Source organism: Paraburkholderia sp. BL18I3N2 (genome assembly GCF_003001875.1).
GTDB lineage: Bacteria > Pseudomonadota > Gammaproteobacteria > Burkholderiales > Burkholderiaceae > Paraburkholderia > Paraburkholderia phytofirmans.
The window spans coordinates 57672-115342 of the sequence record NZ_PVNC01000001.1 but is presented as its reverse complement, the minus strand read 5'-3'; the positions used below and the strand labels follow the sequence as shown (position 1 = coordinate 115342).

The window sequence follows — 57671 nt, the reverse complement described above, 5'->3', positions numbered from 1 at the left end:
CGGCGCCTCCAACCGCGAGCGACGCGGTTACTTCGGTCCAGACATAAGGCACGGTGATGCCGGATGCGAAATCCCAGCCACCGGCGCCACCCCATACACGCAGCAATGACGCCAGCGTGAAGGCCACGGGGGCGTCGATACCCAACGATGTCTTTCCAGCGATCGGTACCTCGCGGCTGCCGCCAATCGAACCGTTGATATAAATCTGTTCGATGCTCACCGCAGTGATGGGCTCAGGTGCGACGATGCCGGCTCCGGAAAAGACACTCATGCCGGCAACAGGACGGCCCAGGCCACCTTCGGTCGCGAAGGCATCGCCAGTCGTCCACGATGCCATGATAAATATGCTCGTGACCATAGCGACGCGACGTGTGCCGGTGGCCGAAGACTTCCGCGGCTGGCATCGGGTGCCCATCCAATTGAGTGCACGCGCGTCAGCGCTCATTGTGTTGTTCCTTTTATCCATGCACTGTTGTCCATCACATCGGAAGACCGCATATCTGACGTCGATTCGTAATTAGTAATCGCCTGAGGCAAAGGCTTGTTCGCAACCGGGCCGTCATTGAAGCGGTTGCAGCGCCGCCCATCGGGTCCAACCTGTGTCGCTGTCCGGCGCGCCGACTCGCAACGCCCGCGAACCGTCGCCGAAAAAAAGCGATTCGGTACAGCACACGCCCGTGTCGCGAATGCCGTGTGCGCCCATGCAGCCGACTTTGCGGGTGAAGTGCAGGTTGCCTTCGCGCAGCAAGCCCAGATACGCGTGGCATTCTTCCTTGGGCGCCTGACTTGCCCAGCGGTTTAGCAGCGCAGCGGCGATTTCCGCGTCGAACATGGTCCCTCTCCTGATTCGCATCATGTGGGCAACGCAAAGACGTCTCCAAAGACGTTGCGACGCGCCGACAATTTCAATTGTTGTGTTGCCGAATGCTTTTACGGCGTGGCACGCCGTGTATTCGCGCGACTGGCGCCCAGCAGCGAGCTGGCAAATTTATCCGCGCTGGCCGGGCGGCCGAACAGATAGCCCTGCAGCATGTCGCAACCCATCTCACGCAGAACCGTTGCCTGTTCATAGGTTTCCACGCCTTCGGCCGTGACTGTCATGCCGCGCGCGTGAGCCATCGCCACGAGCGCACGCGTGATCGCGATCGAATCGCTATCGCGTGGCAAGCCCGCGACGAACGAGCGATCGATCTTCAGGTTGTGCAAAGCAAAGCGCTTGAGGTATGACAGCGACGCGTAGCCCATGCCGAAGTCGTCGAGAGCGAGCGTGACGCCGAGACCCGCCAACGCTGCCGTCGTCGCCGCAACCGTCGGGTCATCCGGCATTAACACGCGCTCCGTAATTTCCAGTTGCAGCGCCAATGCGTCGAGCCCGTTGCGTTCGAGGCACGCGGCAACGTGCTGCACGAGGCGCTCGTTGAACTGGAGCGGCGAAATGTTGACTGAGACAGGCAGGCGCGGCGCAATGCTTCTGCGCCATTGAGCGGCTTGGGCGCAGGCCTGTTCCAGCACCCAGTCGCCGATGCTCGCCATCAGGCCGGCCTCTTCCGCAACCGGTATGAACTCGGCCGGCGCGACTTCGCCCAACTCGCTACTGGTCCAGCGCAGCAGCGCTTCGGCGCCTACCGTCTGGTGCGAGGCGCTGTTGATGATGGGCTGATAAGCCAGCCTCAGTTCACCGGCGGCAAGTGCGTGGCGCAACAACTCCTCTAGCCTGAAACGACGTTGCGACTCGTCTTGCAAACCCTCCGTGAAAAATTGCACCCGGCCGCGGCCGCTCTCCTTCGCGCGACGCATCGCCGAGCCGGCGTTGCGTATCAGCGTGTCCGCATCGCGAGCGTCATTGGAGGAGCAGGCAATGCCGATCGACGCGCCCAGGTGATACTCACGGCCCGCGATTTCCAGCGGCGTGCTGAACAGGTCGAGGATTTGCAGCGCGAACTCGCCGATGGCCGACGCGTCGCCGCGCTTATCGACGACGACAACGAACTCGTCGCCACAGATCCGCCCGAGCAGATCATCATGATTGATCAGTCCCGCAAGCCGGCGCGCGATGCCGCGCAAAACGCGATCACCAAGCTCGTAACCGGCGACATCGTTAATTTTGCCGAAGCAATCGAGATTGATGAAAAGCACGGCGACGCGCGCCGCAGGCATCAATTTGAGCAAATGCTGAACGCGTTCGGCCACATAAGCGCGGTTATACAAACCGGTGAGCGAATCGAGAAACGACGTATAACCCAAATGTCGAATGGGGCTCGACTGTTCACTGCTCAATCCGCAGCGCATATTAAAAGCCGCGTCACCGAGTGGAATGCGAGCGGCCAGATCGGGCAGACTTGCCTTGACGCGCGCAATGGTCGCTCGACGAGTCATCTTTGCACTCCTTCCTAGAATTTCGTCCGGCGCATGACAGGTTGTCATGCAGGTCAGAACCATGCACACCGGCATGAGCAGCATGATGTGCATGCCTCAGCGCGGGCAGTCATGAACGTGCTGCCACGATATCCGAGAATCAGCGGTGCGAGAACGGATCGTTTGGGTGAACGCGTAAAGCAAAGGTGAACGGATTGCCGCATGAGGCAATCGATCCATTGAAAATATAAGGTGTCTATTTAGTGCGAATAGGCGAACGCTGCGGATAATAGTAGTTATCCTTATTTGATAACTTTGTCTGCTGGATAACGATTGTCTAAATGCGCCATCTGTCGGTGCGGTGATATGCCGCGTTCAGGTGGCCCATGCCTTGACGAGGCGAGCGTTAGCCTCGCGGTTCTTGTAAAAGAAGCGCGGCAAGTCAGGCGGCGACGGAGGCTCCAGACTTTGCCCGCTCGCTAAATTCCCGACCTATGTGTAATTCAGCAGAACCTTACTTTCAGCACCCAGGGTCCGTGCGGATCGCATTGACGTGCGTCAGAAGGACGTCAACGAAATGACGCGTCAATAGCGACGGCGCCGTGTGTCTCGGCATAGCCATCTGAACGGCGACGTCGATAGTGGGGACCAGCGGTTTGATCTGCAACTGCCCTGCAAACGTACTGGCCACGTAGGGGTTGACGATTCCAATACCGTTGCCGGCTGCAACGAGCGCGCAGATTGCGATTGATGACGTGGTTTCGATCAGAAAATTGTCGGACAAACCGTGAGCTTGCAGCAGCTTCTTGATTTCGATCGTGAGGTCGTCGGCTTCGCCCAGCGAGAGCATCGTTTCGTCGAGCAGCATGGACACATGAATCTCCGGCTCGACATGCAGCCGGTGACCAGGCGGCAACACGCAAACCGCCGGCACGGTCTTGATGATCACCGGCTCGAAGTCTCGCGGATCGAGCTTGCCCGTGGTCAGCACGACGTCGAACAGATCTTGCCGCAGCAGATCAGCTAGCTGTGGCGTGTTCATGGTCTGCATGTTGAGATAGGTGCCCGGAAATTCCGATAGAAACGCGCGCACCACCTGCGGCAGCAGCCCGGCTCCCAGCGTTGGCGTGCAGCCTATGCGAAGCGCGCCCGTGCCCGACTTGCGCATGATCGCGACCACGGATTCGATCTTTTCCAGTCCGTCGAAGTGCTTCTGGACGGTTTTGTAGAGCAGCTTGCCCTCGCTGGTCGGCCGAAGCCGCCCTTGGTGCATCTCGAAGAGCTCGAGCCCGGTGGAACTCTGCAGCTCGGCAAGGCGCCGGCTGATTGACGGCTGCGTCGTGTTTAGCATCGAGGCGGCGCCAGTCGTGGTGCCCATCTGCATCACGGCGCGAAAGGCCTGGATCTGCTGAAAATTCAAAGGCCTAGCCATAGTTTCACCGAAGAGGGATGGATGACGGCGTCAGGCCTCGACTATACCAAAAGTGAATAGCCTATCGAAAAAAAAGAATTACTGTGCATAGGTTACCCAAATATATGATCCCAGCTATCTCATTTCTGACCGCAATGCTTCCTATCGCGGTCTCACCGATTCTTGAACGCACCAGCTCATGACTTCGTCTCGCGTCATCAAACATCCATGCCCCGTACACCGCCTGGAGTCGGGGGGTAAGCATCACTTCTTCGGCTACTACAATAAATCTGGCTGGGACAAGACGGGCAGCTATCTGCTGGCCAATCAGGTGCCGATGATGGACGCGCGTCTGACACCGGAGCTGGAGGCCGAAGTTGGCTATTTCACTCTGGGCGAGCGCGAGGCATTTCGCGCGGTCGGCACCACGCGCGCATGGAACTGGCAAATGGGCTGCCAGTTGCAATGGCTCGATGGCGAACCCGGACGCAAAATCGTTTACAACGTCCGCACCGGTGACATGACGGCGCGCTATCCGGGTTTTGGCGCAGCGATCCATGATATCGACACCAACGCATCGACGGCGCTGCCGCTGCCTGTCTATGTGGTCGCACCCAACAGCCGCTACGCGCTGTGCGTCGATTACCGTCGCCTGTATGTCACGCACGAGACGATTGGATATGGCGAGCACGGTGGCCCCTTCGAACTGCCGCTCGCGCCATCGGACGACGGTATCTATCGGATGGACCTTGCTACTGGTGCCGCGCAGTTGCTGGTGAGTTACGCTGATTTGCGCGGTTTTCACCCGAAAGCGTCGATGGAGAAGGCAATCCACTGGGTGAGTCATATCGAAATCAATCCGGCGTCGTCGCGGATGCTATTCCTGCATCGTTGGACCGAACGGGTAGCCGACGAGACCTGTTTCCTGCATCGGCTAATCACGATGAATCCGGACGGAACGGCCATGCGCCTGCTCGAATGTTCCGACCATCCATTGCCGCAGCTCGCGGAAGATTTCGATCCTGCCGCGGTCGGCACCTTCGACTACGAGAAGTCCGAGTACCAGATTTCTCACCCGCTGTGGCGGGACGAGCGGCACATCATCGTCTGGGGGCCGCATGCGGGCAGCATTCACTACCATCTTTACGAGGACAGTGATTCAGGTCAGGTCGATGTCGTCGGCGAGGGCGTGCTGACAGAGAACGGTCACATGACGTATTCGCCCGTCGATCCGCGCTGGCTGTTGTCCGACACGTATCCGGATACGCAGACCAACGAGCGGGTGTTGTTCCTGTTCGACACCAAGGAAGGTTTGCGCTACGACATCGGCTCTTTCTACACACCACCCGATCTGAGGAAGGAGAACCGCTGCGATCTGCATCCGCGTTGGCGCCGGGACGGCCGCGCGGTGTGCATCGACTCCGTACATGAAGGCGAGCGCCAGATGTATGTAATCGATGTATCGGCCATCACTGGCGCATAAAGCGCGGGCCACGCTGATTTCTTCGCCTCGCTTTGCTGGAATCGGACAGCCCGCGCCAACTGCCAAAATCGAAATCAACCTCACATAGGGGAGACACCATGAAACAAACCCGTTCCACATTGAGTCCGCGTCACGCATTCGGCGCATGCCTTTCAGCGCTTGCAGCCGCGCTGGCCGTCATGTCGCTGCCCGCAGTAGCGGCCGATGCGGCGCCGACCGATACGCTCAAGAAGATCCAGGACCAGCACGTCGTCACCATCGGCTATCGCGACGCGTCGATTCCGTTCTCTTACTATGACGCACAACAAAAGCCGATTGGCTATTCAATCGACATCGCGAATCTGATTATCGACCGCATCAAGGCACAGCTTAAGCAGGGCGACCTGCAAGTGCGCCTGATTCCGATTACGTCGCAGAACCGAATTTCGCTGCTGCAGAACGGCACGATCGACTTCGAGTGCACGAGCACGACAAACAACGCGGCGCGAGCGCAGCAGGTCGATTTTTCCAACAGCTTCTTTGACATCGGCACGCGCCTGCTCGTCAGGCAGAATTCCGGCATCCATGACTTCGCCGACCTCAAGGGCAAGACGGTTGTTGTCGGTGCGGGCACCACGTCGGAGAAGTCCATTCGCAACATGAATGTCGAGAAATCGATGGGCATGAACATTATCAGCGCAAAGGATCACAGCGAATCGTTCCTGATGCTCTCCACCGGCCGCGCCAAGGCGATGATGATGGATGACGCGCTGCTGGCTGGTGAGCGTGCCAAAACCAGCCGTCCGGACGATTACGCAATCGTCGGCACGCCGCAATCATTCGAAGCCTATGGCTGCATGCTGCGCAAGAACGATGCGCAGTTGAAAGCGCTAATGGACGCAGCGATTGCGGATGCCGAACGCTCCGGCGTGGCCACGGCACTCTACAAAAAGTGGTTTATGGCGCCGATTCCACCGAAGGGCATCAATCTCAACTTTCCGATGTCCACTCGCATGCAGACGCTGTTCGCGCATCCGAACGATAAACCGGCGTCCTGACGGGCGGTTGTCATTTGCGGCGGGCCACGATCCGCCGGCCTGGAGGGGTTTATGGATTACTCATGGGATTGGGGTGTGCTGCTGCAGGCCGTGTCTACCGGCGAGCACACGACGTACCTCGGATGGCTGTTTTCCGGCCTGCTCAACACCGTGCTGCTCACCGTGTCGGCCTACGCGTTGGCGCTCGTGATCGGCACCGGATTCGGAATTCTTCGCACGCTGCCGAGCCGTCCTGCGGCGATGCTCGCCACAGCGTACGTGTCGGTGTTCGGCGGCGTGCCGCTGATCGTGCAGTTCTTTATCTGGTTCTTTGTCGTGCCGGAACTGCTGCCTACGGAGTTAGGCGACTGGTTCAAAAACCTGCCGCCGTATGCGCAGTTTTTGTCGGTATCGATCTTCTCGCTCGGGATATATACAGGATCACGAATCTGCGAACAGGTACGCGCCGGCATTCAGGCGCTGCCGCGCGGCCAGTTCGACGCGGGGTTCGCACTCGGTCTGACGCGCGCGCAGACTTATCGTTACGTGTTGCTGCCGGTGACGTTTCGCACCATTCTGGGTCCGCTCACATCCGAGTTTCTGATCATTTCAAAAAATTCCGCTGTCGCTTCGACCATCGGCCTATTGGAATTATCGGGGCAGGCGCGTCAGTTGGTCGATTACACGGCACAGCCCTATGAATCGTTTATCTGCGTGACGCTGGCCTATATGGCGCTGAACTTTGCGATTCTGCACGGCATGAACTGGATTCGTCGCCAAACCCGTCTGCCGGGCTTGCTGGGAGATTGAGATGTTCAATATAGATTGGCAAGCGCTCGCGGATTCGAAGGATATCGTGCTCGCGGGCATGGGCGTCACATTGCAAATTACGCTCGTGGCGATCTTGTGCGGGGTGCTATGGGGCACCGTGCTAGCGGTATTGCACAGATCGCCGCAGCGCGCGGTGCGCGCTTTCGCACAAGGCTACGTTGCCTTGTTCCGATCGATTCCGCTGGTGATGCTGTTGCTGTGGTTCTTCCTGATCGTGCCGCAGTTCCTGAAGGCGCTGTTCAACTTACCCGCCAGTGTCGACGTGCGGCTCATCTCCGCGATGGTGGCCTACTCGCTGCTGGAGGCGGCATTCTTTTGCGAAATCATCCGGGCCGGGATCGAAAGCCTGCCGCGCGGCCAGGCGCAGGCGGCGCTTGCGCTCGGCATGACAGCGGGACAGACAATGCGTTATGTGATTCTGCCGCAGGCGTTTCGCGCGATGGTTCCGGTGGCGCTGACACAGTGCATCGTGATTTTCCAGGACACGTCGTTGGTCTACGTGATAGCGCTGGGCGATTTTTTCCGCCGGGTATCGGCAATCGGCGAGCGCGACGGTACGGTCGTACCAATGCTGCTGTTCGCCGGCGTCGCTTACTGGTCGATTAGTACAGGGTTGACGGTGACCGTCAAAGTGGTCCGAACGAGGTTGGCAAAATGATCGAGTTGAATGGCGTTTCTAAATACTATGGGCAGTTCCAGGTGCTGTCGGATTGCACGACCAAAATCCAGAAGGGCGAAGTGGTCGTGGTGTGTGGTCCGTCTGGTTCGGGGAAATCGACGCTCATCAAAACCGTCAACGGTCTCGAGCCGTTTCAGAAAGGCGAGATCGTCATCAATGGTCAATCCCTGACCGACAGGAAGGTCAATCTCTCGAAGTTGCGCGCGAAAGTTGGCATGGTCTTCCAGCACTTCGAACTGTTCCCACATCTGTCGATTGTGCAGAATCTGACGCTCGCGCAGGTCAAGGTGCTGGGCCGTTCGAAAGACGAAGCGGCGGCGAAGGGACTTAGGTTGCTGGATCGCGTCGGTCTGCGCGCGCAGGCGGACAAGTTTCCGGCGCAACTGTCGGGTGGTCAGCAGCAGCGCGTGGCGATCGCGCGTGCGCTTTCTATGGATCCGATTGCGATGCTGTTCGACGAACCCACATCCGCGCTCGATCCGGAAATGATCAACGAAGTACTCGACGTGATGGTTGAGCTTGCTCAGGAGGGTATGACGATGATGTGCGTCACGCACGAAATGGGCTTTGCAAAGAAGGTCGCCCATCGCGTGATCTTCATGGATCGCGGCCTGATCGTGGAAGATGACCGCAAGGAAGATTTCTTCGCGAATCCGAAGTCGGATCGCGCGAAAGATTTTCTCGCGAAGATTCTGCACTGAAGGGTTGCTGTCGCGTTGTCGAACGTGGTGTCGCGGTCGCCTGCGATTTGCTATGACCGGACCGTCGCCGTCGCCGCGGCCACCGTCGTTTTCAACGCGTTTGCCGGTGGCACCGTTAATCTGAAAGTGCAATGAAAATTCATCAGCTACGTGCGCTTGTCGCCATTGCCGACGCGGGCAGCGTCCGCGGCGCGGCGCGACTGCTCAATTCCTCGCCTGCGGCGGTCACTCAAAACCTTCAGTATCTGGAGGAGACCGTTCAAATGCAGCTCGTGGCGCGCACGTCGTCAGGCGTGACACTCACGGAATGCGGGCAAACGCTGCTGGTCCATGCGCGCCTCGTCGTCGCGCAAATAACCCATGCGCATCAGGCCGTCGATGCGATGCGCGGCGATCCGCACGGGCGCCTCTCCGTTGCGGTGTCGGCGTGGGTCACCAAGACGTTTCTTCCGGAGGCTGTTACACGCTTTCGTGCGAGGATGCCGGACATTCAACTGGAGATCTTCGAAGGTCTGCCTGCGATTGCCAATCCGCGTTTGCGCGACGGCAGCCTGGACATCTATGTGGGCAGGCAAACGCCGGGCGAGACAGGTTCCGAGTTCGCTTACCGGCCGCTGTTTTCTTCGGGCCGGGCGATCGTCGCGCGGCAAGGTCATCCGCGTGCGGACACCCGGTCGTTGGCCGACCTGCTCGATCTCGACTGGCTCGTCGCGCTGGACCCTGAAACGGAAGGACGGACGCCGTACAAGATGTTCGCGCAGTACGGCCTGACCGTGCCGCGCAGCATTCACTTTCTTCACTCATTGACCGTCGCCGTTTCGCTGCTCAAGCGTACGGACATGGTCAGCATCTTTCCATGGCCGCTCGTCGAGCTATGCGCGGCGCACGAAGGACTCTGCGCGATCCCCGTGCGAGAACAACTGGAAGAGTCGACCGTCGGCATCATCACGCGTGCCGGGCAGCCGCCCGACGCAGTATCGAGCTGTTTTATGGACTGCCTGATCGATACGATCCGCGACGAATCATGGGTGCGAGCGCCGGAGATTCTCCGGGCGTTGCACTCCGTGGAGATACTTGTTTGAGGTTAGGCATTTGCCCGGCTGAATCTGCGCGGCACCGAGGCGATAGACCAGCTTGCTGTGGCGCGGCTCATGCTCATGCGTGACCCACCAGCCGATACACCCTTTGCATCAACCACTTGCCCAAGATGTAAGAACGTTGTCCACAGGCTTGCCAACATTTTAGGTGGACAAGTTTGCCATCGGCGCAGACGTGCAAATTCGCACCAACGCCAAACGCAACCGGCGTTCAGATGCATTGACTCAACTCACCTCAAGCCTTCAACGGCGACGCAGCCACCTCTTCCCGCGACTGCACCTGTAAAACCGCATCGCGCTTATCAAGCAGATGCTGCCGAAGAATCGCACTCAGCTTCTTACCGTCTCGCGCCTCGAGCGCCTTCAGCATTTCATCGTGATCATGAATCGCGCTATCCCACTTGGGGATCTGGAAGTTCGACCGAAACCTGAGCGCTTGCAAGCGACGGTTCACCGCGACATAAGTCTGCCGCAGTGCTGAATTCCTGGCCGCCTCGTTGATCTTGTCGTGAATCGCCTGATTGCGGCTGTAGTACCCAGCCAGATCGTTCTGCGTGCGGCACGCGAGCATTGCGTAATGCAGCGCCTTGATCTCGGCGAGTTCAGCCGCCGTCATCCGCTCAGCCGCCAGTTCGCCCGAGAAGGCTTCAAGGCCGCTCATCAATTCGAAGGTCTCGCGCAACTCAGCCTCCGACATCTTCGACACCGACGCGCCACGATTCGGCGAAATCTCGATCAGCCCTTCAGCGGCCAGCACCTTCAGCGCCTCGCGCAGCGGCGTGCGCGATATGCCGAGCGTTTCGCACAGCTCGCGCTCGTTCAGTTTCTTGCCCGGCTCGAGCACGCCCTCAACGATAAAGCGCCGAATATGCTCCACCACCGTGTCATGCAAGCGCTGCCGCTCGACCTTCGGCATGAGCGGGGAAGCGGGGATGCTCGCCTCTAAATCCGAATTTTGCATACAAAAACCCTCAACATCTATTAGCCCGGATTTTATAGGAAGGTGAAAGATTAGTTAATAGCGCGGGTAAACACCCGTGCCGACATGCAATTTTCGCCTTGGGATCGCCGCAGTTCGTCTGATATAGTTTTTTGAATGCAAAATTCAATCGGAGGAGTTCAATGCTCAAGTTAGACTTTCACCCCGCTGGCCGTCACTTTTTGCAGATCCCGGGTCCGAGCCCGGTGCCCGACCGTATCCTCCGGGCGATGAGCTACCCGACCATCGACCACCGCGGACCGGAGTTCGGCGAACTCGGTCTGAAGGTGCTCGACGGCATCAAGAAAATTTTCAAGACGCAGCAGCCCGTGGTGATTTACCCGGCCTCCGGCACGGGCGCCTGGGAAGCGGCGCTGTCGAACACGCTCAGCCCCGGCGACCACGTGCTGATGTTCGAAACCGGCCACTTCGCCACGCTGTGGAAAAAGATGGCGGAAAGCCTCGGGCTGAAGCCGGAGTTTCTCGGCCTGCCGGGCATTGAAGGCTGGCGTCGCGGCGTGCAGCCGCAAATGATCGAGGAGCGTCTGCGTGCCGACACGCAACACGCGATCAAGGCGGTGTGCGTGGTGCACAACGAAACCTCAACGGGGGTCACTTCCGACATCGCCGCCGTGCGCCGCGCAATCGACGCCGCGGGTCATCCGGCCTTGCTGCTGGTCGACACGATCTCAGGCCTCGCGTGTGCGGACTACCGTCACGACGAATGGGGCGTCGACGTCACCGTCTCGGGCTCGCAAAAAGGTTTGATGCTGCCGCCGGGCATCAGCTTCAATGCGATCTCGCAGAAAGCCGTGGCCGCCAGCAAGCAGGCCAAACTGCCGCGCAGTTTCTGGGACTGGACTGACATCGTCGAGATGAACAAGACCGGTTACTGGCCGTACACGCCGAACACGAACCTGCTCTACGGCCTGAACGAAGCGCTCGAAATGATTCTCGGCGAAGGGCTCGACAACGTGTTCGCCCGTCACGAACGTCTCGCCGAAGCCACCCGTCGCGCGGTGCGTGCGTGGGGTCTGGAAATTCAGTGTGCGGATCCGTCGGTGTACAGCCCGGTGCTCACGGGCGTGATGATGCCCGACGGCATCGACGCCGATGCGGTGCGCAGGCTCATCTACGAGCGCTTCGACATGTCGCTTGGCACGGGGCTCGGCAAGATGAAAGGGCGCATGTTCCGCATCGGCCATCTCGGCGACTGCAACGACCTGATGCTGCTGGCCACGCTGGCCGGCTGCGAAATGGGTCTGCGGCTCGCGGGCGTGCCGCTCAAGGAAAGTGGCTTACCTGCCGCTATGGAGTGGTTGAGCCAGCCGACGAAGGCATCCGGCCTGAAAGCCGCAGCCTGAGTACGCCCTGAAAGCAGTGCCTTTTTGGGGCATCGAGCGGAGCGCAATCGGCGACTCGTGGAAAAGGGAAGGCGGGGAACACTTCCTCACGAAGCCGCGCACAGAACGCGGCCCGAACGAATGCGATGGTCCTGCGGCGCAAACCGCAGCCGGGCAACGACGCAGCGCGCCATCTCAGGCCCGCCGTCGACACATGCAATGGAGAGAGACGATGAAGCGGTTTCGTGTAACCAGTGCGACCAGTATCGTTCTAGTGATGCTCTGCATCATGTACTTCATCACCTACCTCGACCGCGTCAACGTCAGCACCGCGGCCGCGGGTTTCGGCAAGGAATTCCATCTCTCGCATACGGAAGTCGGCCTGGTGTTCTCGGCCTTCGCGTATCCGTATCTGATCTTTCAGATCATCGGCGGATGGGTCAGTGATCGCTTCGGCGCGAAACGCACGCTGATTTTTTGCGGTGCGATCTGGGGCGTTGCGACTCTGCTCACGGGCTTTGCCGGCGGCCTGATTTCGCTGCTGGCCGCGCGCGTGCTGCTCGGCTTCGGCGAAGGCGCGACCTTTCCCGCCGCCACCTCGGCGATGGCGCGCTGGGTCGCCAAGGAAAAACGCGGCTTCGCGCAGGGCATCACACATGCGGCGTCGCGGATCGGCAATGCGGTCGCGCCCGGTCTGATCGTTCTCGTGATGGCGACGTGGGGCTGGCGCGAATCGTTCTATATTTGCGGCGTGTTCAGCTTGCTGTGGGTCGGCGTGTGGGCCATCACGTTTACCGAGCATCCGAAAGACCACCCGCGTATCACGAACGACGAACTGTCCGTGCTGCCCGCGCCGAAGCCGAAAGTCGCCGGTGTGCCGTGGAGCAAACTGTTTCGTCGCATGTGGCCGGTCACGATCGTGTACTTCTGCTACGGCTGGACGCTGTGGCTGTTCCTGAGCTGGATTCCGCAATACTTTCTGCACAGCTATCACCTGCAATTGCAGAAGTCGGCGATCTTCGCCTCCGTGGTGTTTTTCGCCGGCGTGATCGGCGACACGCTCGGCGGCATTGTGACCGACTGGATCTTCACCCGCACCGGCAGTCTGAAGCGCGCACGTAGCTGGATGGTGTCGGTCTGCATGTTCTTCTGCCTGCTTTCGCTGATTCCGCTGATGTTCACGCACAGCCTTTATCTGTCGATGGCATGTCTCGCGTCCGGCTTCTTCTTTGCAGAAATGACGATCGGTCCGATGTGGGCGATTCCGATGGACATCGCGCCGGAATACTCGGGCACGGCTAGCGGCATGATGAACACCGGTTCGGCACTTGCCGCGATCATCTCGCCGGTGGTCGGCGGTTTTCTGATCGACTACTTCGGAAGCTGGGAATTGCCGTTCGTTGGCAGCATGCTGTTGATGGCGATCGGCGTGGTGCTCGCGTTTCGCATGCAGCCGGAAAGCAAATTCGCGCTTAACGCGGCCGACAAGGCGCACGTTCCCACCGGCATGGGCGTTTGAGCGCACTGCACGGCTCCATCTCCGCGCCTCACGACACGACACTATGACGACAGCACTCAGCCGGCGTCTCGCCGACGCACGCCGCAATCACGCCACGCTCGACACGTTGCCGCCCGAGCAAACCCCTGCGGACGCCGCCGCGGCCTACGCGATCCAGCACGAGATCCTGGATGCATGCGGCGCGCGGATCGCCGGTTGGAAAATCGGCGCAAAGTCCGGGAGCGGTCCGATCCAGGGCGCGCCGTTACCCGACCTCGACCTGCATGCCGACGGCGCACGTTTGCCGCGCTATGACTCCGCGCCCTTGGGACTCGAACTGGAAATCGCGTTTCGCTTCGGGCGGCGGTTCGATGTTTCCGCCACGCCGTATAGCGAGGCCGAAGTGCTGGCGAGTATCGGCTCGATCGGCGCGACTATCGAGATCGTGGCGAGCCGCTACGCCGAATGGCCCGCCATCGACAAGCTCGCTCAACTCGCGGACATGCAGAATCACCGCGCGTTGATCGTCGGCGATTTCACGCCGTATCGCGCGGACTTTCCGTTTGCGGCGCCGTCGCTGCAATTCAGTTTCGACGGACAGGATGTGGTTAAAACCACGCCCGCCAATCCTGCCGGCGATCCGCGGCGCCTGCTGACGTGGCTCGTCAATCACGCCACGTCGCGCGGCATTGCCGTGACGCCGGAGATGGTCATCACGGCCGGTTCATACACCGGCATGTTCTTTCCGAAGACGGCGGGCACGGCGAACGGGCGCATTGAGGGACTCGCGCCGGTCAGCCTCACGCTGTACTAGCCGCTTCCTGTCTTTGCCATAGGCCGACGATATGACGAACCCCACTTCCGCTTTACTCGTCAAGCCGATCCACCTGGTCCCGTCCGCCGCGCGTCTGACGAGTCCGCTCGCGCAGCATCTGCGCAGATCATTGCGCGGCGACGTGTTGTTCGACACGGCGAGCCGTGGCCGTTACGCGACCGATGCGTCGATCTATCAGATCACGCCGGTCGGTGTAGTGGTGCCGCGCGACCAGGACGATCTGCGCATCGCACTGGAAATCGCGCGCAGCGAAAAAGTGCCGCTGCTCGCGCGCGGCGCGGGCACGAGCCAATGCGGCCAGACGGTTGGCGAAGCGCTGGTGATCGACACGAGCAAATGGTTGAACAACATCGTCGCCTTCGATGCCGAAGCGCGCACGGTGACGGTCGAACCGGGTGTCGTGCTCGATCATCTGAACGCGTGGCTCAAGCCTCACGGTCTGTGGTTTCCGGTGGATGTTTCGACAGCCGCGCAATGCACGATCGGCGGCATGGCCGGCAACAATTCGTGCGGCTCGCGCTCGATCGAATACGGCAACATGGTGCACAACGTCGACGCAATCGACGCGATTCTCGCCGACGGCAGCGAAGCGCATTTCGCCTCGTTGCGCGAGGCGCCGCAAGGCGCGCGCTTGCAGCAGATACTCGCTGGCGTGAAGCAGATCGCCGAACGCGAGCGCGATGAAATCGTGGCGCGCGTGCCGAAAGTCTTGCGCCGCGTGGCGGGCTACAACATCGACGTGTTCGATTGCCAGAACCCGCGCGCCTATACCGACGACGGCGTCGCGAATCTCGCGCATCTGCTGGTCGGCTCAGAAGGCACGCTCGCGTTCAGCCGGCAGTTGACGCTCAGGCTTGCACCGCTGCCCGCGCATAAAACGCTCGGCGTGGTCAACTTCCCGACCTTCTGGCAGTCGATGGATCTCACGCAGCACATCGTCAAGCTGAAACCGGTGGCGGTGGAGTTGGTCGATCGCACGATGATCGATCTCGCGATGGGCAATCCAGCGTTTCGTCCGGTGATCGGCAAGGCGCTGGTCGGCGAACCGCAAGCCATTCTGCTGGTGGAGTTCGCGGGCGAGGACCGCGACGCCCAACTCGCGTCGCTCAAGCAGCTCACCGAACTGATGGCCGATCTCGGCTTGCCCGATTCGGTCGTCGAGATGCCCGACGCGAACGAACAGAAAGCGCTGTGGGAAGTGCGCAAGGCCGGGCTCAATATCATGATGAGCATGAAGGGCGATGGCAAACCTGTGTCCTTCATCGAAGATTGCGCGGTGCCGCTCGAACATCTTGCTGAGTACACGAGCCGCCTTACCGAAGTGTTCCATCGACATGGCACGGAAGGCACGTGGTATGCGCATGCGAGCGTCGGCACGCTGCACGTGCGGCCGATTCTCGACATGCGCCGCGACGGCGCGCAGAAGATGCGCGCGATCGCCGATGAAGCCGCAGCCCTCGTACTCGAGTACAAGGGCGCCTATTCGGGCGAGCACGGCGACGGACTATGCCGCGGCGAATGGGTCGCGTGGCAGTACGGGCCGCGCCTGAATCAGGCGTTCAGCGAGATCAAGGCGCTGTTCGATCCGGACAACCGCTTCAACCCCGACAAGATCGTGCGTCCGCCGAAAATGGACGACGCGCGCAATTTCCGCTTCGCGCCGGGCTACAAGGAACATCGCATAGAAACGGCGCTCGACTGGTCGGCATGGAATGTCGAACGCGATCCGCTGACCGGACAGGAGACCTTGCCGGGTAGCGGCAACGATCTTTCCGGCGGTCTCGCGAAAGCCGTCGAGATGTGCAATAACAACGGCCACTGCCGCAAGTTCGACGCCGGCACCATGTGTCCGAGCTACCGCGTGACGAAGGACGAACAGCACGTCACGCGCGGACGCGCGAACACGTTGCGCCTCGCGATTTCCGGTCAACTCGGCGAAGCGGGTCTCGCGAGCGACGAGGTCAAGGAAACGCTCGATCTGTGCGTGTCCTGCAAGGGCTGCAAGCGTGATTGCCCGACGGGCGTCGATATGGCGAAGTTCAAGATCGAGGCACGGGCGGCGCGCGTCAAGCGCCACGGGCTGCGTCTGCGTGACAGGCTGGTGGCTTTCATGCCGCGTTACGCGTCGACGGCCAGCCGCATGCCGGGTCTGATGGCGCTCGCCGACAACGTGCCGGTGCTGTCGGCATGGTTCAAGCGGTCCGTGGGTTTCGCGCCCGAGCGGAGTTTGCCGCGCTTCAAGAAGTCTTTCTTGGCTGATGCGGTGTCAGCGCGCAACGCAGCCCAAGGTGTCGCCCTCAAAGAAGTCCTGCTATTCGTCGACACGTTCAACAACAACATGGAGCCGGAGAACGCGCGCGCTGCGCAGCAAGTGTTGGAGGCTGCGGGCTATACGGTGCACTTCAACACGCGCCAGGGCGAGCGGCCCGTGTGTTGCGGCCGCACGTTCCTCGCGGCGGGTCTCGTCGATGAAGCGAAGCAGGAAGCGCGGCGCCTGCTCGATCTGTTCAAGCCGTTCGTGGAGCGCGGTGTGCCGATCGTCGGGTTGGAGCCGTCGTGTTTGCTGTCGTTACGCGACGAGTTCCTGCACTACGGTTTCGGCGACGAAGCGCAGCGGTTGTCGAAACAGGCATTTCTATTCGAAGAGTTTCTGGTGCGCGAGGAAAAGGCCGGGCGTCTGCAGCTTGCGTTGAAGCCTTTGGCGAAGCAGCAGGCGCTGGTGCATGGCCATTGCCATCAGAAAGCCTTCGACGCCTTCACGCCCGTGCAAACCGTGTTGAAGTGGATTCCTGAACTGAAGGTATCGACGGTGGAATCGTCGTGCTGCGGAATGGCGGGCAGTTTTGGCTACGAGGCCGAGCATTACGCGACGTCACAAGCGATGGCGGAGCTTTCGCTGCTGCCGGCGGTGCGCAAGATGGACGGCGACACGCTCATGGTCGCGGACGGCACGAGTTGCCGGCATCAGATCCACGACGGCGCGGGAGTCGACGCGATTCACGTGGCGCGAGTGCTGGCGATGGCGTTGCGGTAAGTGCAGTAACCACGGCAACGCGTGAAGCGCGCCAGCCGCGCTAGGCGGCGACAGCCTGCCGATACGCGGTCGGCGCCACGCCGACGCTCTCACGGAAACGATGGCTGAAATGGCTGGCGTTCGCGTAGCCGCATTGTTCGGCGACCTGCGCGAGCGGCAGCGCCGTGGTGCGCAACAGCGTGCGAGCGCGTTCGAGCCGCTGCTGCGCGATCCACGCGGCGGGTGGCAGTCCGAACGAGGTGCGGAACATGCGCGCAAGATGAAATTCCGACAGCGCCGCTACGCCGGCAAGCTCGCCGAGCGTGAGCGCCTGCGAGAGATGGCTTTCGATGTAGTCATGCAGGCGTCGGCGAGTTGCGACCGACAAACCGCCTTTGAGCGATGCATTCGTGCGGCGCACGCCTTGCGCGCGCAACAGCAGACTCAGCACCTGATGCGCGGTCTCGTTGGTGCGCAGCAAGCCGTCCGGATCCTGCCAGTCTTCGTTCGCCAGCGACTGACATAACTTGGCGATGCGTGCGTCTTCGAAATACGTGCGATCGGCGAGCGTCAGTTCGCGCGGCTCGAGGTCCAGCTCCTGAACCGCGCGCTGCGTGAAGTGCTCCGGCAGGAAGTACAGGTGCATGAAATGCATGTGCCCGCGCACCCACCAACGCGATTCGTGCTCTCCCGGCAGCGCGCAGAGCCGCGACGGCGCGCCATAATGCCCCGGCATTTTCTGGCGTTCGGTGCGATAGCCGCCGTCCAGATAGCACGACAGCGTGTGATGGCCGGGACGCTCGTAGACGGTCTCGGCTTCTTCCGTGTCGCGTGTCCAGACGGCTATGGCCAGCCGGTCGCCGAGCCACGCGAAACGGTCCAGATTCGCGTTGGCGCTGGTCAGCGTGTGACACACCGACTGAAGGCCGAACGGCGTTTCAGCGGAGTGGGTAACGGGGGCGGGCGGTCTGGTGTTCACGAAGCGGGCGAAATACTTGTCGTGACTGAATGAGCGCCAGTATACGGCCGCCCGCGAGCGGCGGCTTGCCACTCCGAAAAAGTGCGCAATCCTGGACAAGTGCGGCCGGCCGGGCGGCGGCATAGTGAAATCCCGTATTTGCTGCTGCAGGCTGGACTATGAATTTGTTCCTCTATGCCGTCACCGTTCTGATTTGGGGCACCACGTGGATCGCGATCAAATGGCAACTGGGAGCGGTGCCGCCGCCGGTATCGATTGCCTGGCGTTTCTGGATCGCGGCGCTGGTGCTGTTCGCGTTGCTGCGCATCATGCGCCGGCCGATCTGGCCGCCGCGCGCCGCATGGCGTTTCCTGATCGCACAAGGATTGGCGCTCTTCTGTCTGAACTTTTTGTGCTTCTACTACGCTGAACAGGTGGTGCCGAGCGGCCTGGTGGCGGTGGTGTTTTCCACCGCGCCGCTGCTGAATTCGATCAACGGCCGCCTGTTCATGGGCCGGCCGTTGCAACCCACGGCGATTGCGGGGGCGGCGTTGGGACTCGTCGGCATCGTATGTCTGTTCGTTCAGCAGATGACGGGGCATCTCGGCGATCATGCCGCGTGGTTCGGTCTTGGCATCGCGTTCCTCGGAACCCTGTGCTTTTCGGCCGGCAATCTGTTGTCGAGCCGCATGCAAGCGATGGGCTTGCACCCGTTCGCCACGAACAGCTGGGCGATGCTGATCGGCGCCAGCGTCCTGACTGTGGGCAGCGTATTGGCCGGCTTTTCGTTTGCCGTCGAGCCGTCCGCGCGCTATCTCGGCGCGCTCGCCTATCTCGCGATTTTTGGCTCGGTGATTGGCTTCACGGCGTACCTGATGCTGGTCGGGCGCATCGGACCGGAACGCGCCGCTTACAGCACGGTCTTGTTTCCTATCGTGGCGCTGGCGGTGTCGACTGTATTCGAAGGCTATCAGTGGTCCGCGCTGGCCGTGGTCGGTCTGTTGCTGGTGGTGGCCGGCAATCTGGTCGCGTTCGATCTCACTCGGCGTATTTTTGTGCGCCGGGTGCGGACTTCGTGACGGACCGTGGTGCCGGCGCGGCGCGCTAATTTGCGGCCGCGCCGAACGCGCCGAAGAGACATCGTCTATCAATGCGCCGGTCGATCAAAGGTGACGATTCCGATGGGTCCGGCCGCACCCGGAGGCTTTGAGGTGAGTCTTTTCGGGAGCCGAAAAGCCGTTGAAAAAACCATCGGTGAGCTTTTGCGGGAGAGCGCATATCGAGCAAAAACCAAAGGCGGCATCCCCGCCAGCTCCTTTGCATTAACCACATGGGTAGACGAAGCCGCCCGTCGCCCGTATAATCGCAGCACCCTAACCGCGAAATCGCAGCTAGATGGGCAACGTTAGAAGGGGTTAAATGCAAACTGGCAGTAGTTTGCATTCGCCTCTGCCGCCGGTAAAAAACCGGCATTCAAAAGGGGCACTCAAACCCCATCGGACAGCAGCTCAGCGCTGCTGACCAACATCATCGATGGATCTGGCGCCAGTTTTGCTGACTGGTCCGCCACCGAAGGCGAAATCACACCGCCTTCGCGCCGGAGAAAACAAACCTCCGGCACCACTCGGTTCACCTCGCGGCATGTGCCGCGTCCCGAACTTCCCATTCGCAGCGTCGTCACGGCGCCTGTGCGGCGCGGCTATGTTCGCGCGCCGCCCGAACAAGGAGGCGCATCTTCATGATTCAACGTCCTGCCAGACTGATCGGCAGTCTCGTAGCCATCGGTGTTGTCGTCGCGTTGCTGTGCCGCGCGATCGACCCCGGCGCACTGCATCAGTACGCGCCCGATCTCGTCTACTACACGAAGCGGCACCTGTTGCTCGTCGGCTATTCCATGGCGCTCGCGCTGCTGGTCGGCGTCTCCGCCGGCGTGTTGCTGAGCCGCCCATCGTTGGCGCGTCACGCCGAACGTTTCATGCAGATCTTCAACATCGGCAACACGATCCCCTCGCTGGCCGTGCTGGCGATTGCGCTCGGCATTTTCGGCATCGGCGATATTCCGGCGCTCGTGGCGCTGTTTCTCGCGTCGTTGCTGCCCATCACACGCAATGCCTATGAAGGCATGAAGAACGTCTCGCCCGCTTTGCGCGAGGCTGCGCGCGGCCTCGGCATGACGGGCTGGCAATCGTTGTTGCGCGTGGAGTTGCCTAACGCCATGCCGATCATCATCGGCGGCGTGCGCACGGCGCTGGCGATCAATGTGGGCAGCGCGCCGCTCGCCTATCTGATCGGCGCGGACAGTCTCGGCACGCTGATCTTTCCCGGCATCTATCTGAACAACCAGCAGCAGCTTTTGCTTGGCGCAGCGGCTACCGCGATTCTCGCGCTGGTTCTGGACGGCATCGTCTCGACCGGCAGCCGCTACCTGCTCGCGCGACGCGGGGTGACGGCATGACGAATCTGTTCAAACGCAGCCGCTGGATCGCCGCGGGCGCATTGCTCTTCGCGAGTATTCAGGCGAGCGCGGCGACGCTCGTACTCGGTGGAAAAAATTTCACCGAGCAGTACGTGCTTACCGAGATCACGTCGCAATACCTGCGCGCGAAGGGCTATACGATCGATGCCCGCACCGGCCTCGGCAGTACGCTGTTGCGTAGCGCGCAGGAGAACGGCCAGGTCGACATCACGTGGGAATACACCGGCACCGCCGCGATCGTCTACAACAAGATCACCGAAAAGCTCGATCCGAAGACGATGTACGAGCGCGTAAAAGCGCTCGATGCGAAACGCGGCCTGGTGTGGCTCGACTGCTCGCCGCTGAACAACACGTACGCGCTCGGTCTGCCGGAGCAAGTCGCGCAGCAAACGGGCATTCGCACGATTTCGCAACTCGCGGCGAAGATGGCAGCGGAGCCGAACAAGAAGCACGTGTTCGCGATGGATGCGGAGTTCGCCAATCGCCCGGACGGCCTGAAACCGCTCGAAGCCGCCTACGGCATGCAGTTCAGCCGCGCGGAAACGCGTCAGATGGATCCGGGCCTCGTCTATACCGCGTTGCATAACAATCAGGTGCCGATCGGACTGATCTACACGACGGACGGCCGCGTGAAAGGCTTCAACATCATGCCGCTCGAAGACGACCGCCACTATTTCCCCGCGTACAACGCCACACCGGTGGTGCGCAAGACGACGCTCGACCAGAACCCGCAACTCGTGCCGCAATTGAACGCGCTCTCCGACGCGCTCAACAACGACACGATGCTGGAGATGAACAAGCAGGTGGACATCGACGGCAAGCCGGTGCGCGAAGTCGCGACGGAATTTCTGCGCACGCACAAGCTGCCCTGAGCGGAGATCTTTTTTATGACTGTATTCGACTATCTATCGGCCAACTGGCCTGAGTTGCTGCAACTCACCGCGCAACACGTGTGGCTGGTGGGGATTGCGGTGGGCTGCGCGATTGTCGTCGGCGTACCTTTGGGCATCCTGATCAATCGGCACGAGTGGCTCGCGGCGCCGCTGCTGAGCGTTGCCACGGTGGTGCTGACCTTGCCTTCCATCGCGCTGTTCGGCTTGATGATTCCGGTGTTCTCGCGCTTCGGCCAGGGCATCGGCGCGGTGCCTGCGATCACCGCGGTGTTCCTCTACTCGCTGCTGCCGATCATGCGCAACACCTACCTCGCGCTGCGCAACGTCGACGCCGGCATCAAGGAAGCGGGCATCGGCATCGGTATGACGGTGTGGCAACGGCTGCGCCTCGTCGATCTGCCGCTCGCCGTGCCGGTGATTCTCGGCGGCGTGCGCACGGCGGTGGTGATGAACATCGGCGTGATGACGATTGCCGCGGTGATCGGCGCGGGCGGTCTCGGCACGCTGATCATCCGTGCGATCGGCCAGAGCAACATGATGAAACTGTTGGTGGGCGCCGTGCTCGTGAGCGCGCTCGCGATCGTCGCCGACCTGCTGCTGCAAGCGCTGCAACGCTTGCTGACCCCGAAGGGAGTACAAAAGACATGATCGAACTCGACAAACTGACCAAGACGTTTACGCAGAAGGACGGCCAGCAGGTGAAGGCGGTCGACTCGGTGAGCCTGACTGTCGGCGAAGGCGAAATCTGCGTGTTTCTCGGCCCGTCGGGCTGCGGCAAGACCACCACGCTGAAAATGATCAACCGTCTGATCGCGCCGACTTCAGGCCGAGTGCTGATCAACGGCGAGGACACCTCGGGTCTGAACGAAGTCGAATTGCGCCGCCACATCGGCTACGTGATCCAGCAGATCGGGTTGTTCCCCAACATGACGATCGAGGAGAACATCACGGTCGTGCCGCGCCTGCTCGGCTGGGACAAGAAACGTTGCCGCGAACGCGCCACGGAGTTGATGGCGATGGTCGCGCTCGACCCGAAGCAGTATCTGAAGCGCTATCCGCGTGAACTGTCGGGTGGCCAGCAGCAGCGCATCGGCGTGATTCGCGCGTTGGCCGCCGATCCGCCGGTGCTGCTGATGGACGAGCCATTCGGCGCGGTCGACCCGATCAATCGCGAGTCGATTCAGGACGAGTTCTTCCAGATGCAGCGCCAGTTGAACAAGACCGTGATCATGGTGAGCCACGACATCGACGAGGCGATCAAACTCGGCGATCGTGTGGCCGTGTTCCGTCGTGGTCAACTGGTGCAATACGATCATCCGGATACGTTGCTGGCGCATCCGCGCGATGAGTTCGTCGGCGCGTTCGTCGGTCAGGACAGCACGTTGAAGCGCCTCTTGCTGGTGAAGGCCGGCGACGCCGCCACCCAGCCGGAAACCGCGCATGCCGACATGCCGGTCGCGCGCGCCTTCCAGATGATGGACGACAGCGACAGCCGCTATCTGACCATCGTCGACGACAAGCAGCAGGCGCTCGGTTATGTGACGCGCCGCGCAGCGCGTGCGGCCCAGGGCGTGTGTGGCGACCATCTGTCCGCGTTCAAGGCGACGGTTAGCGCGGACGAGCATCTGCGCATCGTGCTGTCGAAGATGTACCAGTTCAATTCGTCCTGGATGCCGGTGCTGGATGGCGACGGCCGTTACGTCGGCGAGGTCACGCAGGATTCGATTGCGGACTATCTGAGCTCGGGCCGCTCGCGTCGGCAGACGGGGCAGCCGGCCATCGTATCGCCTGCTGTTGCCGCGGCGGAAGCGGCGGCCGTGCAGGCTGCGACTGCTGATCACGCGTGAAATTCGCCGTATTCGTGCGCAAGCTTATGCGCTTCGAATGGTTTGGGTAATTCAACATTTAAAGAGATTTTTTTATCAATACATTTCCGATTTTTCTATGCGAGGATAAAGCGTCAAATTTTACGCATGCGCGATTGCTTATCGATCCGCATGCGCGCGAACACGCGCCGGACATGTCAACTGGACGCGCTTCGTGCCTCGCAAGGAAATACCGTCGTGACATTGTTCTCTCGCCTGGGTGTGGCCGCTGTTATCTTTAACAGCCTTATTCCATTGAATGCGTCAGCGCAATCGCAACTCAATTACACCACTTCATGGATCGGCAATAGCTTTGGCTTCGGCGACGGCAAATGGATGCAGCAGGATATTCAGGCCATCAGCGTCGGCGCCGATGGCACCGTGTACACCAACGCGCCTTGGGACGAAAGCGGCAGTGAAATCGCCGCTTATCGCGCGGGCGACAAGATTGCCGTAGCCGGCTCGACACATGGCTGGGGCGCGGCCGGTGGCGACGCGGTCGCGGTGAATCACACGTATCTGTATGCGGCGATGTCGATCGGTAACGAAAGCAACGCCCTGGTGGGCGCGGACTTTCCCGCAGCCAACCTGACCTGGTACGGCGTCACGCGCCGCACGCTCGCCAATCTGGCGACCGGCGCGCCGTTCAGCGGTGGCATCGGCAATAGCGCCAATGCAACGAAGAACAGCTTTCTGCCGCTCGAGACGGTAACGACCGGCAACGACGCGAGCATTCGCGGCATGGCCGCCACCGACAGCGAACTCTACGTGGCGGATACCTACGCGAACCGGATCGTCGTGTTCGACGCGAATTCGATGCAGCGTTTGCGCTCGTGGAACGTGACGTCGCCGGGACGCATTGCGGTAGATACCGATTCGACGCTGTGGGTGATCAGCGGTATCTCGTCCGGAAGCCTAACTATTCAGCACTACGACGCGAATGGCACCGCGCTCGCCGGCACATTGACACTGCCCGTGGGCGCCGTGCCGGCCGACATCGCGGTCACGCCGGCGGGGCAAATCCTCGTTGCGGACAATGGCCCGTCGCAGCAGATTCTCGTCTTCAACAAAGACGGCAGCGGTCAACCGCAGGCGGCCGCGCCGATCGGCACGCGCAACGGCATCTTTCACGCGGTCAAAGGCGTGCCGGGCAATTGGCGCTTCAACGGCATGACGGGCATTGGCGTCGATCCCGCGGGCAATCTGTACGTCGCGCAGAACGGCGAAGGGCCGCGGCCGATCGGATCGGCATCGGTCGGACAAGGCGCGGTGCTCGAAAGCTACGTGTACAGTTCGCACGCCTTCAATTGGCGCCTGTATGGACTGACGTTCCTCGATAGCGCCGCGTTCGATCCCGCCACGGCCAATTCCGTCTACACCGGCTCGAAGCGCTTCGCGCTCGACTATAACCAGCCGGTTGGCCACGAATGGTCGTATGCGGGCTTCACGCTCGACCGTTTCGACTATCCGGACGACCCCGCGTTTCATCAGCCGCGCGGCGTGCGCGGCGAGCCGATGGTGCGTCGAATCAACGGCCGGCGATTTCTCTATACGCTGGATCCGGGCGCGCATTATCTGAACGTCTATCGCTTCGACGCCGCCCACGGTGAAATGGCGATTCCATCCGGCCTGCTCGCGCAGAATCCGCTGCCGGGCACATGGCCCGCCGCGCAGCCCACGTACGGCGAATGGCTGTGGCGCGACAGCAATGGCAACGGCAGTGTCGACGCCAGCGAGATCAGCAGCAATCCGTCGACCGGAAGCACGGTCGGCAACGGCTTCTGGTGGGTCGACACGCCAGGCAATATCTGGCTCGCCACGCCGTTGAGCGGCATCCGAGAAATGCCGTTGCAGGGTCTCGATTCCGCCGGCAATCCGATCTACACGTACGCTAGTTCAAAGATGTTCCCGATGCCGCAACCGTTCACGCGGATTGCGCGGATCGTCTACATCGCGGCGACCGACACGATGTATATCTCCGGCTTCACCAGCGCGATTCCATGGGATGCGACGCATTGGAAAGAGGCGGGCCCGGTGCTCGCGCGTTATGACAACTGGAGCTCCGGCACGCCGACGCAGCAGTACACCATCTCACTGCCTTGGAACACGCAAAGCAATCCGCAAACGACGACTGTCGGCGTCGCGGTGGCCGGCAATTACATCTTCGTAGCGGAGTTGTACACGCAGAGGGTGGATGTGTACGACGCGCGCACCGGCCAGGTGGTCGGCTACATGACGCCGGGCGCGAGCGTCGGCAATACGAGTGGCTGGGTGGACGTGTATCTCGGCATCAGCGCGGTGCAACGCGACAACGGCGAGTATGTCGTGCTGCTCGAGGACGACGCCCGCGCAAAAATTCTGATGTATCGATGGACGCCTTGACGCCGGTCGCATGCGTGCAGATCACGAATAGACGGCAACGCACGATCGGTATATAACAACGTGAAAGGATGACTTGTTCACCGCTGCATCAACCGGAGCGAAGTTTCATCATGACGCAAGACGTAACGCCTAAGCCACCCACGGGCGACCGGCCCGATCTGGAAAACCTCGACGCAGCGCTCAGTCACGTGGATCAGCAGGTTTCGTCGGGCAGCATTGCATCCGGCGCCGCGAAGGGCATTCTGTATAGCCTGATCGAAACGCTCGGCACGTTCGTCGGCGATCCCGATTTGCCGGAGCATGCACGTTCAGGTTACGAAGGTCTGCTGGAAGCCGCTCGCGAGCTGCGCGCGAAGCTGGATCACTAAAGGCGACAGCGCGTTGCCGGTGGGCGGCGCGGTTCACATCGGCATGCATGCCGATGTCGACTGGCCGTTGCGCCGGTTGGTGACGGCGTTACGCGGTTGCGATTCGTCATCGTAATTGGCCGCTGCATTTCGGCGCCGCCGCTGTCTATGATAAAAAGGCGCACTTTCTCTCGAACACTGCGCCTTTTTTATGTTCTCTGCGTCTGCCATCGCGCTGCTGGCCGTCGGCATTATCGTCGTGCTGATTACGCCCGGCCCCACCAATACGCTGCTTGCTGCGGCCGGCTTGCGCCAGGGCGTGCGGCGTTCGCTGCCGTTGATCGCCGCCGAACTGGGCGGCTATCTGGTCTCGATCTCGGTGTGGGGGCATTTTCTCGTCCAGGCGGCGCATGCGCTGCCGTGGTTGCCCTCGCTGTTACGCGTGGCGGCCGGCCTGTACATCGCCTATCTCGCTGTCGATATGTGGCGCGCGGCAGTCGCCTTGCCCGACTCGGCGCAGCGGGCGAGTGGCATGCGCACGTTGTTCGTGGCGACGCTGCTCAATCCGAAGGGCTTGCTGTTCGCCGGCACGATTTTTCCGGCTATCGCTTTTGCGCACCTGCCGGCCTACGCCTTCTCGATGCTGATATTCGCATGCCTGCTGGTGCCGATTGCGCTCGCATGGATCGCGTTCGGCGCGGCGCTCGGCAGCGGCAAGCTCGGCTGGCTCGATCCGGTGAAGATGCAGCGCGGCGCTTCGATCGTGCTCGGTGTGTTTTCCCTGTCGCTAGCATGGGCGGCGCTGCATTGAGTGCGACGTTGATACGGCGCTCAGGCAGCCACGCTGTCGCCCAAGGTGTCACCGACGGTTAACGCGTCGAGCCATTCCGGCGGCGCGGATGTGATTTCCAGTTGCGGCGTGCCATGCCAATCCGCGCAGCGCTGCAACGCGCGTCGCAGATCGCCGACGAGACGCGCGCTCAGACGCACGCCCGGTTCGATGTGCAGCGACTTCAGTTCGAACACGCCGTGAGTCCGGTGCGCTTTCGCATCCACGCGGCCGACCAGACGGCCGCGACTCAGCAGCGGCAAGACGAAGTAACCGTATTTGCGCTTTGGCGCGGGCGTGTAGCATTCGATCGCGTAGTCGAAGTCGAACAGCGCCGCCGCGCGCTTGCGGTCCCACACCACCGGATCGAACGGCGACAACACCGTCGTAACCGTCGAGGTGAGTTTGCCGCTCGCGGCATCGTCGAGTAGCGCGGCGAAGTCTTGATGCACGTACGTGTCCTGCTTCCACCCTTCCACGCGCACTGGAATCAGCTCGCCCTGGTCGGCGAGCGCATGCAGTTCGTCGCGATACGGGCGACGCGGCATCCGGTAGTAATCGGCGACCCAATCGGCGCGCGCGATGCCGAGTGCGCGGCAGGTGCGGCGTAACACGGCGCCGGTCACGGTGTGCGCGGGCGGCAGGTCGCGCGCGTCGTCCCAGGCCGGCAGCACGCGTTCGGTCAGATCGTAGACGCGGTGAAAATTGCGCCGCTCGGCCACCATCAATTGCCCGATCGCGAACAGCACTTCCAGATGGCGTTTCTCCGGCTTCCAGTCCCACCAGCCGTTGCCCGTGCCCGCCTCGCGGGCAAAATCCGCGGAGCGCACCGGACCCGTCGCGCGAATGTGCGCGAGCAGTTTGTCAATTTCCTTGCGATGTTTCTTGTGCCACTCGGCCGCGTATTTCCAGCCCATGCCGCTTGGATCGAGCATGCGATGGCGCAGCAGGCCGTAGTCTTCGATCGGCACGAAACAGGCTTCATGCGACCAGTATTCGAACAGCTTGCCTTCGGCGAGATGTTCGTCGAGCCATTGCGGCGGATAAGCGCCCAGCCGGCTGAACAAGACGAGATAGGGACTGCGCGCGACGACGTGGATCGTGTCGATCTGCAATTGCGCCATGCGGCGAATCGAATCGAGCACGTCGGCCTTGACGGCTTTGCGGCGCGGCGGCGTCAGCAAACCTTGCGCGGCCAGATGCAGGGTGCGGGCGGCGGAAAGCGAAAGAGTCTTCACGCGGGCGTCGATCAGTGAGTGACTGCGAAGGGGGCCGGCACGAAGCCCGGCCTGGATCAGCAGCCGCTACTGTAGCGTGAAGCGCTCGAACTTGCCTTTACCAGTCGCGTCCGTGATGCCGATCCCAGCCGCGATGACGGCCATGATCGTGATGCCAGTGACGGCCACCGCGATAGTAGTCGTCCCGGTAGCCGTAACCGTAGACCGGTTGGGGTGCGTAGATGACCGGCGGCGGCGCATAGACGGGCGGCGCTGCGTACACCGGACCAGGCGTGTTGACAAACACGCCGACGTCTACCCGTGCCGAGGCGGCAGTCGATGCGCAGGCGGCGGCAAGGCCGAAGGCGGCAAAAACGATCGCGCGTTTGAACATGCTTGTCTCCTGTCGAATGGCTGACGACAATATTACGAGACAGAAAGGCAAGCAGGTGCAACCAGTTGATGGCGTGTGTAACAGCAGGTTACCCGCCGGCGGCTGCGAGGCCGGTGGGCTTCAGACCGTCCAGAGATTCAGGCGCCCAGCGCGACCGCTTCTCCCGCCGACACCGCCAGCAATTCATGAATCTGCGCGACCACGGCGGCGCCTTCACCGACGGCCGCCGCCACGCGTTTGGTCGAGCCGGCGCGTGCGTCGCCGATCGCGTACACGCCCTCGACCGTGGTCGCGAGATCGCAGACGGAGGCGCCGTCGGCGTTCACGCCGGTGAGCACGAAGCCTTTCTCGTCGAGCTTGACGCCGCAGGTGCGCAGCCAGTCGGTATTCGGGTCCGCACCGGTGAAAAGGAACAGATGGCGGGTGTCGAAATGATCGGTGCCGTCGGGCAACGGTTTTTTCAGCGTAACCGACGACAAACCGCTGTCGTCGGAATCCAGCCGGCCGATCTCCGAATTCGGATGCACGAAGACATTCGGCAGCGAGCGGATCCGATCGATCAGATAGCGCGACATGGTGGCTTCGAAGCCGCTGCGCCGGATCAGCACGTGGACCTTGGCCGCGTGCGTCGCCAGATAGACGATCGCCTGGCCGGCCGAGTTGCCGCCGCCCACCAGCACGACTTCCTGACGCTTGCACAGCTTGGCTTCGACCGGCGACGCCCAGTAATACACGCCGCGCCCTTCGAAACGATCGAGCCCTTCGAGCGCCGGACGCCGATAGACCGCGCCGCTCGCGATCACAATCGCGCGCGCCGTGATATGTCCGCCGCACTTCAGTTCCAGCCGATGCGGCCGGTCGGCGCAATGCAGCGCCTTCACGTTGACCGGAATCGCGACGTGCGCGCCGAATTTCTGCGCCTGCACGAACGCGCGGCCTGCCAGCGCCTGGCCGGAGATGCCGGTTGGAAAACCGAGGTAGTTTTCGATCCGCGAGCTCGCGCCAGCCTGGCCGCCCGGCGCGCGGCTGTCGAGCACGATCACCGACAAGCCTTCGGAGGCCGCGTACACCGCGGTGGCGAGCCCAGCCGGTCCGGCGCCGACGATCGCGACGTCGTACACATGTGCATCGTCGAGATCGGGCAGCAAGCCCAGGCACGTGGCGAGTTCCGGCATGCTCGGATGACGCAGCACCGAGCCGTCCGGACAGATCACCAGTGGCATGTCTTCTTTCTGCGCGGCGAATTGCTCGATCAGACGCAACGCATCTTCATCGCGTTCGTCGATCACGGAATGCGGATGGCCGTTGCGCGACAGGAAGCCTTGCAGCATGACGAGCCGCGCGTCGCTGCTGTTGCCGATCAGGATCGGGCCACCCGCGCCCTTTTCGATCAGCGACACGCGCCGCAAGATCAGCGCGCGCATGATGCGCTCGCCGAGTTCCGCTTCGGCGACGATCAGCGCGCGCAGCCGCTCCGGCGGAATCAGCAGCGCTTCCACCGAACCGATCGCCATGCCGTTGACCAGCGCGGGCCGTCCCGACAGTTGACCGACTTCGGCAAGGAAATGCCCGGCGCCATGTTCGTTGATCAGCACTTCGCGTCCGATGCCGTCGCGCTGATACACCTTCACGCGTCCTTCGAGCACCACGAACATGCCGGGACCGGTGAGGCCGGTTTCGAAGAGCAGTTCACCGGACTTCCAGTGGCCGATCTCGCCGAACTTGCGCAGACGGCCGATTTCGGCACACGTGAGGGCGGGGAACATCTGATGCATGCGCGTCGAGAGCGACGAAAACGGCGCGTCCGGGACGACGTCTGGTTGTGGCACGTCTGCTTGTGGCACTTCCGGTTGCTGCACTTCAGGTTCTTGAGTCGAAAGCATTGAACCGCTCCTTCGGTGTTCATTGATGGATCGAACGAGAGGCGAAGCGGCGCGGCGCCCGAAGGCGCGAATCACGATGCGCTGCTTGCGCTACACGGCTTTCGGCGCGACGTCGTCGACCGCCACTTCGGGCGGCGGCATGTTGGGCAGCGATTCCACCGGCTTGCCCGAGTCGCGCCAGGCTTCCATGCCACCGCGCAGCGGCAGCACGTCGGAAAAGCCGGCTTCGTTCAATTGCTTGGCCATCCATGCCGCGGAAATCTCATTCGGGCAGGAACAGTAGATCACCAACTTCTGATCGCGCGGATAGGTCGCGACGATCTCGTCGAGCTGCCGCTCGTCGGCGAATTGCGAGCCCGGAATTACAAAGGGATCGAGTTTGCGCTTCTCGTTCGAACGGATGTCGAACAGCACCGGTGTATTGCCGGCCTTCACGAGCGATGCCAGTTCGTCGACTTCGATTCGCGCGGACGCGAGATTGGCCATCGCCTGACGCCGGCGTATCCAGCGATATGCGCCGTACGCCAGCAACAGAGCCGCCGCGACGAGCGCTGCCGTACGACCGAGGCGCCCGGCGAGGGCGAACAGCATGTCGATCTGCTTGGCGAACAACGCGCCGATGATGAGGCCGGTGCCGGACCACAACGCGGCGCCGATGCTGTCGTAAGTGAGGAACGTGCGGTAGCGCGTGCCCATGGCGCCCGCCATAGGGATCGAAACGATCGACAGTCCCGGCACGAACTTGGCCACGGCCAGCACGCGCACGCCCCAGCGGCCGAAAAAGCGTTCGGTCTTTTTCACGCAGGTGTCACGCGAGAGCGACAGCCGGCAAATCGTCTTCAGCGTATTGCCGCCGTACATACGGCCGGCGAAATACCACGCGCTGTCGCCGATCAGCGTGGCGAATATCGACAGGATGAGCACCGGCGCCAACTGCGTGCCCACGGATCCGGGATGCATGGCGGCCATCGCCCCGAACAGCACGAGCGACGGCATTGCCGGAACCGGCAGCCCGATCGAGGCGGCGAGCACGTTCACGAACACGAGCGCCGGCCCATATTGCTCGACGAGATCATGTAGCATCGGCTTACATCCGCGGCCCTTTCGGGCGCGGCGCAGGTAGGAAATGCAAAGGAGAATGCAAGGATTATGGACGCATTTTCAAGACGTGCAAACGCCCCGAAAAGTAGCCCTTTACTTGGGTATGGAAAGCGCTAATTCAAGTGCGCTGAGCCACCTGAAAGACGCATTAGCACCGCGACCTGAACAAACCGAAATAGGTGCGAACGTCGCGCGATATGCGGGAGCGGAAATAATGCCCGATTGACGTCCGCAGACGCCAGCTCAGCAAGCAATTAGAAAACGGTGGTGCTAAAGCGTCACGCGGCATTCGCACCAGAGATGCAATGCCGCGTGACGGATTTCATTGACGATGATTGTGCTGTTCGCCCGGCAATTCGGCGCCGTGTGCGCGAATTGCCGCAATCAGTTCGGCCGGCGTGATTTCATAGCGCACTTCGCGGTGTATGCCTGGCTTGCGCTCATCGACTTCGATCAAAAGAATGCCTTTGCCGTCTTCTGTCGATTCGAGGCGCAGCGAGCGAAGTTCGCGCGCCGTTGCGTCGTCGTATTCGGTGAGCAGGGCCATTGACCCGGAAGACCCGGTAGTGCGCATCGAAGTTGTCCTCGTTCCGTTGTTGATTGAACCATTGTACGGGCAGGATCGGGCGGCGTCTGTCGCGCCGCGGTCACGTTTGCGCCGTTCACCTGCCTGCGTGGCTTGCGCCGCCAAGCGCGTTGACTGGCGCGGCCCGCCGGGCAGCGCCTATCGTGACGTCCCGTCGTGACAACCAGTTTAACGCGACTCCAGGTCACGACGGATGCATTTTTCGTGCCCCGTGCCGGTGCGATCCTTCTCCATGAATGTCACGCAGTTGACGCGCGCTCCGGTTAGGGGAATTGAGCGGGGCGCGGCGTGGTCCGCTGCTCGCGCATCGCGTCCAGATCGCCGAGTTCGGAAACGCGCAGCGGTGCGTCGGCGGCGAGGAAAAACTCGTCGAGTTGCGGCGGGGCGGCGTCTGTGCCGCTCAGCATCGCGTGAACTTGCCCGCGATGATGAATCTGATGGACGAAAACATGCGGCAGTACGTTGCCGATCTGCTCCCGTTGCACCCCGACCGACGGTCCACGGTCGATCTGGACTTCGCGTGGCAGATCGTCGTCAGTCAGCGATTCGCAGAAGGCGAGCAGTTGTTGATCGCTCCGCGCTTGTGCATCCCACAGGTCGGCTGCGCGCGGATAGGGCAGTTCGTTATCGAAAATGGTGAGACCTGCGCCGCCGTCGATCAGCGCGTCGAAGTAGTAACGGTCCACCAGCAGGATGTGATTCAACGTGAGCTGCAACGACGGGAAGAAGCTCACCCTGTGTTCGGCGAACGCTTCGTCGGTCAATGTGAGGCAAGCGCGGTAGAGGCGCAGGTTCGACCAGGCGTTGTTGCGCGCCATGGCGGCGAGGTGCGAAGACAGCGGATTGACGCGTGGCGGGTCGGAAGGGATCACGTCGGCCTCCGGGTGGCGGGGAATCGGCATGAGAGTACGCGCTTGCGCGTCTTAGTGGCGGTGCGTGTGGCGCGAGAATGGGAGCGCTGCCTGTGTAGCGTAGCACCGCATCGCATCGCGCGAGGCAAACGTCTTGCGGCGAGTTTGCGCGGATGTGCTCCTGTATTTCCTCACAGTTCACCTGATCTGCTGCACTGGCAGCGGCACATGAGCGAAGGCGCAACCTCAACAATCCTCAACTGCGTCAACACCAGCACACCAGCGTCAGCCCCAAAAAAATAGGCCCGTCCACGGAGGGGGCGGGCCGCTAAACGCCGTTGTTACTCGGGTCAGCCTGCCCTTGCAAACAACTGGGCGCTGACGGAGCCATCGTGCTGCGTCAATACTGGACTGTCGAGGTGGGAGTAACGCCGATCTATCAGAACAATGCGGCTTCTTCCTGCTCGACATCATCGGCGATGACTGGCGCGCGGTGTCGTTTGACCTCAGGCGCAGGCATTGGCGCTGCATCCAAGGTGAACGTTTCACGCTTCGCGCCCGCAACGCGTTGCGCCGGCGCTGTGTCGGCGACGGTGAATAGCCGCACGACTTCATCCAGCACGTCCGCCTGTTCCGCCAGGCGCTGCGCAGTGGCCGCCGCCTGCTCGACGAGCGCGGCGTTCTGCTGCGTGGCGCCGTCCAGATGCGAGACCGCCTGATTGACCTGGCGAATCCCTTCGGCCTGTTCGCTGCTCGCGTTCGCCACGTCGACGATGATCGACGACACGCGGCCCACCGCCTCATCGATCACGCGCATTTGCGATGTTGTCCGCGCAACCAGTTCGGTGCCGGCCGCGACTTCGGATGCGCTTGCTTCGACCACGGACTTGATTTCCTTCGACGACGCCGCGCAGCGTTGCGCCAGCATGCGCACTTCGCCCGCGACGACGGCGAACGAACGGCCTGCTTCGCCCGCCCGCGCCGCTTCGACCGCGGCGTTCAACGCGAGGATATTGGTCTGAAACGCGATGCCGTCGATCACACCGGTGATGTCGGCGATACGCCGCGATGCCGCGGTAATACCCGCCATGGTTTGCTCGACCTGGCCGGCAATCTTGCCGCCGACCGCGGCCGCCGCCTGGGCGTCTCTCGCCAGATCGAGCGCGCGCACGGTGGCATCGGCGTTGGCTTGGACCGTCGTGGTCAGTTCTTCCATGGTCGCGGCAGTTTCTTCGAGCGACGCCGCCTGCAATTCCGTGCGTCTCGCGAGATCGACATTGCCGCTGGATATCTCGCGCGCGTTGTCCAGCATGCCCGTGATCTGGGCGCGCACGTCGTAGACGATCGCCGCGAGATTCGCCTTCAACTGATTCAGCGCCTGCAGCACGTCGCCGAGGTCGTCGTGGCGCGCGATCTGGAGATCGGCGGTGAGATCGCCGGCGGCGAGACGCGTGGCGAATCCCGACATGTCGCGGATCGGCGCGGCAAGTTGCCGCGTCAGCATCCGCCACGAGGCGATGCTGACCGCCGTGGCGACGCCGAACCCGATCCAGAACGGCGCGGGCGGCGCGCCTTGCCATGCGGCGAGGCCCGTCAGCAGCAGCGCCAGTGGCGTGATCGCGTAGCCGAGCGCCGCGCGCGTAGCGACCGGCAGACGCATCAGCGCCTGCAGACGCCCCAGCACGCCGGTGCGCACCACCACCCCGCGGCGCAACTGCACGCCGCGGGACTCGCCGCTGCGCATGCGTGCGTAGAGCGCTTCGGCGGCGCGCACCGCAGCGCGTTCCGGCTTCACGCGCACGCTCAAATAGCCGACGACCGCGCCTTTCTCGACCACCGGCGTGACATTGGCGCGCACCCAGTAGTGATCGCCGTTCTTGCGGCGGTTCTTCACGAGCGCAGTCCAGGGACGGGCATCGCGGATCGTCGCCCACATGTCGGCAAAGGCTTCGCGCGGCATGTCCGGATGACGGATCAGGTTGTGCGGCTGACCGATCAGTTCGTCGCGCGTAAAGCCCGAGACCGCGATGAAGGCCGGATTGCAGTACTGGATGCGGCCGGTGAGATCGGTCGCCGAAACAAGCATGTGTGACGACGGGAATTCGTACTCGTGCCCGGTGACAGGCTGGTTGTTGCGCATGGCTTTCCTTGCTGTTCTAGCCGGCGCGTAGGCGCGGCGCTTACATGTTTGCAAGGAATAACGGCAATTGACCCCTTCGCCTTGAGGGTTTCCCAGTAAACCACTCAGGTTTAGGCAGGCCGAAGCCGTTATTACAGGGTTGTTTGACGCGTCGTGGATGGCCGCGTGAAAGAGTGCCGGATGCGTCGCGCGATACCTTCAAAAGGACTACACTGCGCCGGTACAAGGACTGCGGACGCAGCCAGTCCCCGGTTCCGCAGCGCTCTGCCTGCGCGAATTTGCCACCCACGCGCCACACTCGCGAGCTGATGCAGAAAATCCTCGACCGTACTCAAGAGTCGTTAGCGCAGGCTTTCGCCACGCTCGCACAGAGCGCGAAGCGCCAACGGCGGCTCTACCTGGTGACGATCGGTTCGCTAATGCTGATCGTGCTGATCTTCTCGCTGGTGCTGATAGTCGTCGCCGGGCTCAAGGAGCTCGACTATCGCCGGGCCCTCGCGTCGCAGAACGCCACCGACATCTCTCTGCTCATCCACCAGGAGGAGTCGTTTCTGCGTCGCGCCGCGTTGACGCTCGATTACTACTACGGCCCATCCGGCGGGCGCAACGCGCCGGATGCCGTACAGCAAGCGATCCTGAAGACGGGCGTAGCGCTCGGCAAGACAGACGGTGCGGACGCGAATTTCGACATTGTGGTCGGTGAAGTCACGCGCCACACGTGGGGCTCGCAATTGGGCGAAAAACTCGGGCGCCTCTACGAAGCGGCGCAATCGACGCTCGTGACCCAGCAGGCTTTTGAAATCCGGCAACGCGCAACCCTGATCGGGCTGAACGAAGACTATGCAGCGATTCTGCCTTCGCTGACTCATCCGCTCGCGGGCCAATCCAGCGCGCCCGATCAGGCCGCAACGCCTGCGCCGCAACCGGCAATCGCGAGCTTGCTGCGCGAGACGCTCGAGCGCCGGATCGAGGCGCAAACCGGCAGGCGCGTGCCGCGAAAAGGCGAACGTATCTGGCTCGGACCGTATCGTGATCCGCTGCAGAATCGCCCGGTGATTTCCGTGGTGGGCGCCTACTATGACGGCGACACACCGACCGTGCTGATCAGCACGAGCTTTCCGCTGGACGAGCTCGCATTGCATCTGGCGCCACCTGACAACGAGGGCGTGAATCTGCTGATGACGGTGGACCGCCGCATTGCCGTATCGTCGATGCCGCTCGACGCATCGGTCATCAACCTGGTGCAACAGGCAGTAGCCGCAACCCCAACCCAGATCTTTCACTACGGCCGCGAAGGCGTGATTTTTCACGAGCCATTGGCGTTGGGCTTCGGCCTTCTGGTCGGCTACGTACCCTGGGGCGCGCTGGCCGCCGCACTCGGCTGGCAATTGGCGGTGATAGGTTGCCTGACGGCGCTTATCCTGATGGCAATTGCGCTGATGGCCCGCTATTTCGGGCTGCGCTTGCTGCGCAATTCGTTTACGGAGACTTCACGCGCGCTGCAAAGCGAGATGCTCAACCACATTCTGGTTAGCGCGACGCCGGTCGGTTTGTGCATTGTTCGGCAGAGCGACTATTCGGTCCTGACGACCAACGCGCTTGCGATCGAGTTGCTCGGGATCGACGCCGATGGCAACCGGCTCCCGCCGCATATCGTCGGCGAATTTCTGGCTCAGGCGCCGGATCAGCCGTCGGCCATGTCATTTGCGCGGGTGGCTGCCTTCGTCGTGCCTGCGCGGCCGGCGCAGATGCCCGCTCAGTCTTTGCATCAATCGCCAACGGAGCAGCGAAACGAGGCGCAACTCTCGCCATCACCGGATCAGGAGGGCGGCGCTTCCTCACAGTTTTTGCAATTCATTTACGCGCCCGCGCGTTACGCCGGCGAGAACGTGCTGTTCTGCGCGATTCTCGACGTGACCGCGCAGACCATGCTCGAACAGCAATTGCGGCACGCACAGCAAACGTCCGAGGCGCTGATGCGTGCGCGGACGAATTTCTTCGCCGCGATGAGCCACGAAATCCGTACGCCGTTGAACGCGCTGCTCGGCAATCTCGAGCTGTTCGCCCGCACACCCGGCCTCGAGGCGCATTCGCAACGGCTCGCAACATTGGACCTTGCCGCAGGTGCGCTGCGCCGCGTCGTCAACGACATTCTCGACTTTTCGAAGATCGACGCGGGCGAGATGTTGCTGGTCAGGGAACCATTTCTTTTGATCGACGTTTTCGAAAACATCGCACTGTCCTACGCGCCGATGCACGGCGAGCGCTCGATCCGCTTCTATGCGCTCCTGTCTCCGACGCTCGATCAAACCCTGGTTGGCGATCGTATGCGTATCTCGCAGATCGTCAACAATCTGCTGAGCAATGCGTTCAAATTTACTTCGACCGGCAAGATCACATTGCGCGCCGAAGTGACGGACGATTCGCCGGATCGAGCGATGCTGACTTTCCGCGTCTCGGATTCGGGCGCCGGCATGAATGAGGAAACGCTCGCGCGGCTTTTCAAACCGTTCGCGCAAGGCGAGTTGGGTGCTTCGCGCGGTGTCGGCGGCACCGGACTCGGCCTGGCGATCTGCGCGCGCCTGTGCGAACTGATGGGCGGTCAGATCGCCGTGGAAAGTGTCCTAAGCGTGGGCAGCGCGTTCCGCATATCGATCCCACTCGCGAAGCCGCCCATTGATTCGCGCGCACCGGCAAAGGCCCGCGAGCAACGCGGGATGGTGCTCGTCCTGTCCATGGAACGCGAAGCTGGCGAGGTCATGGAGCAGTGGCTTCACCATGCGGGCTGGGCAGGACATCTGGTGACATTGCCGGACGCGGCGCAGGCCTGGTTACGTTTGAATCGCGCAGACGCGGTGGTCGTCTCGGGCGAATACGGTCTCGACGTGATTGCCGCGCTACGTGCTTTGCAGCCGGTCGGCGTCGTCTGGATCACCCGTGCGGGCCCGCTTCAACCCGAGGCGCGCGGCGACGGCGTGCTCGAGGTGACTGAGTTCAGCCGGACTGCGGTTCAATCGGCGATCGAACTGGCGCGCGAAACCAAGTCCACGACCGAGGTGCCGAAGGCCGCGCGGGCAGAGGCCGATTCGACAGGGATCCATCCCACGCTGCGAGGGCTGCCAGTCCTCGTCGCCGAAGACAATCCCTTGATCCAGAATCTGATTGCCGAACAGCTAGTCGAATTGGGATGCGTGCCGACCATCGCGCATGACGGCAAGCACGCGCTGAAGTTATTCGAGGAAAAGCCTTTCGAGGTGGTGCTGATCGACATCCACATGCCGGAGGTGGACGGTTACCAACTGCTGGCCGCGCTGCGCAAGTTGCAAGCGACTGTCCGGGTGCTCGCCTTCAGCGCCGTCGCCGAACATGAGGAAGCGCACAATTGGCGCGAGCGCGGTTTTAGCGGCTATGTCGCCAAGCCGGCGTCGTTGAGCGAGTTGCAAACGGCCTTGCTGGAGGCGGCGCCGCAGAGCGTAGCGCCTGCCGAGGAGATGTCGTTTGCTGCCGCCGCAGGAAGCGCGCTCAGCGCGGACGACAGGGCGCGCTACACGGCGATGCTCAAGGAGCACTTGCAAAAAGATCTGCCGAGACTGCTTGCGATCGTCGAAGAGGAAGACGTGCAGGCGTTGGCCGGCTGGGCGCATAGCGCGAGCGGCGCGTTCGTCGTCGTGCAGGAACCGCGGTTCGTCGAACAATGCCGACGGTTGCAACGGCTATGCAACGACAGCGAACGCTGGACCACCGAGATGGACGAACTGTCGATCTCGCTGCACGAAGCCTTATCCGATCACTACGGACTCGACGAGCAGTCGGCGCATTGATACGCCATGCGGCTTTGCGAGGTCAGCCAGGCCGTTTGGCGATGAAATCGATCTCGACCAGCGCGTCGCGCGCCAGTGCGGTGACGCCGATGCAGGTTCGCGCGGGCAGCGCGTCGGCGGGAAAGTACGCGCGGTAGATCTCGTTCATCGGCGCGTAATCGCGCTTGAACTCGGTCAGGAAGATGCGTGTCGCCACCACGTTTTGCAGACCGAGGCCCAGCCCTTGAAGCACCAGCACGAGATTGTCCATCACGCGCTTGGTCTGGGCGACCACGCCTTCCGGAAGCGGCGCGGTGTCGTCGGTCGGGGAGGTCGGCATCTGGCCGGTCAGGAAGACCCAGCCGTCGGTCTCGGCAGCATGCGAGAACGGGCCGACCGGCGTGGGTGCTGTGGGAATCATCCAGAAAGAAGGAACTGAACTCATGGCGGGTGTGCAGGGCAAGGTCGGTTGTCGGGATGACAAGGTAACCGATCAAAACTCAGGATGCCGGCGCGTTGCCGGCATCCTGCCCAACACCCGCTCACTCAGACCAGACCAGTCGCGTAATAGACCGCGATTACAAAGAACACCGCCATCGTCTTGATGACCGTGACCGCGAAGATGTCGCGATACGACTGCCGATGCGTCAAGCCCGTGACGGCCAGCAACGTGATCACCGCGCCGTTGTGCGGCAGCGTGTCCATGCCGCCGCTCGCCATGGCGACGACCCGGTGCAACACTTCCATCGGAATATGCGCCGCTTCCGCGCCCTTGATGAACGTGTCCGACATGGCCGCGAGCGCGATGCTCATGCCGCCCGACGCCGAACCGGTGATGCCCGCCAGCGAACTCACCGAAACGGCCGCATTGACGAGCGGATTGGGAATGCTCTTTAACGCGTTGCTGACCACCAGAAAGCCCGGCAACGCGGCAATCACACCACCAAAACCGTATTCCGACGCCGTGTTCAACGAAGCCAGCAGCGCGCCCGCCACCGCAGCCTTGGTGCCGATCGCGAAGCGCTCGCGCACGCGGTTGAACGCCGTCACGACAACCATGATGATGCCGAGGAGCAGCGCGCCTTCCACGGCCCAGATGGCGACCACGGCCTTGATCGTCGTCGTGACCGGTGCGTGAACGCCCGGCAGAATTTCCGGCGCAACGGTGTACGACGCGCCGTACCAGTTCGGAATCCAGCGGGTCAGCAGGAAGTTCGCGACGCCGACCAGAACCAGCGGCGCAACCGCCAGCAACGGGTGCGGCAGTTGCTTGGATTCCACGCGATCCGGCTCGTTGACGAGCTCCGTGCCGTAACCTTCGCCGGTCGCCATCGCCGAACGGCGGCGCCATTCCAGATAAGTCAGGCCGACCACGATGATGAACAGCGAGCCGATCACGCCGAGTGCGGGCGCAGCCCACGACGTCGTCTTGAAGAACGTGGTCGGGATGATGTTCTGGATCTGCGGCGTACCCGGCAGTGAATCCATCGTGAACGAGAACGCACCGAGTGCGATCGCGCCGGGCATCAGGCGCTTCGGAATATTGCTCTGGCGGTACAGCTCGGCGGCAAACGGATAGACCGCGAACACCACCACGAACAGCGAGACGCCGCCGTAGGTGAGCAGCGCGCACACGGCAACGATCACCGCATTGGCGCGCGAGCGGCCGATATAGCGGATCGCAGCGGCCACGATCGATTCCGAGAAGCCCGACAGTTCGATGACCTTACCGAACACGGCGCCCAGCAGGAACACCGGGAAATAGAGCTTCACGAAGCCGACCATTTTCTCCATGAAGATACCGGTGAAAACCGGCGCGACGGCGGCCGGGTCGGTCAGCAGAACGGCGCCGAGCGCGGCGATCGGCGCGAACAGGATGACGCTGTAGCCGCGATAAGCGGCAAACATCAGAAACGCCAGCGCGGCGAGGACGATGACAAAGGACATTGAGTCTCCAAAGCTTGGTTGTTCTACATGGTCGCCGTCTCGAAGATGCGGCGGCACGGCGCCCGCGAATGCAGGTTCCGTGCCACATACGCGGCAACGGCCAGCCGCCTGATTTCGCGGACCGAAGTTCAAAACGTGACCGGGCCGATTGTACCCAAACGTCTCTAAAACGGGACGCAAATTGGCTCAAGTTAGGCCAAACCAAGGTTAAACCCTTATGCCACAGGCTTGCTGGCGATCTCCTCGATGAGATAAGCTTGTCTACGAAACGAGACAAAGCATAATAAAACGATAGCCGGAGACAGCGACAGCATGATGAACGACTGGGCAGGCCTTCCTGCCACCTACGGCGACGTACTGCGCCGGGCGATGGATTCGCTCTTCCGCACATTCGAAAATTTCAGCGAAGGCACCTTTATCGTCGATGCCGACGCGCGCGTGGTCTGGATCAACAAGCGCTATGCGGCGCGCTTCGGTTTTGCGGACCCGGAGCAGGCCATCGGCCGCGATTGCGAAGCGGTGATCCCGAACAGCCTGATGCGCGAGGTCGTCAACACCGGCAAACCGATCCTGCTCGATATTCTGGAAACGGATCGCGAACCGCTCGTCGTCACGCGTTTGCCGCTGAAAGACGATGCGGGCGCCACGGTCGGCGCGGTTGGTTTCGCGCTGTTCGACGAACTGAAGGCGCTGACGCCGCTTTTTTCCCATTACTCACGCGTACAGGAAGAGTTGATCGCCACGCGCCGCTCGCTCGCCCAGGCGCGGCGCGCCAAATATACGTTCGGCAGTTTCGTCGGCACGAGCGCGGCCAGCCTCGAGGTGAAGCGTCAGGCGCGCCGCGCCGCGCAACTCGAATCGCCGGTGCTGCTGCTCGGCGAAACCGGCACCGGCAAGGAACTGCTCGCGCATGCCATTCACGGCGGCTCTGCGCGCGCGAATCAGCCGCTCGTGACGGTCAACGTCGCGGCGATTCCGGATACCTTGCTCGAAGTCGAATTCTTCGGCGCCGCGCCCGGCGCCTATACCGGAGCGGACCGCAAAGGGCGCGTCGGCAAGTTCGAGCTCGCGAACGGCGGCACACTGTTTCTTGACGAAATCGGCGATATGCCGCTGCCCTTGCAGGGCAAGCTGCTGCGCGTGTTGCAGGACAAGGAGTTCGAACCGCTCGGCTCGAACCGGATCGTGCGCGCCGATGTCCGGATCATCGCGGCGACGTCGGCCGATTTGCCCGCGCTGGTCGCGGCCGGGCGCTTTCGCGCGGACCTGTTCTACCGGTTGAACGTGCTGACGATCCATGCACCGCCGTTGCGCGAGCGAACCTCCGATATCGAGGCGCTCGCTTACGCCATGCTCGAGGATCTGTCGACGCAGGCGCGCGGTGCCAGTCACTTCGAATTGCAGGACGACGCGCTGCGGCTGCTGTGTTCATACAGCTGGCCGGGCAATGTACGCGAATTGCGCAACACGCTGGAGCGTGCCGTGATGCTGTCCGACAGCGAGCGGATCGATGCGCGGGCGCTGGCGCCGTTTATCGGCTCGGCGCCCGGCGGCGGTGCGCATCGTCCGAATGCGTCGTTGCCCGAGGCGCCTTCGACGACGCAACCGGCAAACGCGCAGGCTACTCCGCCTGAATCGGCCAAGTGGAGTGAGGCGATGGCGGCCTTCGAAAAGCGATTCCTCAGCGATGCTTTGCGCGCCAATGGCGGTCGGGTGATCGACACGGCAAACCAGATCGGCATGGGCCGCGCGACACTCTATAAGAAGATCGCGGCACACCGCATCGACGTGTGACAACGCTCCGCCACGGCGATTGACGCAGCGTAATTGACGCGTGGCACAATCGCGTGATCGAAAAACAAGACGTGAGCGGGGTTTCAAATGAAACGCAGTCTCTCCTTCTACGCGCGCCGGGCCTGCGCCAAGCTGGCGGTCGGCGCCATGGTCGCGCTGAGCGGTTGCAGCAGCAGCGCGCCGCTGTTTTTGCCGGACGGCCGCGCGACGACGCTGGTGCAATGCCCCGCCGGTTCCGACTCCTGTTCGCAGCAGGCCAGCGCAAGTTGCGGCGGCACGTTCGATGTCGTGCGTCAGTCCACTGAAAACGGCGCGCTCAACCTGATTTACGCCTGCCGCGCTAAATAATGGCTCCCCGGCGCAAGGCCGGCGCGACCAGCGCCTTGAACAATCTGCTTTGAGCCCGCCGGCACGCCGACGAACGCAGGCGTTTCGATCGTCGCACCGATTTCATTCGTGCGCGCCAAACGGGTTTGCGCAACGTTTCGAGGTCGTCGCGATAAGCGTATAGCCGTCATAAAGACCTGCGTCTAATGCGGGTTTTCTCCGTGGCTTTGATGCTTAATGGGTATTAATATCGCGCTTCGTATTATTTTCCTTTCCGCCGGGCGCAATTAAAAAACGCCCGCATTCGTGTCGTTTAGCCAAGTCGGTGCGGCACCTAACGGAACGCGAAGTTGAGCCGCGGTATTCTCTTGCCATTGCTCAAGATTCAAGCAGCAGGCAGGTTTTGCCGGTTTGGTCGCTTATGCGGAAAGCGCTAGGAAGGATTTTCCGTTAAGGCAAAAACCGGAGTTATTGCGGCACGCTTTATGCTTCGATTTACGCATTGAAAATAGTTCAACGAGTAATCCGGGGAAAGCAATGAATCATCATCAACTCGAAAAAGATATTGAACATCTTGAACACGTAATCACGCATCTCTCAGTGGAGGACCGCATCCCGCTGTCCTACTGGCGAAATCGGATCGACTCCGTTTCCGGCGCTGCGCTGGTGCCGGCACAGGCGAACCGCGTCAAGCGGCTCAATGCCGCGCTCGCGGCTTTGGAGCAACGCCAGAAAGCCTGAACGCCCAGTGCAGTGGATGGCTGCGACGTACCCTTCGATCGGGCAACGTTTTCTGCAAAAATAAGGGAACGTAACGGCCACGCACGCGGTCCGGCGCAGCACGATGTCTCGACAGGATGACAAGCCTCCTCGTTCGTTGCGCACGCGCCGGCGCCGCTTTACGCTCAGCCCGGCCGACCGCTGACCGAAGACGCGCGTCAGAGCGCGCAGGCCGCCATCCCCACTCCACTGACTCAGGACAAACATGCAACCAGCAGGACTTTCCGCGTCTCGGCTGACGGCGCTGACCAACGCCATGCGAGGTTATGTGGAACGCGGTGAAGTGGCGGGCGTGGTGTCGATGGTGTGGCGGCGCGGTGAGATTGGCTATTTCGAGCCGCTCGGCTGGCGCGACGACGCGGCGCAGTTGCCGATGGAGCGCGACACGCTGTTCCGCATTGCTTCCATGACCAAGCCGGTGACCAGCGCCGCGATCCTGCTGCTGATCGAAGAAGATCGGCTCGCCCTCGACACGCCGATTTCACTCTGGTTGCCGGAATTGTCCGCGCCGCGTGTGCTGCGCGACCCCGCTGGCCCGCTCGACGAAACCGACCCGGCCAGGGCGTCGCTCACCGTGCTGGATCTGCTGACGCACCGCGCCGGCTTCGCCTACCACTTCACCGCGACCGGGCCGCTTGCCGAGGCGTACGCTGCGGCTTTCAACGGATTCGAAGCGCGCATGGACGGCAACGCCTGGCTTGCCCGTATCGCAAGTTTGCCGCTCATGTTCCAGCCCGGTTCACGCTGGCACTACGGCGTTGCGACCGATGTGCTCGGCGTGCTGATCGAGCGCGTGAGCGGCATGCCGCTCGGCGAGTTTTTCCGGACGCGGATCTTCGAGCCGCTCGGCATGCGCGATACGGCGTTCTGGGTGCCTGACGCGCAACTCGGCCGGTTGGCCACCGCTTATGCTATCGAACAGGGCTCGGGGCGGCGTATTGTCGAAGACCATCCGTCGTCGAGCCGATGGGCCGATCCGGACCGCTTCCAGAGCGGCGGCGGCGGGCTGGTTTCGACGGCGCACGACTATCTGCAATTCGCGCAACTGCTACTCGGCCGCGGGCGGGTCGGCACGACGCGTTTGTTGTCGCATCGCTCGGTCGATCTGATGCGCTCCAATTTTCTGACGCGCGACCAACGCCGCGTGTCCGCCTTCGGTCATGCGCTGTGGGCGGGCCAAGGGTTCGGCCTCGGCTTGTCCATAGTCGACGATCCGGCGCAGCAGCTGCCGCTCGGCTATCGCTCGATGGGCTCGTTCGGCTGGCCGGGTGCGTATGGCACGAGCTGGTTCGGCGATCCTGTGGAAGACCTGATCGGCCTGATGCTGATTCAAAGGCGCTCCGTCGAACCGTTTTCAATGGCAGTGGACTTCGAACGCCGCGTGTACGATGCAATTGACGATTGAGCGACCGGCCGCCACCGGCCGGCGTCTTTTAAGCGCGTTATCCGCTCGCGGAGTCGGGCTTCTCTATCCGGTAATTTATTCGTCTGATAGTGTCCGCACTTCAGTTCTCGTCAAATGATCGGAGCACCCGTCATGGCCTCGTACAAGCAGTTGACTGCCCAGCTCGAAAAACTCCACAAGGAAGTCGCGGCGGCGCGCGAGAAGGAAGTTGCGCAGGCGATCGCCGACATCAAGCAGAAAGTAGCCGAATACGACCTGACGCCTGAGGAACTGGGTTTCACGAGCAAGGGCACCGTCGCTCGCAAGACGCCTTCGGTCGCGAAGTATCGCAACCCGAAGACCGGCGAGACCTGGAGCGGCCGTGGCCGCTCGCCTGCGTGGCTCGTAGGCAAGAATCGCGAACGCTTCCTGATCGAAGTTTGAAGTGCTTCAGCGCACGACGTGTCCGCTTGTCGTGGGCCCGCTTGTCTAAAGTGATGTCGCGTGCGGTTTTTCTCGCACCTTTCTCACACGATAGAGTAAGTCCCGAAAACACTCACCTTTCGCGTGAACCTGGCATGTGAACCGCAGGCTCGAATGTGCAATCCGCGAGGGGCTGGGTTGCTTCGGTGAGCCTGGTTTTTCCGAGTCACGCACCTTGCGGCACGCTTGCCACCGCAGGCCGCCGTGACTGACCCATTTGCTCCGAAACCCGCGCCAAGCCTTGCTGGTGGGCGTTCCCAGGCTGTGCGAAGAATCGTTGCAGCGATCGCTTGCGTGTCTTTCAATCGCCTCTAGCGCGTACGACTCTGTGCAAAGCTTTGCAGCGCAGGTGCGCTATCGTTCGTCGAGACGCTCACCTTTCGCAGCGATTCCGCAGTGTTGCCGACGTAGTCCCGAAAACCCTCACCTTTGCGCGCGTCATATGCGCGGGCCACCGTGCTCGGGGCTAACCCGGAGTTGAGTTCCTCTCATACCCCGCATCAAAACTCATCGATACATGGTCGCGGATGCCGAACCTCACAATCGGCCATCCACTCAACCTCGACGGAAAGACCATGAGCGCATCGACGAACAAACAACTCTTTATCGGCGAAGGATTCGAAGGCCCCGGCGTCAATCTCGCGCACATCAACGTGCTGGTCGGCCCGCGCAACGGCCCGGCAGGCCAGGCATTCGCCACCGCATTGGCGACGCCTTCGGCCGGTCACGCGCCGTTCGTCGTGATCGCGCGTCCTGGTGTGCCGACCAAGCCGCTCACGCTGTACGTGAACAAGGCGCAGATCGGCAGCGACTTCCATGGCAACGCGACGTGGGGTGCCTCGCAAGCCGGTATCGCGAAGGCGGTGGCCGAGTCGCTGGAGAACGGCACGCTGCCGCCCGAAGCGGAGAACGACTGGGTGGTGGTGTCGGCGAACTGGGTTAACCCGTCGACCGACGATCTCGACGCCGTCTTCGAGAACAACTACCGCGCGTGCAAGAACGCAATCGTCGCGGCGATGAAGGGCTTGCCGCATCGCGACGAAGTCTTCGCCGCCGCGCGCGACGTATCGAACCCGTTCTACACACCGAAACAACGTTAATGGCACGCAGCGCGGTTCGGTCGTGCGTTCTCAGGAATGCGCAACTAACCGTCTGCGCCGCCGAATGCGATCTGGAAGGAGACACGCACTATGGAATACATTCGCCTCGGCCAATCCGGTCTGAAGGTTTCGCGTCTGTGCCTCGGCACGATGAACATGGGCACGCCGCAATGGAAGCCGTGGATCTTCGACGAGGCGCAAAGCGAGCCGATCGTTCGTCATGCGCTCGAAGCGGGCGTCAATTTTATCGACCTCGCCGATTTCTATTCGACCGGCGTGGGCGAAGAAGTGGTGGGACGCATACTGAAGCGTCTCACGCGTCGCGAGGAAATGGTCGTGGCCACCAAAGTCGGCTATGACATGGGCGCGTATCAGAACGCCGGCGGCCATTCGCGCAAGCACATCATGGACGGCATCGACGGCTCGCTCACGCGCCTCGGTATGGATTACGTCGATATCTACATGCTGCATTTCTTCGACGTGAATACGCCAGTCGAAGAAACGATGGGTGCGCTCAACGATATCGTGCGCGCCGGCAAAGCGCGCTATATCGGCGTGTCGACCATGTACACGTGGCAGTTCGCCAAGATCATGCAGGTCTGCGAGCGCAACGGCTGGCACAAGCCGATCAACATGCAATTGCAATTGAACCTGGCGTACCGCGAGGAAGAACGCGAAATGATTCCGTATTGCCAGGACCAGGGCGTCGGCTTGTCCGTATTCAGTCCGCTGGCGCGCGGGCTGTTGACGTGCGACCCGCATTCGACGCGCAATCAGACCGACTTCTTCACCGCGCAGATGTATGGCGATGTGGCGTCGCGTGAAATTGCCGCGTCGGTGGCACGCGTGGCCGCGCGGCGTGGCGTTTCCGCTGCGCAGATCGCGCAAGCGTGGGTGCTGAACCACGGCGGTGTCGCGAGCATGCTGGTCGGTGCGGATACGCCGGCGCAGTTCGACAGCGCGCTCGCCGCGCTCGGCACGACGCTCTCAGCCGATGAACTGTTCGAGCTCGAGCGCAACTACACGCCGTGCGATCTGATCAACGACTACACCGCAGGCAAACGCATAGCGCGCGAGCCGCGCCTTGCGCAGGGCATGTTCGTCGAAACACTGGAGAAGGCCGCATGAACGAAATTCTCCGCACCGGCCATTACATTGGCGGCGAGTGGTACGAAGGCGCCGACACGTATGCCGTTTTGAATCCCGCGACCGGTGAGGTCGTCGCGCACGTGGCCAAAGGCGGCGCGGCGGAAACGGCGCAGGCTATCGCGGCGGCCGGGCGCGCGTTTCCCGCATGGCGTGCGCTGACTGCGAAAGAACGCAGCGCCCGCGTCAAACGGTGGGGCGAATTGATGCTGGAGAATCGCGACGCGCTCGCCGAACTGCTGACGCTCGAGCAAGGCAAGCCGCTTGCCGAAGCGCGCGGCGAAGTGGGCTATGCAGCGAGCTTCTTCGAATGGTTCGCGGAAGAGGCGAAGCGGGCATACGGCGACGTCATCCCGAGCCCGAATCCGAACGCGAAGATTATCGTGACGCGCGAACCGGTCGGCGTGGTCGCGGCGATCACACCGTGGAATTTCCCGCTTGCCATGATCACGCGCAAAGCCGGTCCGGCGCTCGCAGCCGGTTGCACGATGGTGCTGAAGCCATCGGAAGAAACCCCGTTGTCCGCGTTTGCTTTGGCGGTACTGGCCGGGAAAGCGGGCATTCCGCCCGGCGTGTTCAACATCGTTTCCGGCGATGCCGTGGCGATCGGCGGCGCGCTCACGGAATCAGACGTGGTGCGCAAACTCTCGTTCACCGGTTCGACGCGCGTCGGCAAACTGCTGGCGAAGCAGTCGGCGGACACGCTGAAGAAGCTGTCGCTCGAACTCGGCGGCAACGCGCCTTTCATCGTCTTCGACGACGCGGACCTCGATGCCGCCGTGCAAGGCGCGATGGCTTCGAAATTCCGCAATACCGGGCAGACGTGTGTGTGCGTCAACCGCTTCTACGTGCAGGACGGCATCTACGATGCGTTCACGTCCGCACTAACGCAAGCGGTGCGTAAGATGCGCGTCGGCAACGCGTTGCAAGGCGAAGTCGAACAAGGTCCATTGATCAACCAGGCCGCGCTGAAGAAGGTCGAAACCCACGTGACCGACGCGTTGCAAAAAGGCGCGAAGATCTTGACCGGCGGCGAGCCGCACGCGCTCGGCGGCACTTTTTACGAGCCGACTGTTCTGGCCGACGCCAACAGTTCGATGCTGATCGCCGGGGAAGAAACCTTCGGACCAGTCGCCGCGTGTTTCCGCTTCAAGACCGAAGCGGAAGCGATCGAAGCCGCCAATGACACCCCGTTCGGCTTATCGGCGTATTTCTACACGCGCGATCTGGCGCGCGCGTGGCGAGTCGGCGAAGCGCTGGAAAGCGGCATGGTCGGCATCAACGAAGGGATCGTGTCCACGGAAGTCGCGCCGTTCGGCGGCGTCAAGCAGTCGGGACTCGGCCGCGAAGGCTCGAAGTACGGGCTCGATGAATACACCGAACTGAAGTACATGATGATGGGCGGCCTCGGACGCTGATCTTCACACCGCGCATCGGCCATACGTCATGCACAACGTGGCGCATGGGCGGATGACGCAATCGGGCGCACGGCGACATGGCGACCGCGCCCGGCGATCCATACTAACGAAGGAGACAGCGTGAGCAATCAGGATATGCAGGTGGCCGCTCTCGGCCTCGCCCCCACTTTGCCGGCGGCAGCGGCATCCGCGCACGGCCCCATTCCTCTCGACGACGTTCCGCTGAACGCCTTTCACGTGAAGATCGCCGGGCTGACGTTCGGCGCGCACTTCACAGAAGGTTTCGCGCTCGGCACGATCGGCTATGCGCTCGCGTCGCTGAATCGCCAGATGCCGCTCGACGCTTTCTGGATGGGCATGATCGGCAGTTCCGCGTTGATGGGCATTTTTATCGGCAGCCTGGTTTTCGGCTGGTTGTCGGATCGCATGGGACGCCAGAAGATTTTCCTGCTGAGTTTTATCATCATCACCGCGGCTGCGTTCGCGCAGTTCTATGTGCGTTCACCCCTCGAGTTGTGTTTGCTGCGGGTGTTGATCGGCTTCGGCATGGGCGGCGATTTCGCCGTGGGCCATGCGATTCTCGCGGAGTTCTCGCCGCGCAAACATCGCGGCACGTTGCTTGGCTCGTTCAGTGTGGTGTGGACGATCGGCTACGTGGTGGCGAATGTGCTCGGCATGCATTACGCCGATGCCTCGCCGGATGCGTGGCGCTGGCTGCTGGCGTCGGCGGGTGTGCCGGCGTTGATCGTTCTCGTGCTGCGCATGGGTACGCCGGAGTCGCCGCGCTGGCTGCATGGCAAAGGCCGCACGGCGGAGGCGAAATCGATCGTGCTGAAGCACTTCGGCGCGAACGTCACACTGGACGGCGGCCACGACGAGCACGCGCAATCGGCGGGCGGCTTCATGCGTCTGTTCAAGGCGGATCTGATTCGCCGCACGATTTTCAATTGCGCGTTCTTCGTGTGTCTCGTCATTCCGTACTTCGCCGTTTATACGTTTCTGCCGACCATTCTGAAAGCGATTCACTTGAACAATGATTCGAGCGCGGACTTTCTGTTGAACGGATTTCTCGTGCTCGGCGCGTTGATCGGCATCTGGCTGACGATCAAACTTCCGCGGCGCACGTTTCTGATCGGCTCGTTCGCGGTGACGTGCGTATCACTGATCGCGTTGAGTGTGCTGCCGGAGTCGGCGACGCTCGGCTTGATCGTCGCGTTCGGGATTTTCACGCTGACCATGTCGGCGTTCTCGAATCTTGTCGGCGTGTTTCCGCCGGAGTGTTTTCCAACCGAGGTGCGCGCGTGTGGTGTTGGACTCGCGATCGCATGCAGCCGGCTTGGATCGGCCGTCGGCACGTTTCTGTTGCCGCTCGGCATCGTGCATTTAGGCTTCCATATCACCATGATGGTGCTCGCTGCGGTGCTGCTGATCGGGATGCTGGTGTCGATCGCGTGGGCGCCGGAAACGAAGCATCTGACTTTGAACGAAGCTAGCGGCGCGTAACGCAGGATCAATCCGACGCTGTAAAGAACCCGCCGCATCGTGACGATGCGGCGGGTTTTGTCGTTTGATGTGGCTGTTCGCCGCGTCTGCCAACCATTCGCAACGTCCCTCCATTACGTGGACCAAGCTTATGCGCTTTGGGTCTAAAGGGGGCGATTTGTCCTAGGTACTTTTTTACTAGGAAACCTTACGATCCCACCATTCTGAATGTAGCAATGTGTCTAAGCGAATGTTCTTATTTGTATGGCTTGCAACATCAGAGTTTTGAGACGGTCAGCGGTCTTTAAATCAGTTCCGGCCGCTGTCGAATCACTCTTTTCGATACTGAGGAATGGCAGCAATGAAATCAAAGTTATCCGCAATCGTGATCGCCACCAGCAGTATGTTGGGCCTCGCGTCGTTCGGCACTTATGCGGCGGACGGCACGATCAGTTTCACCGGCTCTGTGACCGACAGCACGTGCTCGATCAACGGCGCGGCGAGTGGCACTCCGGCCGACCTGGCTGTCACACTGGCGCCGGTTTCGATCACCGCGCTTTCGGCGACCGGCGAGGTGGCGGGTACGTCGAGCCCTGCCGATCTGCAATTGAAACTGACGGGCTGCGGCACCGTCAGCAAGGCAATTGCGAGCTTCGAGAACGGCCCGAATGTCGATCAGTCGAGCGGCAATCTGGTGAACGTCGGCGGTACCGCGCAGAACGTTCAGGTTCAACTCCTGAACTCGCAGATGAAGCCGATCAACATCTTGACGAGCCAGAACAACACGTTGGATACGGACGGCGCCGTCATGACCGCTGGCGCCGGTACCTTGCAGTACTACGCACAGTACTTCGCGACGAATGCGGCAGTAGCGGGGACGGTCAACGCTTCGGTTCAATACACGCTGCAATATCAGTAAGCAGAAGGTTTGAGGCGCTCGCAATGCGAGCGCCTTTTTTTGTGCTCTTCATTTGCGATAGGAGCAGGCGGAAGGTGATGAAGCTGCCCAGAAAAACGGCGATGGGAATCGTCTTCGCAGGCATGCTGCTGGCCGGCAGCGCAGCCGCGAGCGTGACGATAGGCGGCACGCGTCTCGTGTATCCGCTCGATCAACGCGAGGTTACGGCGAAACTGAACAATGACAGTTATGTACCTTCGCTGGTTCAGGTCTGGATGGACGACGGCAATGCGGATGCCAAGCCCGGAGAAGTGAAAGTCCCGTTTCTGATTACGCCGCCGATTTTCCGCATGAACGCAATGAAGGCGCAAACGCTGCGCGTCATGTATACCGGCGAGCCATTGCCGCAGGACCGTGAGTCGATCTATTGGCTCAATGTACTCGACATTCCGCCGAAAGCGAATCATGGGTCGCAAGCCAACACGTTGAGCCTTGCCTATCGAACTCGTATCAAGGTGTTCGTGCGGCCGGCCAGCTTGCCTGGCAAACCGCAAGATGCACCCGCGCAACTGACCTGGAAACTCGCTGCGTCGCCGAACGGAGCGGGGCAAGCGGTCAGCGTATCGAACCCGACGCCCTATTACGTGTCGTTTAGCGAGGTCGACGTCGAAAGCGCCGGTCATTCCTTTACGAACAAGCGGGGCGGCATGGTCGCGCCACGCGCTTCAGTGGTCTTGCCGATCGACAAGATGAGCGCCGTCGCAGCGGGCGCCAGGGTGCGCTACATCGCGATCAGCGACTACGGCGGTCCGATCAACGGCGACGCGCCGCTCGGCGAGTAATCGCCAAAAACCCGCCGTCCCACACCCATCCATTTGATTCATGGCGTGCGTTGCATGGGCAACGCAGCGGGACGGCGCACGCCTGTTCATAGGACTCTGGAGTTCAGCAAGACCATGAAGGGCTCGCTTCGTTATTATCCGGCTGCTCGCACCGATGAGCGCTCTGACGCGTTCAGACGCAGGCGTGTCGCCATCATTGCGATGTTCGCATTCGCAGTGTTGGGCGGCGTTCAGCCGATGAGCGCGCAAGCGGCAGAAGCGATGGAGGGCGACGTACCGGTGGAATTCGACTCGATGTTCCTGCGAGTCGACTCCAGCGCAGCCGTGGACGTGGCGCGTTTTGCTCGCGGCAACCCGGTCAAACCGGGCGTTTATTCGGTTGACCTGCTGGTGAACGGCATTCGCGTCGCACGCCAGGATGTCCGCTTTGTGGAGACGAGCCCGCAGGCCGGCGCGCGTCCTTGCCTGACACACCGATTGCTGGAAACGCTCGGCGTGGACTTCGCCAAGCTTGCCGCGAGCAGTGACGCAAAAGTGGTCGAAACCGGCACGGCCAAACCAGACCTCGACCCCGACGAATGCATCAGTCTTGCCGCAAAGGTTCCGGCGGCCACTGTGGACTTCGACTTCACGGAGCAGAAGCTCTTGTTGAGCGTGCCGCAGAAGTTCATGCGCAATACGGCGCGCGGCTATGTACCGCCCGACATGTGGCAGGACGGTGTGAACGCGGCCTTCGTGAGCTACAACGCGAACACCTATTACAGCAGTGGATCAGGCGTGCAATCGACCCAGAATTACTTGGGTTTGAATGCCGGCGTGAACCTCGGCAGTTGGCACTTCCGGCATCAGTCGTCGGTGACTCGGCGAACCGGCACTGGCACGAACTTCGACGACATCGCGACTTACCTTCAGCATGACCTCGGCGCGCTGAAGGCGCAGGTGATTGCCGGCGACGGCTTCACGACCGGCGACGTGTTCGACAGCGTTCAATTTCGCGGCGCGCAGATCGCCACCGACGATCGCATGTTGCCGGAATCGCTGCGAGGCTACGCGCCGGTGGTGCGCGGCATAGCGGAATCGAATGCGCGTGTGACGGTGCGTCAGAATGGTCAGGTGATCTATGAGACCACCGTCTCGCCGGGCGCGTTCGAAATCAATGATCTGTACCCGACGGGTTATGGCGGCAACCTCGATGTCACCGTCACAGAAGCCGACGGCCGCAAGAAGGACTTTACCGTTGCCTATGCCTCGGTTGCCCAATCGCTGCGGCCTGGCATCACGCGCTTTTCTGTTACGGCCGGTCAACTCCGTGGCTCCGCACTTGAGACCAAGCCGAATTTCGCGCAGTTCACGTTGCAACGCGGGCTGACCAATCTGGTGACGCTCTACGGCGGCGGCGTAGCCTCCACCGGCTACATGGCCGCACAAATGGGGACGGCGCTGAATACGAAGTTCGGCGCTTTTTCGGCCGACGTAACAGGTGCCCAGACCCAGGTTCCGAAGCAGGGCACCTCACGCGGCACCAGCTTGCGCGTGGGCTACAGCAAGTTCATCGATCCGACCAACACGAACATCGCGATTGCGGCGTACCGGTACTCGACGGCGGGCTACATGGATTTGTCGGATGCCGCCTCCGTGCGCGACCTTGCGTTGCGCGGCGGCGATCCGGCCTCCGTCTATCGCGAGCGCAACCGCTTTCAGGTCACCCTCAATCAGAGCTTCAAAAAATATGGCACGGTCTTTCTGAACGCGTCGGCCCAGCAGTACTGGAATCGCAACGGCAGCGACGTGTTCTATCAGGCGGGCTACACCAAAGCGTTCAAATCTGGCACCTACAGCATCACCGCGGGTCGCACACGGTCCTCGGACGGCGTGATGTCGGACCAGATCATGCTGGGTGCGACGCTGCCGCTCGGCCGCGGCCAGCAAGCGCCGCTGATGGCGACGAATCTGTCGAGTTCCGGCGGCAACGCGAACATGCAGGCGAGCGTGAGCGGCGCGCTCGGCGAGCGCAGCCAGTACTCGTACAACGCCTACGGAACCTACAGCACCGGTCATGGCAGCAGCACCGGAAATGCCGGCGTGAGCGGGGCTTACCGCGCGCCTTATGCGCAGCTGACCGGCTCGGCAAGCGCGGGGACGGGCTCGAATCAGGCGTCGGCGGGTGTGAGCGGGTCGATCGTCGCGCATCCGGGCGGCGTGACCTTCTCGCAGACGGTGAGCGACACGTTCGGCGTTATCGAAGCACCGGGCGCGGCAGGGGCGAGTGTGAGCAGCGCGCCCGGCGTGAAGCTCGATCGCCGTGGCTATGCCGTTGTGCCCTATCTGACGCCCTACGGCATGAATACGGTCGATATCGATCCAAAGGGCACGTCGACCGATGTGGAGTTCGAATCGACTTCGGAACAGACGGTGCCGCGGTTCGGATCGGTGGTGATGATCAGGTACAAGACGGTGACCGGACGCGCGGCGTTGATCCGCGCACCTCTGCTTGGCGATAAGGCGTTGCCGTTTGGCGCCGATGTAGTCGATGCAAATGGACTTGGCGTGGGCGTCGTCGCGCAGGATAGCCGAATTTTCGCACGCAGGCTCGAAGACAGCGGCGCGCTTTTCGTCAAGTGGGGTGTGAGTGACGCGGAGCGATGCAAGATCGATTATGTGTTGCCGCAGAAAGCAGCGAAGGACGCGTACTTGTCCGTGGAAGCTCATTGCGTGCCGGCAAATGAAACTGTCGATATAGATTCTGGCGCACTCGTTGGTGCCAATGAGCACTAGAACCCAATTCGTGAAAACGGCCAACAGGTAGTTCAAAAATGACTGGGTTGTTCAACTTTGTTTGCTGCGTGAGACGCTCTATGCACAACGTCTGTTTTGGCCGCCGCAATAGGATGCGGCTTGCCGTGGCAATTGCCGCAAGTTCGCTTGCTCTGGGCATTGCGTTTCCCGCCCACGCGGCATGCAGAATCGTTGACGGCTTCGCGCCTGCGCAAGGTGTTGTGAACTGGGGCATCGTGGCGGCGCCGGCCAATGTGGCGATTGGATCGGTCATCGCCAAAACAGACATGAAATACGATTCGCTTTTCACACATCAATCGTGGCACTGCGACGGTACCTCTTTTAATGAATATTTTACGATGGACCCACGGCAGGTGTTGTCCGACATTTTTGAAACGAACATTCCAGGACTTGGCGTTCGCGCTTCGGTGTCGCTCATCGGCGGGAATTTATCCTCTTCCATACCCTTAAACTTTTCTTTGGACCAAGCCGGGCAGAACACCGGCAAGACTGACAACATGCGCGTTTTTATCGAACTTGTCGTAACTGGTCCAATCGACACGAGCGCTACCGACATGCTGTCCTACAACGCGGCAGGATGGCACAATGTCCGAGATTCGTTTGACGGAAATATACTGACGCTGGCAAATCTCATGATTTACGCCCAAATTAACTCGCCCACCTGCAGCGTCACGCAGTCTTCAGTCGCAGTGACCTTGCCCCCGGCCCGTGTGGCGAACCTGAGTAACCCAAACTCCACCACGGGGGCAACGCCCTTCAATCTTCAACTGAACTGCTCGTTGTCGTCTAACGTCAATGTAACGCTCACCGATGCGACGGACGTTTCCAACCGTTCAACCACGCTGAATTTGGCGCCGGGTTCGTCCGCCTCGGGCGTCGGCTTGCAGATACTTAATGGATCCACTCCCATCGCATACGGACCGGACTCGGCGGCGGCAGGGAATATGAATCAGTGGTTAGCAGGCAGATCAGCGGGCGGCCCCATGACTATTCCCCTTACCGCGCAGTACGTGCGAGCGTCCGGCGCGCTGGTTCCAGGAACGGTAAAGGCCACCGCGACGTTCACGATGTCCTATCAATAACCATGGCGGCGCTGTGTTTCCGCAGGCAACTTGACGGTCTTTGCTAAAACCCGGTCGCAGCTGATTTCGTCGGCTTCAGTCGCCCCCGCCTCGTCCGTTTTCATACGGCGGCGGCCCTGGACGTGTATCATTCGTTCCCTGCGCTGTTCTGCGCCGGCGATTCCCGTATTGTCGAACGCTCGTTCGTGACCTGTTTCCGACGCGGCTGAGTTGCCACTGTGATGCGGGTCGTCGGCCCAATTCCCGCAGCTCGACGCCGCCGCGCAAGGCGTGGCATACCGGCAGCCACAAGCCGCCGGCAACCGCCCGAACCCCTATCCGTGACCGCCAGACCCGATGTCAGTCTCCGAACTAAAACGCCGCCGCACGTTCGCGGTCATTTCCCACCCGGACGCCGGTAAGACCACGCTCACGGAAAAGCTGCTGCTGTTCTCGGGCGCGATCCAGATCGCCGGCACCGTGAAGGGCCGCAAGAGCAACCGCTACGCAACGTCCGACTGGATGGAGATCGAAAAGCAGCGGGGCATTTCGGTGGCGAGCTCGGTGATGCAGTTCGAGTACGGCGACGCCGTCATCAACCTGCTCGACACGCCGGGCCACGAAGACTTCTCCGAAGATACCTACCGCGTGCTGACCGCGGTCGACGCCGCCGTCATGGTGATCGACGGCGCGAACGGCGTCGAGGCGCAAACGCTCAAACTGCTCGAAGTCTGCCGCAGCCGCAAGACGCCGATCGTCACCTTCATCAACAAGCTCGACCGCGAAGTGCGCGAGCCGCTCGAACTGCTCGACGAAATCGAGCAGCATCTTGGCGTCGCCGCTGTGCCGTTTACGTGGCCGATCGGCATGGGTAAGGATTTCCAGGGCGTCTACGATATTCAGCGCGATCAGGTGCGCATTTTCCGCGCGGGACAGGACAAGGCCGGCGGCGAAGTGGAAACGCTGCAAGCGCCGAGCGACGAAGAAGGCGAGCGCCGCTTCGGCCACGCCTGGATCAAGGCGAAGGAGGAGATCGATCTGATCACCGGCGCGTCGCCTGATTTCGATCGCGAGCAGTTCCTCGCCGGTCAGCAATCGCCGGTGCTGTTCGGCTCGGCGATCAACAACTTCGGCGTGAAGGAAATTCTGGATGCGCTGGTCGACCTGGCGCCGCCGCCATCGATGCGCATGACCGTGCAGCGTCCGGTCATGCCGGACGAGCCGAAGTTCACCGGCGTCGTGTTCAAGGT

Annotated in this window: 48 protein-coding genes (2 of these 48 cut by a window edge); 33 read left to right on the top strand and 15 right to left on the bottom strand. The window is 61.8% G+C overall.

The window, feature by feature from the left end; translation table 11 throughout:
• The 4 genes from B0G75_RS00480 to B0G75_RS00465 all read right to left on the bottom strand — a co-directional run.
• Positions 1-337, bottom strand: partial view of a transporter gene (locus tag B0G75_RS00480; RefSeq protein ID WP_258194196.1) — the 5' portion only. Its footprint begins 578 nt before the window's first position; 337 of the gene's 915 nt are visible here — the first part of the coding sequence; its start codon is at positions 335-337; the stop codon falls past the left edge of the window.
• Between the two features lie 222 nt (positions 338-559).
• A complete protein-coding gene (locus tag B0G75_RS00475) occupies positions 560-832 on the bottom strand; it encodes a hypothetical protein (RefSeq protein WP_106299617.1) in 273 nt (90 codons plus the stop codon).
• A gap of 98 nt (positions 833-930) precedes the next feature.
• Positions 931-2376 carry a bifunctional diguanylate cyclase/phosphodiesterase gene (locus B0G75_RS00470; RefSeq protein ID WP_106299615.1) on the bottom strand — a complete coding sequence of 482 codons (1446 nt, stop codon included), beginning with the start codon at positions 2374-2376 and terminating at the stop codon, positions 931-933.
• Positions 2377-2875: 499 nt separating this feature from the next.
• A complete protein-coding gene (locus tag B0G75_RS00465; RefSeq protein WP_106299613.1) occupies positions 2876-3787 on the bottom strand; it encodes a LysR substrate-binding domain-containing protein in 912 nt (303 codons plus the stop codon).
• Positions 3788-3965: 178 nt separating this feature from the next.
• Between B0G75_RS00465 and B0G75_RS00460 the strand changes: the two genes are divergently transcribed.
• The 6 genes from B0G75_RS00460 to B0G75_RS00435 all read left to right on the top strand — a co-directional run bounded on the left by B0G75_RS00460 (position 3966) and on the right by B0G75_RS00435 (position 9558).
• Positions 3966-5249 (top strand): hypothetical protein, encoded by a 1284-nt coding sequence (locus B0G75_RS00460; RefSeq protein WP_181309137.1) that lies wholly within the window; start codon positions 3966-3968, stop codon positions 5247-5249.
• Positions 5250-5347: 98 nt separating this feature from the next.
• Complete coding sequence (locus B0G75_RS00455) at positions 5348-6286, top strand: glutamate/aspartate ABC transporter substrate-binding protein (protein ID WP_106299611.1); 939 nt, start codon at positions 5348-5350, stop codon at positions 6284-6286.
• Between the two features lie 51 nt (positions 6287-6337).
• A complete protein-coding gene (locus tag B0G75_RS00450; protein ID WP_106299609.1) occupies positions 6338-7075 on the top strand; it encodes an amino acid ABC transporter permease in 738 nt (245 codons plus the stop codon).
• A gap of 1 nt (position 7076) precedes the next feature.
• On the top strand, positions 7077-7754 hold the full coding sequence (locus B0G75_RS00445) for an ABC transporter permease subunit (RefSeq protein ID WP_106299607.1): 678 nt from the start codon (positions 7077-7079) through the stop codon (positions 7752-7754).
• Positions 7751-8476: an amino acid ABC transporter ATP-binding protein gene (locus B0G75_RS00440; RefSeq protein WP_106299605.1), complete on the top strand. Its 726-nt coding sequence runs from the start codon at positions 7751-7753 to the stop codon at positions 8474-8476. Before B0G75_RS00445 ends, B0G75_RS00440 begins: the two co-directional genes overlap by 4 nt.
• Positions 8477-8607: 131 nt before the next feature.
• The gene (locus B0G75_RS00435; RefSeq protein ID WP_106299603.1) at positions 8608-9558 is read left to right on the top strand and encodes a LysR family transcriptional regulator; all 951 of its coding nucleotides are present in this window, start codon (positions 8608-8610) and stop codon (positions 9556-9558) included.
• 250 nt (positions 9559-9808) lie between these two features.
• On the opposite strand, the gene B0G75_RS00430 is transcribed toward B0G75_RS00435, so the two are convergent.
• On the bottom strand, positions 9809-10534 hold the full coding sequence (locus B0G75_RS00430) for a GntR family transcriptional regulator (RefSeq protein WP_106299601.1): 726 nt from the start codon (positions 10532-10534) through the stop codon (positions 9809-9811).
• Between the two features lie 161 nt (positions 10535-10695).
• Here B0G75_RS00430 and B0G75_RS00425 point away from each other — a divergent pair, with 161 nt between their 5' ends.
• From B0G75_RS00425 to B0G75_RS00410, 4 genes are all read left to right on the top strand, one after another.
• Positions 10696-11916 carry an alanine--glyoxylate aminotransferase family protein gene (locus tag B0G75_RS00425; RefSeq protein ID WP_106299599.1) on the top strand — a complete coding sequence of 407 codons (1221 nt, stop codon included), beginning with the start codon at positions 10696-10698 and terminating at the stop codon, positions 11914-11916.
• Positions 11917-12127: 211 nt separating this feature from the next.
• On the top strand, positions 12128-13414 hold the full coding sequence (locus B0G75_RS00420; RefSeq protein ID WP_106299597.1) for an MFS transporter: 1287 nt from the start codon (positions 12128-12130) through the stop codon (positions 13412-13414).
• 43 nt (positions 13415-13457) lie between these two features.
• Entirely contained in the window at positions 13458-14207 is a 750-nt protein-coding gene (locus tag B0G75_RS00415) for a 2-keto-4-pentenoate hydratase (protein WP_106299595.1), read from the top strand.
• A 31-nt stretch (positions 14208-14238) separates the two neighbouring features.
• The gene (locus B0G75_RS00410; RefSeq protein WP_106299593.1) at positions 14239-17262 is read left to right on the top strand and encodes an FAD-binding and (Fe-S)-binding domain-containing protein; all 3024 of its coding nucleotides are present in this window, start codon (positions 14239-14241) and stop codon (positions 17260-17262) included.
• Positions 17263-17302: 40 nt separating this feature from the next.
• Here B0G75_RS00410 and B0G75_RS00405 read toward each other — a convergent pair whose 3' ends face one another.
• Positions 17303-18220: a helix-turn-helix domain-containing protein gene (locus B0G75_RS00405; RefSeq protein ID WP_106301718.1), complete on the bottom strand. Its 918-nt coding sequence runs from the start codon at positions 18218-18220 to the stop codon at positions 17303-17305.
• Positions 18221-18378: 158 nt separating this feature from the next.
• Here B0G75_RS00405 and B0G75_RS00400 point away from each other — a divergent pair, with 158 nt between their 5' ends.
• From B0G75_RS00400 to B0G75_RS00365, 8 genes are all read left to right on the top strand, one after another.
• The gene (locus tag B0G75_RS00400) at positions 18379-19278 is read left to right on the top strand and encodes a DMT family transporter (RefSeq protein ID WP_106299591.1); all 900 of its coding nucleotides are present in this window, start codon (positions 18379-18381) and stop codon (positions 19276-19278) included.
• 659 nt (positions 19279-19937) lie between these two features.
• Positions 19938-20654, top strand: a complete 717-nt coding sequence (locus B0G75_RS00395; protein WP_106299589.1) for an ABC transporter permease — start codon at positions 19938-19940, stop codon at positions 20652-20654.
• Complete coding sequence (locus B0G75_RS00390; protein ID WP_106299587.1) at positions 20651-21547, top strand: glycine betaine ABC transporter substrate-binding protein; 897 nt, start codon at positions 20651-20653, stop codon at positions 21545-21547. Before B0G75_RS00395 ends, B0G75_RS00390 begins: the two co-directional genes overlap by 4 nt.
• A 15-nt stretch (positions 21548-21562) precedes the next feature.
• Positions 21563-22216, top strand: a complete 654-nt coding sequence (locus tag B0G75_RS00385; protein ID WP_106299585.1) for an ABC transporter permease — start codon at positions 21563-21565, stop codon at positions 22214-22216.
• A complete protein-coding gene (locus B0G75_RS00380; RefSeq protein WP_106299583.1) occupies positions 22213-23415 on the top strand; it encodes a betaine/proline/choline family ABC transporter ATP-binding protein in 1203 nt (400 codons plus the stop codon). Before B0G75_RS00385 ends, B0G75_RS00380 begins: the two co-directional genes overlap by 4 nt.
• A 216-nt stretch (positions 23416-23631) precedes the next feature.
• Entirely contained in the window at positions 23632-25815 is a 2184-nt protein-coding gene (locus B0G75_RS00375) for a hypothetical protein (RefSeq protein WP_106301715.1), read from the top strand.
• Between the two features lie 110 nt (positions 25816-25925).
• The gene (locus B0G75_RS00370) at positions 25926-26183 is read left to right on the top strand and encodes a hypothetical protein (RefSeq protein ID WP_012428738.1); all 258 of its coding nucleotides are present in this window, start codon (positions 25926-25928) and stop codon (positions 26181-26183) included.
• Positions 26184-26373: 190 nt separating this feature from the next.
• Positions 26374-26973, top strand: coding sequence for a LysE family translocator (locus tag B0G75_RS00365; protein ID WP_106299581.1), 600 nt, complete (start codon positions 26374-26376; stop codon positions 26971-26973).
• Between the two features lie 20 nt (positions 26974-26993).
• On the opposite strand, the gene B0G75_RS00360 is transcribed toward B0G75_RS00365, so the two are convergent.
• The 7 genes from B0G75_RS00360 to B0G75_RS00330 form a co-directional block, all read right to left on the bottom strand.
• Positions 26994-28229: a winged helix-turn-helix domain-containing protein gene (locus B0G75_RS00360; protein WP_106299579.1), complete on the bottom strand. Its 1236-nt coding sequence runs from the start codon at positions 28227-28229 to the stop codon at positions 26994-26996.
• 97 nt (positions 28230-28326) lie between these two features.
• Positions 28327-28602 carry a hypothetical protein gene (locus B0G75_RS00355; RefSeq protein ID WP_106299577.1) on the bottom strand — a complete coding sequence of 92 codons (276 nt, stop codon included), beginning with the start codon at positions 28600-28602 and terminating at the stop codon, positions 28327-28329.
• 137 nt (positions 28603-28739) lie between these two features.
• A complete protein-coding gene (locus B0G75_RS00350) occupies positions 28740-30485 on the bottom strand; it encodes an FAD-dependent oxidoreductase (protein WP_106299575.1) in 1746 nt (581 codons plus the stop codon).
• A 90-nt stretch (positions 30486-30575) separates the two neighbouring features.
• Entirely contained in the window at positions 30576-31568 is a 993-nt protein-coding gene (locus tag B0G75_RS00345) for a DedA family protein/thiosulfate sulfurtransferase GlpE (RefSeq protein ID WP_012428734.1), read from the bottom strand.
• A 340-nt stretch (positions 31569-31908) separates the two neighbouring features.
• Positions 31909-32160: a hypothetical protein gene (locus tag B0G75_RS00340; RefSeq protein ID WP_007178686.1), complete on the bottom strand. Its 252-nt coding sequence runs from the start codon at positions 32158-32160 to the stop codon at positions 31909-31911.
• A gap of 275 nt (positions 32161-32435) precedes the next feature.
• Complete coding sequence (locus B0G75_RS00335) at positions 32436-33044, bottom strand: DinB family protein (protein ID WP_106301713.1); 609 nt, start codon at positions 33042-33044, stop codon at positions 32436-32438.
• Positions 33045-33462: 418 nt separating this feature from the next.
• The gene (locus tag B0G75_RS00330) at positions 33463-35163 is read right to left on the bottom strand and encodes a PAS domain-containing methyl-accepting chemotaxis protein (RefSeq protein ID WP_106299573.1); all 1701 of its coding nucleotides are present in this window, start codon (positions 35161-35163) and stop codon (positions 33463-33465) included.
• Positions 35164-35471: 308 nt separating this feature from the next.
• On the opposite strand from B0G75_RS00330, the gene B0G75_RS00325 reads away from it, so the two are divergent.
• Positions 35472-38984, top strand: a complete 3513-nt coding sequence (locus B0G75_RS00325) for an ATP-binding protein (protein WP_106299571.1) — start codon at positions 35472-35474, stop codon at positions 38982-38984.
• Positions 38985-39006: 22 nt separating this feature from the next.
• On the opposite strand, the gene B0G75_RS00320 is transcribed toward B0G75_RS00325, so the two are convergent.
• Entirely contained in the window at positions 39007-39408 is a 402-nt protein-coding gene (locus tag B0G75_RS00320; protein WP_106299569.1) for a RidA family protein, read from the bottom strand.
• Between the two features lie 101 nt (positions 39409-39509).
• The gene (locus B0G75_RS00315) at positions 39510-40910 is read right to left on the bottom strand and encodes a GntP family permease (protein ID WP_106299567.1); all 1401 of its coding nucleotides are present in this window, start codon (positions 40908-40910) and stop codon (positions 39510-39512) included.
• A gap of 312 nt (positions 40911-41222) precedes the next feature.
• Here B0G75_RS00315 and B0G75_RS00310 point away from each other — a divergent pair, with 312 nt between their 5' ends.
• The 14 genes from B0G75_RS00310 to B0G75_RS00245 form a co-directional block, all read left to right on the top strand.
• A complete protein-coding gene (locus B0G75_RS00310) occupies positions 41223-42704 on the top strand; it encodes a sigma-54-dependent Fis family transcriptional regulator (RefSeq protein ID WP_106299565.1) in 1482 nt (493 codons plus the stop codon).
• An 87-nt stretch (positions 42705-42791) separates the two neighbouring features.
• Positions 42792-43052 (top strand): hypothetical protein, encoded by a 261-nt coding sequence (locus tag B0G75_RS00305; protein ID WP_106299563.1) that lies wholly within the window; start codon positions 42792-42794, stop codon positions 43050-43052.
• Positions 43053-43568: 516 nt separating this feature from the next.
• Positions 43569-43772: a hypothetical protein gene (locus B0G75_RS00300; protein WP_106299561.1), complete on the top strand. Its 204-nt coding sequence runs from the start codon at positions 43569-43571 to the stop codon at positions 43770-43772.
• 244 nt (positions 43773-44016) lie between these two features.
• Positions 44017-45216: a serine hydrolase gene (locus B0G75_RS00295; protein WP_106299559.1), complete on the top strand. Its 1200-nt coding sequence runs from the start codon at positions 44017-44019 to the stop codon at positions 45214-45216.
• A gap of 132 nt (positions 45217-45348) precedes the next feature.
• A complete protein-coding gene (locus B0G75_RS00290; RefSeq protein WP_106299557.1) occupies positions 45349-45639 on the top strand; it encodes an H-NS family nucleoid-associated regulatory protein in 291 nt (96 codons plus the stop codon).
• A gap of 614 nt (positions 45640-46253) precedes the next feature.
• Positions 46254-46778 (top strand): formaldehyde-activating enzyme, encoded by a 525-nt coding sequence (gene fae, locus B0G75_RS00285; protein ID WP_106301710.1) that lies wholly within the window; start codon positions 46254-46256, stop codon positions 46776-46778.
• 90 nt (positions 46779-46868) lie between these two features.
• Positions 46869-47906 carry an aldo/keto reductase gene (locus tag B0G75_RS00280; protein ID WP_106299555.1) on the top strand — a complete coding sequence of 346 codons (1038 nt, stop codon included), beginning with the start codon at positions 46869-46871 and terminating at the stop codon, positions 47904-47906.
• Entirely contained in the window at positions 47903-49342 is a 1440-nt protein-coding gene (locus B0G75_RS00275) for an NAD-dependent succinate-semialdehyde dehydrogenase (RefSeq protein ID WP_106299553.1), read from the top strand. Before B0G75_RS00280 ends, B0G75_RS00275 begins: the two co-directional genes overlap by 4 nt.
• Positions 49343-49462: 120 nt before the next feature.
• Positions 49463-50845 carry an MFS transporter gene (locus B0G75_RS00270; RefSeq protein WP_106299551.1) on the top strand — a complete coding sequence of 461 codons (1383 nt, stop codon included), beginning with the start codon at positions 49463-49465 and terminating at the stop codon, positions 50843-50845.
• A gap of 340 nt (positions 50846-51185) precedes the next feature.
• The gene (locus tag B0G75_RS00265; protein WP_012428719.1) at positions 51186-51743 is read left to right on the top strand and encodes a fimbrial protein; all 558 of its coding nucleotides are present in this window, start codon (positions 51186-51188) and stop codon (positions 51741-51743) included.
• 77 nt (positions 51744-51820) lie between these two features.
• Entirely contained in the window at positions 51821-52564 is a 744-nt protein-coding gene (locus B0G75_RS00260; protein WP_181309135.1) for a fimbria/pilus periplasmic chaperone, read from the top strand.
• A 114-nt stretch (positions 52565-52678) separates the two neighbouring features.
• Entirely contained in the window at positions 52679-55339 is a 2661-nt protein-coding gene (locus B0G75_RS00255; RefSeq protein WP_106299547.1) for a fimbria/pilus outer membrane usher protein, read from the top strand.
• A 125-nt stretch (positions 55340-55464) separates the two neighbouring features.
• The gene (locus B0G75_RS00250) at positions 55465-56442 is read left to right on the top strand and encodes a fimbrial protein (protein ID WP_181309134.1); all 978 of its coding nucleotides are present in this window, start codon (positions 55465-55467) and stop codon (positions 56440-56442) included.
• A gap of 336 nt (positions 56443-56778) precedes the next feature.
• On the top strand, positions 56779-57671 hold the 5' portion of the coding sequence (locus B0G75_RS00245) for a peptide chain release factor 3 (RefSeq protein ID WP_012428715.1). 709 nt of this gene lie beyond the right edge of the window; 893 of the gene's 1602 nt are visible here — the first part of the coding sequence; the start codon lies at positions 56779-56781; the stop codon falls past the right edge of the window.

Bases quoted from the DNA above. Each gene is read 5' to 3' on its own strand.
- B0G75_RS00475 (WP_106299617.1), bottom strand. From the start codon at position 832: ATGTTCGACGCGGAAATCGCCGCTGCGCTGCTAAACCGCTGGGCAAGT.
- B0G75_RS00470 (WP_106299615.1), bottom strand. From the start codon at position 2,376: ATGACTCGTCGAGCGACCATTGCGCGCGTCAAGGCAAGTCTGCCCGAT.
- B0G75_RS00465 (WP_106299613.1), bottom strand. From the start codon at position 3,787: ATGGCTAGGCCTTTGAATTTTCAGCAGATCCAGGCCTTTCGCGCCGTG.
- B0G75_RS00460 (WP_181309137.1), top strand. From the start codon at position 3,966: ATGACTTCGTCTCGCGTCATCAAACATCCATGCCCCGTACACCGCCTG.
- B0G75_RS00455 (WP_106299611.1), top strand. From the start codon at position 5,348: ATGAAACAAACCCGTTCCACATTGAGTCCGCGTCACGCATTCGGCGCA.
- B0G75_RS00450 (WP_106299609.1), top strand. From the start codon at position 6,338: ATGGATTACTCATGGGATTGGGGTGTGCTGCTGCAGGCCGTGTCTACC.
- B0G75_RS00445 (WP_106299607.1), top strand. From the start codon at position 7,077: ATGTTCAATATAGATTGGCAAGCGCTCGCGGATTCGAAGGATATCGTG.
- B0G75_RS00440 (WP_106299605.1), top strand. From the start codon at position 7,751: ATGATCGAGTTGAATGGCGTTTCTAAATACTATGGGCAGTTCCAGGTG.
- B0G75_RS00435 (WP_106299603.1), top strand. From the start codon at position 8,608: ATGAAAATTCATCAGCTACGTGCGCTTGTCGCCATTGCCGACGCGGGC.
- B0G75_RS00430 (WP_106299601.1), bottom strand. From the start codon at position 10,534: ATGCAAAATTCGGATTTAGAGGCGAGCATCCCCGCTTCCCCGCTCATG.
- B0G75_RS00425 (WP_106299599.1), top strand. From the start codon at position 10,696: ATGCTCAAGTTAGACTTTCACCCCGCTGGCCGTCACTTTTTGCAGATC.
- B0G75_RS00420 (WP_106299597.1), top strand. From the start codon at position 12,128: ATGAAGCGGTTTCGTGTAACCAGTGCGACCAGTATCGTTCTAGTGATG.
- B0G75_RS00415 (WP_106299595.1), top strand. From the start codon at position 13,458: ATGACGACAGCACTCAGCCGGCGTCTCGCCGACGCACGCCGCAATCAC.
- B0G75_RS00410 (WP_106299593.1), top strand. From the start codon at position 14,239: ATGACGAACCCCACTTCCGCTTTACTCGTCAAGCCGATCCACCTGGTC.
- B0G75_RS00400 (WP_106299591.1), top strand. From the start codon at position 18,379: ATGAATTTGTTCCTCTATGCCGTCACCGTTCTGATTTGGGGCACCACG.
- B0G75_RS00395 (WP_106299589.1), top strand. From the start codon at position 19,938: ATGATTCAACGTCCTGCCAGACTGATCGGCAGTCTCGTAGCCATCGGT.
- B0G75_RS00390 (WP_106299587.1), top strand. From the start codon at position 20,651: ATGACGAATCTGTTCAAACGCAGCCGCTGGATCGCCGCGGGCGCATTG.
- B0G75_RS00385 (WP_106299585.1), top strand. From the start codon at position 21,563: ATGACTGTATTCGACTATCTATCGGCCAACTGGCCTGAGTTGCTGCAA.
- B0G75_RS00380 (WP_106299583.1), top strand. From the start codon at position 22,213: ATGATCGAACTCGACAAACTGACCAAGACGTTTACGCAGAAGGACGGC.
- B0G75_RS00370 (WP_012428738.1), top strand. From the start codon at position 25,926: ATGACGCAAGACGTAACGCCTAAGCCACCCACGGGCGACCGGCCCGAT.
- B0G75_RS00365 (WP_106299581.1), top strand. From the start codon at position 26,374: ATGTTCTCTGCGTCTGCCATCGCGCTGCTGGCCGTCGGCATTATCGTC.
- B0G75_RS00355 (WP_106299577.1), bottom strand. From the start codon at position 28,602: ATGTTCAAACGCGCGATCGTTTTTGCCGCCTTCGGCCTTGCCGCCGCC.
- B0G75_RS00350 (WP_106299575.1), bottom strand. From the start codon at position 30,485: ATGCTTTCGACTCAAGAACCTGAAGTGCAGCAACCGGAAGTGCCACAA.
- B0G75_RS00345 (WP_012428734.1), bottom strand. From the start codon at position 31,568: ATGCTACATGATCTCGTCGAGCAATATGGGCCGGCGCTCGTGTTCGTG.
- B0G75_RS00340 (WP_007178686.1), bottom strand. From the start codon at position 32,160: ATGCGCACTACCGGGTCTTCCGGGTCAATGGCCCTGCTCACCGAATAC.
- B0G75_RS00330 (WP_106299573.1), bottom strand. From the start codon at position 35,163: ATGCGCAACAACCAGCCTGTCACCGGGCACGAGTACGAATTCCCGTCG.
- B0G75_RS00325 (WP_106299571.1), top strand. From the start codon at position 35,472: ATGCAGAAAATCCTCGACCGTACTCAAGAGTCGTTAGCGCAGGCTTTC.
- B0G75_RS00320 (WP_106299569.1), bottom strand. From the start codon at position 39,408: ATGAGTTCAGTTCCTTCTTTCTGGATGATTCCCACAGCACCCACGCCG.
- B0G75_RS00315 (WP_106299567.1), bottom strand. From the start codon at position 40,910: ATGTCCTTTGTCATCGTCCTCGCCGCGCTGGCGTTTCTGATGTTTGCC.
- B0G75_RS00310 (WP_106299565.1), top strand. From the start codon at position 41,223: ATGATGAACGACTGGGCAGGCCTTCCTGCCACCTACGGCGACGTACTG.
- B0G75_RS00305 (WP_106299563.1), top strand. From the start codon at position 42,792: ATGAAACGCAGTCTCTCCTTCTACGCGCGCCGGGCCTGCGCCAAGCTG.
- B0G75_RS00300 (WP_106299561.1), top strand. From the start codon at position 43,569: ATGAATCATCATCAACTCGAAAAAGATATTGAACATCTTGAACACGTA.
- B0G75_RS00295 (WP_106299559.1), top strand. From the start codon at position 44,017: ATGCAACCAGCAGGACTTTCCGCGTCTCGGCTGACGGCGCTGACCAAC.
- B0G75_RS00290 (WP_106299557.1), top strand. From the start codon at position 45,349: ATGGCCTCGTACAAGCAGTTGACTGCCCAGCTCGAAAAACTCCACAAG.
- fae (WP_106301710.1), top strand. From the start codon at position 46,254: ATGAGCGCATCGACGAACAAACAACTCTTTATCGGCGAAGGATTCGAA.
- B0G75_RS00280 (WP_106299555.1), top strand. From the start codon at position 46,869: ATGGAATACATTCGCCTCGGCCAATCCGGTCTGAAGGTTTCGCGTCTG.
- B0G75_RS00275 (WP_106299553.1), top strand. From the start codon at position 47,903: ATGAACGAAATTCTCCGCACCGGCCATTACATTGGCGGCGAGTGGTAC.
- B0G75_RS00265 (WP_012428719.1), top strand. From the start codon at position 51,186: ATGAAATCAAAGTTATCCGCAATCGTGATCGCCACCAGCAGTATGTTG.
- B0G75_RS00260 (WP_181309135.1), top strand. From the start codon at position 51,821: ATGAAGCTGCCCAGAAAAACGGCGATGGGAATCGTCTTCGCAGGCATG.
- B0G75_RS00255 (WP_106299547.1), top strand. From the start codon at position 52,679: ATGAAGGGCTCGCTTCGTTATTATCCGGCTGCTCGCACCGATGAGCGC.